The sequence below is a fragment of the Holdemania filiformis genome (assembly GCF_003459085.1).
GTDB lineage: Bacteria > Bacillota_I > Bacilli_A > Erysipelotrichales > Erysipelotrichaceae > Holdemania > Holdemania filiformis.
In genome coordinates this window covers 1-57,671 of sequence record NZ_QRUP01000007.1, presented here as the reverse complement: position 1 = coordinate 57,671, position 57,671 = coordinate 1, and the positions used below count along the sequence as shown (strand labels likewise).

The following is a 57,671-nucleotide window of genomic DNA, read 5'->3' as shown; positions in this document are numbered from 1 at the left end:
CGGCGATCATCCGGATCCGCTGGGGATGCTTCGTCTGCGGTGCGACCTCGACGTTACTGCTGTCATGCACGATTCCGATCCGCCCGTCCTGATGTAACTTCCGGTAAACCGCGACGGCTTTCGCGCTCGCCAGCGCTTCATGATAAAGCGTCTTGAAATAACGGTCAAAATCCAGCTTGTGGTTCGGCGGATAATTGCCTACGATATTGCTGCAATAGGCGTAATATTTCGGTTCGTTGATCGTCACCCACAACTTGACACGGTCGCCGAACGCCTTGAAACACACCTCGGCATATTCGGCAAACGCCTCAACAATCTCCCGGTTCGCCCAGCCGCTCTGCGCGGCCAGCGCCTGCGGCAGATCGTAGTGGAAAAGCGTCACATTGGGAACCACGCCGTTTTCCAGGCAGCAGTCGATCACCCGGTTGTAAAACGCAATTCCTTCTTCATTGACACGGCCCCGGCCTTCCGGCAGAATCCGGCACCACGACAGGGAAAAACGGTAGGAGTTCTGGCCTCCGGCCTTTAACATTTGAATATCTTCCTGATAATGATGATAAAAGTCGCAGGACACATCGCCCGTCGCACCGTTGATGTTGAGTGGGCTTTCATGGGAAAACACATCCCATTCGCCAACGCCCTTGCCGTCGAGGTTCCACGCGCCCTCGCATTGATAAGACGCTGTCGCGCTGCCCCATAAAAATTCAGATTTCTGCATTGCTTCACCTCCTGATTTTTTTCTTTTTCATTCCGCATAAGCAGGATTCAGCTGTCAGGTCATGAATTATTTTTCATGCCCGCCGGCTTCCCGTTGGCTTGTTACAGATCCTGATGCTCCTCGATAAACTGCTTATACCAGTAATAGCTTTTCTTCGGAATCCGCTTCAGCCCCTTTTCATAATCCACGCGCACCAGGCCATAGCGCTTCTTATAGCCATTGATCCAGCTGTAAAGATCCATCGTCGACCAGACATAATAGCCCATGACGTTCACGCCCTCGGCTTTGGCCTTCAGGATCTGTTCCAGGAAATCATGGAGGAACTGGATCCGGTCGTCGTCTTCAACCCAGCCGTTTTCATCCGCAACGTCATAGGCTCCGTGACCGTTTTCCGTAATATAGATAGGAATATCGCCATATTTCTGCTTCCGCTTGATCAAGGTGTTGTAGATGCACTGCGGATAGATTTCCCGTCCCCATGGATTCAGCGGAACCCGCGGATCGGTATCGGACTCGAACCACCCCTTGACGGTCTTGCCTTCCTTCGCCGCTTTGCCGGAACCGTCATTGTTCCCGGCGTTGTTGACGGTCGCACAGGTTTCTCCTGATACATACGGTTTGACCAGCAGCCGGCTGTACGCGTTCTGACCGAGAAAATCAATCGTGTTCTCCCGGATCAGCGTCCGATCTTCCTCCTTCATAAACGACAGATCGATGCCGGAAGCCTTTACCTTGTCGATGAGCTTCTGCGGGATTTCGCCCTTGATCGCCGGATCCAGCACCCAGTCGTTGGTAAACAGATCGCCGTTTTCGACTGCCTCGCGATGGGCCGGCGTATCCAGCACGGATTCAGCGCTGCAGGAAGCGTGCACCAAACCAATTTTGGCGTTCAGCTTCAGCTTGCGGAATTCGCGGATCGCCTTGGCGTTGCACAGAATCATGTTGTAGGCACACTCGCAGAAATGCTGCATATTGACCTGTTCGTTCGGCGGATAATTGCCGACCATGTAACAGCACGAAGCGTTGTGCGTCGGTTCATTAATCGTGACATACAGCGGAATCCGGTCGCCGAAATGACGGAACACCGCCGCTGCGTAATAGGCGAATTCATCGGAAATGTCCGGCCAGCACCAGCCGCCCTGATCGCCGACATAATCCGGCAGGTCATAATGGACTAAGGTCACATTCGGCACAATCCCGTATTTTTCACATTCCGTCAGAACCTTGTCATAGAATTCAAAGCCTTTTTCATTGATAACACGGTCCGCCTTCGGCACGATCCGCGACCAGCTGATGGAAAAACGGTATGTGTTCTGACCGCCTTTAGCCATCATCCGGATATCTTCCTGATAATGATGATAGAAGTCGCAGGATACATCGCCGGTAATCCCGGTCGTGTTCTTCTCACTGTGGCAGAATTGATCCCAGATGCTCGGGCCTTTGCCTTCCGCATCCCAGGCGCCTTCGCATTGATAAGCGGCAGTCGCACTGCCCCATAAAAATTTTTCCTTCATTTCCTATCCTCCGTTCTCTGATTTTTCAATGATTCGGATTCGTTGCTGGACTTTTCCGTCAGTTCCAGATCCTGCCCGCTGCTGGCAATGACCTTTTGAAACCAGGCATAGCTCAGCTTGGGAATCCGCCGGCAGTCTTTAGGATCGTCATCCTCCCGGTCAACGTAGATCAGACCGTATCGTTTCTGATAGCCGTTTTGCGTACTGGCCAGATCAAACGCGCTCCAGGTGCAGTACCCGATCAGCGGTACGCCGTGCGCCAGCGCCAGCCGCGCCTGCTCGATCTGTTTCCGCAGATACGCAATTCGCCGGCCATCCCGGATCTCGCCCCGGGTATCCGGAGTTTCCTTCAATCCCAGCCCGCGTTCGATGATGATACAGCGGAAGCTCTGTGCGCTGAGCCACGTCTTCCAGGATCAGGCGGGTTCCCGCCGGATCAACTTCCCAGTCGAAGCCGCTCGTTCCCAGCTTTGGATTTTTAACAATTTCAAAGATTCCGGGCAGATTGAAGCCATATTTCATCCCGGTTGGATCCGTGAAACTTGCTGCCGCGCCTTTTTTGACAGTCACCGAGGTATAGCTGCTGAATGAAACCATCGTCGCCAACCCGCTTTTTAAAGTTTCCGCATCTTCAGGCTCCAGCTTCGGCATCGCGCCCAGCCGGGTTAACAGCGCCGTGGCCGGGGCGGAATACCGCCCGCTCACGGCCAGATCGAGATCCAGCCAGTTCCGGATCAACTCCATATTCATTGCGGCTTCCACATCCTCGGGATCCGGCGTCAGCGGATATACCTTCACCAGGTTCAGCGCCGGACCGATCCAGCCCGGATATCCACGCTGATGAAACCGCCGGAAGACGCGGACCTGCGCCAGCGTCCGGTGATGATTTTCCTGAAACGCCTGCGCCAGCGAACCGGTGGGCGAAAGCAGCCGGTCGATCGTCAACAGATTTTGTTCGCAAATCGGCTGCCAGTACAGGACTTGCCCGGCGAAGTGATCGAACATCAGTCCGCAATAGTCCTCAAAGGCGTCGATCGTTTCCCGGCATGCCCAGCCGCCCTGCCTGGCCAGCGCCCAGGGCAGATCATCATGATAAAGCGTGACGATTGGTTCTATCTGATTTTCCTTCAACAGGTTGATCAAACGGGCATAAAACGCCAGTCCCTGCACATTGACTGGACCGCGCCCCTGCGGCAGCACGCGGGACCACGAAATCGAAAAGCGATAGGCCTTTAATCCCAGCGCTTTCAACAACGCGACGTCTTCCTCCAGATGATGCAGATGATCGGAGGCGGTCCGCAGGATTTCCCGCTGACCCGGCCGGACATCCTGAACGGACGGGCCTTTGCCCTCGTCCAGCGCACCGCCTTCAAACTGCCAGGCACTGGTGGAGGCGGACCACAGAAAATCTGCGGGAAATTGTCCGTTTGGATTCATGGGCGGCATCTCGTTCTTCCCCCGCACAGACTGACAAGGGCAGTAAAGCTCTGGTATTGCCGGGCAGCGAATCGCTCCTGAACAGCGTTAAATTTCATCGATCGGAAACATCGGGCGCAGGATTTGTTTAAACGGAATAAGCCGGGTATCCTGCGGCGTCGCCCCGCCGGTCAGCGACATGACGCACAGCTTGCCCAAAGCCTTTAGTTCCGGATGGATGTAGCCTTGCTTGACGACGAAAATATCATAGTCTTCCACGTTAATGCCGCAGGCGGTCAGCTGACGGATTTCGACAAATGAATGATTGTTGTCGGTGACCGCGATATCAATCGGTGTCCCCGGCAGTCGCACAGTGACGATCGGACCGTAATCGCCTTCCTCACCATACATCGCGGTTCCCGCCTGGCGGCCATGATGCAGCACGACGACATCGAGATCGACCGGTTCGCTGTATGCATCCAGTCCCATCCCCAAACGCAGGGAAACCTGTTCGTTCTCCGCACAGGCCATCAACTGATGACAAGCGGCCGGATCGTTGATCGCGGCGAACAGAATGCGTTTGGACAACGCCGGCAGAGCCAGCACCTGTCTTAAAATGAACGTATTCGCGCCCATCGCGCCGGAGGTAACGTTATCGCCGGAATCCGTAATGAAGACCGGCTTGCCGTCAAAGGCCAGGGCCATCGCCAACGCTTCGTCCGGGGCCGCGGTCGTGCCGGTGTAGTGGAATTCATGGCGTTTGTTCCAGACGAACTCCGCCAGCTGATCGGCGATCGTTTCGGCATACGCCTGATCGGCTTCCGTCTGCGGAATCACGACGATCCCGCAGCCAGCCTCCGGGCAGTCGTGACGCAGATAACCGACATGCCACGAACAGCTTAAGATCCGCGGATCCTGTTCCAGCTGATCCATAAATTGGTTGATGGTACGCACTGGTTCATCCAGCGAAACGCTTTGTTCCCCGCCCAGAATCAACGGCAGCTTGCGGTACACCGGCCGGGCGTTCTGCGGATGTTCGATCTGCTCGATCAGCGTGCGGGCGGTGCGCTGCACTGTCGCCGCGATATCGGTGTGCGGCGCTTCCCGGTAAGAGCGGATAAACGTCGTGTTTTCCACATAGTCCCGCGTCAGATTGCCATGCGGGTCGCAGGCGATCGCGATCGGCAGATACGGTCCGGTCAGCTTGCGGATTTCCCGCACTAAATGCTGCTCGCCGCTGCCGATTTCCTCCACGAAGCTCGCGCCGTGCAGATGCAGATAGATTCCGTCCAGCTCTGGCAAATGTTCGCGGACGGCGCTCAGGATCCGCTGTTCGAGATAATCGAAACACCCCTTGCGCATCACGCCGCTGCAGCCGGCATCGGCGCAGAGAACCGGGATCAGTTCGATGTCCGGACGGTCAAAGACATCCCCCAGCTGCATGTGTGACAGCGCCTCTTTGCCAAAGCTCAGGGCGGTATTTTCCAGATCGCAGAACATCGGGACGTGTTCGTTAGCTTCCAGGGTAAATTTAGCCGCGATTATTTTCATGATCTTCACCTCACATTTCATCGATCGGAAACATCGGCCGCATAATTCGTTTAAACGGAATCGACGCGGTGTCCTGCGGCGTCGCGCCGCCGGTCAGCGACATCACGCACAGCTTGCCCGCCGCCTTGAGTTCCGGGAAGATATAGCCTTGCTTGACGACGATCACATCGTAGTCGTCCAATTGAATGCCGGCGTCGGTAAACTGGTGAATTTCCACCATCGCCTGACGATTGTTGGCAACCATGATCTCGACAGGCAGTCCCTTCACGCTGACCGTGACGCAATAGCCGTAAGCCCGGTTATGATCGCGGTACATGAAGCCGCGCAGCTCGCCCTTTGACTTCACGACGACTTCCAGGGTCACCGGGGCGGAGTATTCGTCATAACCCACGCCCAGTTTCAAGCTCGTTTCCGCTCCGTCCGGCAGCTTTGCCAACATTTCATAGGCGGCCGGATCGCAGATCGTCGCAAACAGGAAGCGTTTGTTCAGCTCCTTTACCGCTAAAACCTGACGCAGAACGAACGTGTTCCAGCCGGTTGCGCCGGAGGTGACATTGTCGCCGGAATCCGTGATGAACACTGGTTTTTCCGCGCAGTCCAGCGCCATTTTCAACGCTTCGTCCGGATGGGCGGTCAATCCCGTATAATGGAATTCATGGCGCTTGTTCCAGACAGTTTCTGCCAGCTGATCGGCGATGGTTTCCGCATAGGCCTGATCGGCGGTGTTCTGAGGCACGACGACAATCCCGCAGCCGGCCACGTCGCAGTCATGCCGGATGTAGCCGACATGCCAGGACACGCTGCGGATCCGCGGATCGTGTTCCAGCTCGTCCATGTAGCGGTTGATTGAACGCACCGGTTCATCCGCCGATACGCTCTGTTCGCCCCCCAGGATCAGCGGCAGCTTGCGGTATACGGCGTGGATGTGCTGGCGGTCGTGAAGCAGGTCGCACAGCATCTGCGAGACGATGCGTTTGGATGCTTGAGCGTCGGTATGCGGGGATTCGCGGTAGCTGCGCAGAATCGTACAGTTGTCCACATATTCCTGGCACAGATTGCCGTGCGGATCGCAGACTACGGCGATCGGCAGATACGGGCCGGTTATTTCACGGATTGTTTTCAGGATGTGATGATCGCCGGAGCCGATCTCCTCGACTTCGCTGGCGCCGTGCAGAAACAGATAAATTCCGTCGATCTCCTGCAGGTGCGCCCGGACCGCGTCCGCAAAACAGCCTTCGATGTAATCAAACGTGTCTTTTGTGACCACGCCGTTGCCGCCGGCATCGGCATAGATCGCGCCGATCGTTTCAATGCCGGCCGCGGCGTAAATGTCCGCGACGTTCATCTTGCGCAGACAGTCCTCGCCGAAGGCCATGTCGTAATGGTTGATCCGGGTTTTAGCCGGGACGTTGGCGTTGGATTCTGTGACGAAGGTTCCCATCAAAACTTTCATAGTGACTTCTCTCCTTATTTATCATGGGTTAATTGGATTTTTTCAATGACGCTTGTTTCTTTTCCTGCATGGATGATGAGCGGAAACGAACCGGCGCTGATCACCGGGTAATCGTTTCAAAGGATCGTTTGCGGGGATGACGATGCACGATCTTCTTCGTTGGCCAGCTGATAAAGCATGTCCATCAGCACATTCGCGCCCGCCGCGCAGTCTTCGATCGGCGTATATTCTTCCTTGCGGTGTGAATAGCCGTTGACCGAACGGACGAAAATCATCGCGCACGGGCAGACATCCTTGAAATTCTGACTGTCATGACCCGCGCCGCTCATCAGCCGGAAGACCGGCAGATTCCGCTTTTCCACAATCGTTTCCAGCTGGTGCTTCAGCCGTTCATCGCAATCCATGCCATACAGAATATGCCGCAGTTCGCGCCGGACCTGAATGCCCTCGCTTTCCAGGCGGGCTTCCAATATCTCGATTTCCCGCAGGCAGGCTTCAATCTGAGCCACGTCCAGACTGCGGATGTCCAGCGTGAAGGTGACGTGATCGCAGATGACGTTCGTGGAGCCGGGGAAGGTCTGAATGCAGCCGACCGTTGCGACAGTATAGGGCTTCTGACGGGCTGATTCCGTGATCTGACGAATCCATTCGGTCATCGCCAGCACGGGATCCTGCCGGTCGTTCATCGGCGTCGCCCCCGCATGACCGCTGCATCCGCTCAGCGTCACTTCATAGAAGCGCAGATACGGAATGCCTTCGACGATCCCGACCGGACATTGATTCTGTTCCAGAACCTTGCCTTGTTCGATATGCAGCTCCACGCTGGCATAAATCGGATCGATCTGACCCTGACGATACGCTTCCGGATGATATCCGCAGCGTTCCATCGCCTCCTTCAGCGTGATGCCCGCCGCGTCCTGGACCAGGAAATCTTCAGGCAGTGCCTTTCCAGTGACCGTCTTACTTCCGATCATCCCGGAATTGAACCGGTTGCCTTCCTCATCGCGGTAACCGATAATCCACAGCGGCCGTTTCAAGTCTATTTGATTTTCTTTAAACGTCTGCGCCGCTTCCACGCCCGCCAACAGTCCCAGACAGCCGTCGAAAATGCCGGCGTTGCGCACAGTGTCGAAGTGGGAGCCGCACAGCACCGGCGCTAACGGGCTGCCGCCGGGATTGTAAACACCGATGACGTTGCCGACCAGATCCTCATGCACGTCCAGCCCGGCCGCCTTCATTTCGCCGATCAGCCAGTTCTTCGCCTGAGTATCCGCGTCGGTAAAAGTCCAGCGGGTGACGCCGCCCTGCGGATCGACGCCGATCTGGCCTAACTGGTGAAGCCGGTCCCATAACCGTTGGGCATTAATTTTCATCTTCTTGTTCTCCTTATATTTGATCGATCGGGAACATCGGCCGCTGAATCCGCTTGAACGGAATCATCGCGGTGTTCTGCGGCGTCGCTCCCGGAGTCAGCGCCATGACGCACAGCTTGCCCTTCGCCTTGCACTCTGGGAAAATATAGCCCTGCTTCACGACGATCACGTCGTAATCGTCCCAGTTCACGCCGGCGTTTTCAAACTGATGCTGCTCACACAGCACCTGCCGGGTGCTGCTGACAATCACGTCGATGTTCTCATCCTGCAGCGAAACAACGACGCATTCGCCGAACACCGCGTTGACGTCATGCAGAGCGTAGCCCATCAGCTTGCCTTTGGCTTTGATCGTTCCCCGCAGCGCCACGCTTTCCGAGCAGGCATCATGATTGACACCCAGCGTAAACTCCGCGGCGGATCCCACCGCCAGGGCGTTAAGCTTCCCAAATGCTCCGGGATCGCAGATTGCCGCAAATAGGAATGATTTTGTCCGCGTCTTCCGCGCCAATACACGGCGTAATACCAATGTGTTCCAGCCGGTCGCCCCGGAGGTGACATTATCCCCGGAATCGCTGATAAACACCGGTTTGCCTTCAAAATTGACAGCCATGTCCAGCGCTTCCTCCAAACCGGCAGTCAGGCCGGTGTAGTGGAATTCATGGCGTTTTTGCCAGACGTATTCCGCCAGCTGATCCGCAATCGTTTCCGCATAAGCGCTGTCGCTTTCCGTGGCCGGCACCACGACGATGCCGCAGCCGGCGACGTCGGTATCGTGACGGATATAACCGACATGCCAGGAACAGCTTAAAATCCGCGGATCCTGTTCCAGCTCATCCATATACTGATTGATTGAGCGCACCGGTTCATCCGTCGACACGCTCTGTTCCCCGCCTAAGATCAACGGCAGCTTGCGGTAAAGGGCATGGATATTCTGCCGTTTTTTTAACAGATCGCACAACATCTGCGCGACTCGGCGTTTCGTCGCGTCGGCGTCGGTGTGCGGTGATTCGCGGTAGCTGCGCAGGATCGTGCATTGTTCCACATAGTCCCGGCACAGGTTGCCGTGCGGATCGGCGGTGACAGCTATCGGCAAATACGGCCCGGTCAGCTCCCGGATTTTTTTCAGCAGCCGATGTTCTCCGGACCCCATTCCTTCCACCTCACTGGCACCGTGCAGAAACAAATAGATTCCATCCAGTTCGTGAAGATGCGTTTTTAACGTCTGAAGCATCTGGGATTCAATATAATCGTAAGCCGGCCGCTCGATCACGCCGGTTGATCCGCCGTCGGCATACAGTGCCGGAATGAGCGTGATCTGCGCCTGTTCAAAGACAGACCGGATCTTCATTTTATCGATGCAGGCTTCACCCCGGGCCAGATCGAAATTTCCCAGCCGGGCCCGCGTTGGAATCTGATCGTTGCATTCGGCATACAACGTGCCGATCATAACTTTCATCGTATTTCCCTCCTTAAATCTTATCGATTGGGAACATCGGCCGCTGAATCCGCTTGAACGGAATTGAGGCGGTATCCTGCGGCGTCGCGCCGCCGGTCAGCGACATGATGCACAGCTGGCCCTTCGCTTTGAGATCCGGGAAGATATAGCCCTGTTTGACGACGATCACATCGTAATCATCCCAATCAATCCCCAGTGCGTCGAACTGATGTTTCTCGCACATTGTCTGGCGCGTGGACGCCACGCTGATCTCGATCGGCAGACCCTTGACGGACACGACGACGGCGTCCCCGTAATGCGCATCGTGATCATGCATCAGATATCCGCGCAGGCTGCCCTTGCTTCGCACGATCACATCGAGCGTAACCGGCGCGGAGTTCGCGTCGGCGCCAACGCCCAGCGTAATCTGAGTTTCTGTCCCGGACGGCAGCGAATCGAGAAGCTGCCAGGTATCCGGATCACAGATATTGGAAAACAGGAAACGCTTGGTCAGCTGCGGAACAGCCAGCACCTGACGTAAAATAAACGTATTCCAGCCGGTCGCGCCGGAGGTGACGTTATCCCCGGAATCGGTGATAAATACCGGTTTGCCTTCAAAGGCCAGCGCCATTTCCAGCGCTTTTTCCGGTTTCGCGGTCAGGCCGGTATAGTGAAATTCATGCCGGCGGTCCCAGACATAGGCGGCCAGCTGATCCGCAACCGTTTCCGCATAAGCGCTGTCTTTTTCCGTAGCCGGCACCACGACGATGCCGCAGCCGGCGACGTCGCTGTCGTGACGGATGTAGCCGACATGCCAGGAACAGCTCAAGATCCGCGGATCCTGTTCCAGCTCATTCATAAACTGATTGATTGAACGTACCGGCTCATCCGTCGACACGCTCTGTTCCCCGCCGAGGATTAACGGCAGCTTGCGGTAAATCGCATGGATGTTCTGACGGTGCTTCAACAGATCGCATAACATCTGCGCGACCTGGCGTTTGGTTTCATCCGCGTCGGTGTGCGGGGATTCGCGGTAGCTGCGCAGAATCGTGCAGTTGTCCACATATTCCTGGCACAGGTTGCCATGCGGATCACAGGCTACGGCGATCGGCAGATACGGGCCGGTCAGCCTGCGGATCGCGGCCAGGATGTGATGATCCCCGGAACCCAGACCCTCCACCTCGCTGGCACCGTGCAGATGCAGATAAATGCCGTCGATCTCATGGAGATGTTCCTTCACCGTGCGGACAAACAGCGATTCGATGTAATCGAAGGTTTCGCGCGTGATCACGCCGGAGGCCCCGGCGCTGGCATACACGGACGGAATCACGTCGATCCCGGCGGCCTGGAATACCTCACCGACCCGCAGCTTGCGGACACAGTCGTCGCCGAAGCCGAGATCGTAGCTGCCGATCTCGTTTTTCCCCGGCACGTTGGCGTTGGATTCAGTTGTAAATAAGCCTACCATAACTTTCATCTTGATTTCCTCCTTGGAACACATTGATTTGAACTTACTGGCTTTAAATCTGATCGATCGGGAACATCGGCCGCATGATCCGCTTAAACGGAATCGAAGCGGTGTCCTGCGGGGTCGCGCCGTCGGTCAGCGACATGACGTAGAATTGAGCCTGCGCTTTGAAATCCGGGAAGATATAGCCTTGTTTCACGACCGTAACGTCGTAATCCGTCCATTCGATGCCGAGGTGGCGCAGCTGCGGATTGACGATGATCGGCTGGCTGGTGTTTGAAATGATAATATCAATCGGCCGGTCTTTGACGCTTACCAGCGTACAGCTGCCGAAAACTTTGATCAGTTCCTCGCCGACAAAGCGCGCGATTTCACCATGACTTTTCACGACGATGTCCAGCGGGACGCTTTCTGAAAGCGCGTCGTAGCCCACGCCCAGATCAATCCGGACTGTTTCGCCCGGCTGACAGGATTTCAGCTGGTCCGCGGTCTTCGGATCGCAGATCGGCGCGAACAGGAAACTTTTTTTCAGTGCTTCCACCGCTAACACCTGACGCAGCACAAACGTGTTCCAGCCGGTTGCGCCGGAGGTCGTATTATCTCCGGAATCGGTGATCACCGCCGGGCTGCCCTCAAACTCCAGCGTCATCGCCAGCGCTTCCTCGGGCTTTGCGGTCAGACCAGTGTAATGGAATTCATGGCGGCGGTCCCAGACATACGCCGCCAACTGATCGGCGATCGTTTCCGCATAAGCCTGATCCTCGGTCCGGGCCGGCACCACGACGATGCCGCAGCCGGCGACATCGCAGTCATGGCGGATATAGCCGACATGCCAGGAACAGCTCTGAATCCGCGGATCCTGTTCCAGTTCATCCATATACCGGTTGATTGAGCGCACCGGTTCGTCTGCGGAAACGCTCTGTTCCCCGCCCAGAATTAACGGCAGCTTACGGTACACGGCGTGAATTGCCTGGCGGTGCTTCAGCAGCTCGCATAACAAGCTCGTCACCTTTTCATAGGTTTCTTCCTTATCCGTATGCGGCGACTGCCGATAGCTGCGCAGAATCTGAATCGATTCGACATAGTCCTGTTTCAGATTGCCATGCGGATCACAGGCCACCGCGATCGGAACATAAGGGCCGACCAGCTTGCGGACTTCCTGAAGAATGTGATGATCACCGGATCCGCCTTCCAGCTCCGCGACCTCGCTCGCGCCATGAAGCATGAAATAAATTCCGTCGATCTCATGGAGATGTTCCCGCACTGCCTTCAGAAAGCAGCTTTCAATATAAGCGAACGCGCGTTGACTGACGACACCCGCCGCTCCGGCATTGGCGTAAATCGAAGGAATCAGCTCGATCCCGTGCTTCTCAAAAACCGGACGGATCTGCATCTTCTGGATACATTCCTCGCCGAAGGCGATGTCATAATCCGTGATTTCACACTGATGGGGAATGTTGGCGTTGGATTCCGTAACAAACTGGCCGATCAAGACTTTCATAAGGAATTCCTCTCTTTCCGTACCTGCAAGCTGAACTGTAATTTTGTGGACAACCACCCTGAAAAACAAAAAAACCAATCTGCAGAACAAAAGCCCTGCAAATTGGTTTTGCTTGTTTTGTAAAACAATAACAATCCAACTTCGTTTTTATTGTAAGCGATTTCGCCAGACGTGTCAATCTTATTTCGGACGGGATTCGACGGGATTTTCCTTTCTTTTCAGCAAGGAAAAAAGGAAGGGGGTTAACATCCTTCTTCCCCTGGAAATACCGATTCCGATACCGCGTTGACTGGACAATAGCGGTCAAGCCAGCGCTGGATTTCCGCGAACCGGCGCAGACGGTGCAGCGGCTTGCCGCTGCGGCTCAGCTCATGATGTTCGCCCTTGAAGCACACCATCCGGGTCGGTACGCCGCGATCGCTCAAAGCGGTAAACATCTGCAAGCCCTCGCTGATCGAACAGCGATGATCGTCTTCCGAATGCAGAAACAGCGTCGGCGTTTTGACCTGTCCGGCATAGCGCAGCGGCGAATGGCGCCACAGCCTGGCCTGATCCTGTTCATTCAGCGGATCCGCGCTCAGCTGATCGCGCACGAAATAATAGCCGAAGTCGCTGAGACCATAGATGGTCATAAAATTGGCGATGGAGCGCTGACTGATGGCGCAGGCAAAGCGATGTGTATGGCCGATCATCCAGTTGACCATAAACCCGCCGTAGCTGCCCCCGCTCACCGCGATTCGTTTTGGATCGATCGCCGGATAGGCCTGAATGGCTTCGTCGAGAAAATCAGTCAAATTTTGATAATCCTCGCAGCCATACCGCCCGCGGATATCCGCAAACGCGTCCCCGCGGCCGACGGAGCCGACCGGATTGCAGAAAAGAACGAAATATCCCTTGCCCGCCAGCATCTGCATTTCATGGTGGAAAACTTCGCCATAAGTGGTATTCGGTCCGCCGTGGATTTCCAATACCGCCGGATATCGTTGGCTTGGATCATAATGCCATGGCGTCAGAACCCAGCCGTCGATCTGCCTTCCGCCAGAATGAAATGACAGATACCGCGGCTGGATGACATCGCGATCGGCCAGCGCGTCCGCGTTCCAGTCCGTCAGCGAAGTCAGCTTGCCTTGCGGCAGTTGTGCCTGTTCGATTTCCTGAAGCCGATGGGCCCGCTGACCGATAAAGCGCACGGTTTGTCCTGTCACGTCAAAATCGTCAATAGAACCGTTGAAATCCAGTACTCGTCTGAGATTTCCTTTCAGATCAAGCTGGAATAAAGGCGTCGTCCAGCCTTGAGTCATCGTAAAGTATAGCGAAGTCCCGTCCGTTTTTACCGCGCTGCCACTGCTTAACCGGCAGTCGGTAACGATCGAGCTGCCCAGCGGATCATCCAGCTTTGCCAACAGCGTCACAGCGCCAGTATCCGGATTCAGTGTGTAGAAGTTCAGCGATTCATTCTTGCCATACCGCAGTCCGTCGGTCGCGGAGAACACGATCGTCCCGCTGACAAAACGCGGCTCTTTGATCCGCCGGTAAACCCCTTCTTCAATCAAGGTCGTCACACTTCCCGTTTGGGCGTCGAAGCAATACAAGCCTTCGCGTTGGGATGCCTTCCGCCCGTAGGTCATCCCGGTAAACAAAGCTTTCCCCAACTCAGGGCAAGCGGAAACGCTGCCGCAGTTCATCCGCGGATCGGTCAGCGGGAATAATTCTGTGGTTAATGTGTCGTAAACAAACAACCGCATCCGTTTTCCCTGAATAACGCCGCGGCCATCCGCGCACCACGGCAATTCTTCCAGCACGGTATAATCGGCGTTTTCGTGCTGTGTTTTTTGCCAGGCCTCAGCCTGTTCTGGATCCAAGGCATAAGCATCGGCGGCTTCCAGCTGGATTTCCGCTTTGATCAGCAGCTGAGTTTTCGTTAATCGCTGAACATCCGTCGTCTTCAGCGACAGCGTGAACGTTTCTTTCCATTCCTCCGTCGAACACAAGAATGTGGAAAACCGGGTTTGGGCAGAATTCGGCTGAGCTGGGGCATCCGTGGATTTCACCCCGCTTAACAACAGTGTATCCGCGTCGAGAAACAACAGGACGCCTGGTTTTTCCAACTCGCAGACAGTCCGCCATTCTTCGTTTTTCTGCATTTTCAATGTATAGCGATAGCGATTTGCTTCCTTATCCATCCGTCCGACAACACAGACATATACCGGATAATCCGCATTGTGATTTCCGGTCAGTTTTGATAAAAAGCAGTAACGTTCAAGATCTTCCATTAAAACAGGTTCCATTCCGATCACGTTCCCTTCCTGCTTTTACTTTAACGTCTCTCAATATTGAAGAAAAGCCCCTGCGGTCAGATCGGATGAAATTCTCACCCTCATTCCCCTTCACTCTCTCAATTTGATTCAATTTTCTATGATGCTCAAGAAATAATAAAAAAAGACTGTTTCCAGTCTTCAGCGTTTATGATCCGGGTATTGATACCTCAGGCGCTCTCTTTTCAGCGTTTTTTTCATGTTTTGATCAACGAAAATTCAATAAACGTCCGCATGGCTTCCACATCTTCCTGTTCGTCATATACCCGCAGCGCTTCATAAAAATATTCCGATCTTCATCATAAATGATCAGCGGAGGCATATCCTTAATTATGAAATCATAATTTAAAAGCGTTCTTCCGTTGCTATCACAGGACGATGGACATAATCTAAAAACTCAAAATCATTACCAAATTATGCTTACTTGAGCATGTTGATTTCTTTTTCCAATTCCCGGACTCCAGCGATTACTGTCTCAAACTCAGGAACATCTCCGAAAAGCATATCTTTCATAGCCTCGTAGTCTGCCTTCAAAGCTGCAAAACGATACTCTGCTGGTATAAGCTTTAACGTCCCTGGCACAGCTTCCGGATACTTTGCCCAAGCCCGTGGATAAAACTTCATTTTGAAGTTCACAACCTTCTTCAAAAGATCAAGCTGCGAAAAGGCAGATTCCTTTACTGGGGAATCAGCCATTCGGTATAGATCATAATAATGTCGGGAATAGCGCTGGGGCATTTCAGAATGTTCCGGCCTGTTCGCCTCATGATGTAAAATTGTAGCCTTTTCCCAAAATGTCCGTTCAGGAGCCACAGTCAAAATGCCAGTGCTTTTCTGGCGAAAAATATCCGGATAATACTTCGCGGCATAGGGTGTTATCTCGGCTGTCATCGCTGGCGTCCATGCCGCCAAGGCTCCAATTTCCAAACGAATCACCTGCAGGATTCCGGTATTGGTAAACAGTTTCGGATAAGAAAAAATGACTGTCTGCTTTTCTTTTTCATCCATTTCAATGTTTACTTCACAGCCAAGCTCTTGTGACAAATCCTTCCTGATTGCCGGGCAGAAAATTTCAGTCAAAAAAATTTCTGCCCTGACGTTAGCCTCTTTGTTAAATGCATCCTGCTTTGTGTTTGAACGCTGTTCCCAAGGCTCGTCTTTACCATACCCTAATAACCGCCAGTCCAGGATCAGATCAATATCTTCCGAAAACCGGTTGATCAGATTGAAGGCTTTTGAAAGGCTGGTCCCCCCCTTAAACGTTATGAAATCCATCCAAGGAGACCGATGAAATAAATAATCGAGTGTAAAGCAAACCCAGAAGTCCTTTTCCACAACGGTATCATTCAACCCCATTTTATCAGCTGTGTTTCTGAACAGTATCCGTTTATCATTGTCCGAAAATTTAGCAACATTTATCACTTTTTCAGTCCCTCTCCGCAATCTTCCGAATTGTATTATAAACCCAATCCGTGGACTCTGCCGCCTCTGTTAACATAATCGCTTTGTCCTCTTTACTCAACCGAAAACGAAGTATCTGGATCGTTTTCTCTGTAACGTTTGCTTTCCCCAATGTTTTCAATGCCTGAATTACAAGAATCGTCATATAGGAAAGTCCCGTAATCTCTTTGTTTGTTCGATGCTTAAATTCCAGCTTTGTGGAATCCCATTCATAGGTCTTATAAGGACCATCGCTGATATAGGACCAAACCGCTGTTACCTGTGTAGAAAGTCCCAACAAATTCAGAGCTGTATTCCCGCACGGGGCAATGCTCCAGTGATAATTCCGAGCCAGCGCTTTGGCTACGACTTCCGGATCTGCCGCTACATATTCCTTCAGCATTTCGCTGTATTCCGGCTTTTCATAAACTCCCTTTAGAATCCGCCGGATTAAGCCTGCCTGTGTCAAACGATTTAAATTTCGTCTTACCGTTTCTGTATCTGCAATATCGGCAAAATCTGCGCCGATGAAAACAGTTCCTTCTGCAGCATCCCGAATCCTTTCTTGAATCTTTCTGGAATAACTATTTGCCAAGTTAATTCCTCCTTTTGTCCCGAATATTATACAATATTCAGGACATTATTCCAATAGTATCTTTAAGTTATATTCATAGTATTAACTTGGAATAATCTATTCATGAAATAAGACATCACCTGACAAAAAGGTAAAATATCTACGCTATTTATTATTTGATTTTATAATCAACGCAGCTTGCTGCTCTTATCTTGCTTTCTGCTCAGGGTTCTTTGTTCCCTATCCTTAAATAATGCACTTTCCTAATAGAAAGAAAAGCAGAACACTTTTCGTGATTCCGCCTCTTTTTAAAGTCTTCATAATCTGCTGAGCGATTTTTAAGCAGGAAAGATAGATTCCTAACCCCTGCCGCTCTCGCGCGTCAGCGCTTCCGCCACCGACGTCACGACCCACCGCGCTTTTTGTCTGACCTCCGGCTCCGCCTGCGTCATGCAGTAACTCGTGTCCACAACGTCAAACATCCCGACGTCATTTTCCGAATCGCCGATCACAATCACCTCGCGCAGCGGTACGCCGATCCGCTCCGCAAGAATGCCCAGCGCGGCGGCTTTGGAACAATCCGGCCGGACCAGATCCAGATTATCAAAATCCGAGCTGACGATCTCCACGGTTCCCGCCAGCTTTTCCCGTAAGGCCCGTTTGACGCCGTCACGCTGATCCGGACGGATAATGATCCCCAGATTCAGGATTTCCGCATCCGGATCGACCGTCGTTTCTGCCAACGTCACCGAATCCAGCAGGGAACGGCGCAGCCGGTGCGGATGTCCGTACGGATAATGCCGGCAGTCGCTGCTGATCCATTGCCCCTGACAATTCATTTTCACCGTGGCGTCAACATGATGCCGCGCCAGCCAGCCGGCTACGTCCAGAAAAACCGCGGCCTTCAGGGTGCGCGTCATCCGTGTTCCATCACTGAAGATCAACTCAGCGCCGTTGCCGCCCAGATAATCAACCGCAAAGCCCAGATCCGCCGACACTTTCGGATAGGCCTGATGAATCCGTGCAGTCGCTACCGCGAACACGTTGCCTGCCGCCCGCCAACGCTGGATCGCCGCCCGGTTTTCCGCGCCGCTGTCGGTGACGTTGGGCGGATACAATGTCCCATCCAGATCCGATACAAACAGTTTCATGGTTTTTCCCTTTTCCTCCCTTGAACAGCCATTCCTTCTCTTGCCTCAACGATGAGCGTTGATCCGGATTAAACCGATAATTCCGCTTTTCCTTTTTTCCCTCGGATGTAAGGATGAGTAGCATAAGCGTAAATCAGCTGCGCCGTCATCAGACACCAGATCACCGGCTCGCAGAAAATCACCGCGAGATACTGAAACCTTGGAATGAACACGAATGCGAAGACGATCTTTCCCAACAGCTCGATCACACTCGACACCAGCGGAATCATTTTGGCGCCTAATCCCTGCAGCGCGTACCGGGTTTCCAACAAGACGCCCAAAACGGCATAGAACGGTCCGACTACCCGCAGATACAAGGCCCCGTTGTTCAGCACGACCGCCTCCTGCGAGCCGGAAATCAGCTGAACCAGAGCCGGCGCGAACAACAACAGAATCACGGTTACCCCTGCGGCCATCGCGATATCATACAGCACAGCGCACCGCATCGCCTTGAGAATCCGCGTCCGCTGATCCGCGCCCCGGTTCTGCGAAACAAACGTCGAAATCGCCATCGCCATTGCGGAGAACGGCATATTGAAGAACATGAACAGCTTGCGCGCCGCGGTATGCCCCGCGATCACCAGCGTTCCCAGATTGTTGATGCCATACTGCAGCACGACGGAACCTGCCGCAACGATGCTGCCCATAAAGCCCATCGACAAGCCCTGACCTAACATCTCCGCGTAAATCCCCCGCTCGATTTTAAAGTGCCGGCGCTGCGGAATTAACACCGGCGCTTTCTTTAAAATATAAATCAGGCACAAGACGACGGAAATCCCCTGCGCGATGACGGTCGCGACCGCCGCCCCGCCGACGCCCATGTGCAGCTGCGTGATGAAAAACAGATCCAGCCCGATATTCAGGCATGATGACAAAACTAAGAAGACCAGCGGCATGAAGCTGTTGCCGATTGCCCGAAGCAGACCCGCGCACAAATTATACGCGAACATGACCAGCGTGAACCGCGTGATCACCGAAATGTAGCTAAACGCCTCGGCGATGATCTCCGGCGGCGTATCCAGCATTTTCAACAATGGCATTAAAATCACTTCCGCGCCTACTGTCAGCACCAGCGAAGTCAAAAGGCCGATCACGATCGAAGCCGCCACCGATTTTTTAAGCAGCTCCGTATCGTCGGCGCCGTAGCTGCGCGCCGTCACGATCGCTAGACCGTTGCCGATGCCTAACGCGAAACCGATCAACAAATCATAAATCGCAGCGCAGGAACCGATTGCCGCCAGTGACAAATCACCCAGCGCATGGCCGACGATCATCGTATCGACGGTGTTGTATAACTGCTGAAACACATTGGAGAAAAACAGCGGAATCGCAAAGAAAAGCAAGCTTTGAAAGATCGGTCCGTGAATCAGATCGACCTTGAATTGAAGACGTCGCGTCATGGAAAATTCCCCCTTATCCCATCGACATTGTAGCGGAAACCAACACTAACGTAAACAGGGAAAAGACCGTGGAAAAGAAAACGCAGCGGCTGGTGTAGCTGGTGTTGCCGTTATACTTGCGGCAGAAGATCGTGGCCGTGGAAGCGACCGGCGTCGCGTTGACCAGCACGGCGGCAATCAGCTGCGGCGTGCTTAAATGCAGCGCCACACCGACGATCCAGGTCAAAAACGGCGCGATGATCAGCCGGAACAGACTGATCTGCACGATATCCTTCGATAATCCCATACTTGTCGATTCCCTGTCCAGCAGCGTCGATCCGACTAACAACAATGCCAGCGGACTCATGCATCCGGACAAGGAACTGAACACCGCGTCCAGCCCGCCCGGCAGCGGAATTCGCGCCAGGTTGAACAGAAATCCCAGGATCATCGCGATCGTGATCGGATTGAAAAAGAATTTCTTCATCACGGACAGCGCCCCTGCCGGCTTCCACTCCGTATTGAAATATTTCTCTCCGGAGGAAAACGACAGAATCCGCGTCGGAATCATAAAGATGTTCGCATACACGACCCCCATGCTTCCGCACAGCCCTTCGATCAAAGGCAGACCGATCAGCGAACCGTTGGATATCAACATCGAATACTGTGCGATGCGCTTCTTTTCTAACGGCATCGACTTGGGCAAAAGCCGCGACATCCCCAACACGAGCACGACCACGATCACGCCCGCCAACACCAACAGGAGACTTTCTTTTAACACCGCAACGGAAACGCTGCGGTAAAAGGACAGGAAGATATTGACCGGCATGATCAGATTCAGAATCAACGTCGACAGAAAAGCATCGATCGGACCGTCGGTGACTCCTCTTTTCTTCAAATGCAGACCAAGCCCGAAAAAGATCAGAATCTGCATTTCCACATTCAACAGAACAGACAAATCAAACATCGGTTTTCCCCCTTGCTTCTATTTAGAAAAGGCATCCGGATCGGACAGCCGCGGCGCAGGCCGGCGGTTGCCGCGAAGGATGCCTTAAAATTAAGCCTAAAGATCCTGATGCTCAGCGATAAACTGCTTGTACCAGAAATAACTTTTCTTCGGCGTGCGCTTGCGCTGCGGATCGTCATAGTCCACGCGCACCAGACCATAGCGCTTCTTGTAGCCGTTGATCCAGCTGTAAAGATCCATCGTCGACCAGACGTAATAGCCCTTCAGATTCACGCCGTCCTGCTTCGCCTTCAGAATATAATGAAGATAATTGCGGAGGAACTCAATCCGCTCGTCATCTTCAACATAGCCGTTTTCATCCGCGACGTCGTAACAGCCGTGGCCGTTTTCCGTAACGTAGATCGGGATATCGCCATAGCGGCGCTTGCGCTCCATCAGCGTGTTGTAGGCGCACTGCGGGAAGATCTCACGGCCCCAGTGATTCAGCTTGGTGTTGGGATCGCGGTCACTTTCAAACCAGCCGGCAATCGCCCGGGTTTCCCGCGCGGCGCTCGCTGAGCCGTCGTTGTTTCCGGCGTTGTTGACGGTAAAGGCAGTGATGCCGGAGGTGTTCGGTTTTACCAGCATCCGGCTGTAAATGTTCTGGCCTAAGAAATCAATCGTGTTGTGCTTCATGATTTCCAGATCCTCTTCCTTCACAAACGACAGGTCGATGCCCTTCGCTTTGACGGCGGCGATTAACTCCGGATCGTAAGCGCCCTTGATCGCCGGATCGAGAATCCAGTCGTTGCAGAAATAGTTGCAATATTTGACAGCGTCGCGGTACTCCGGCGTATCCTGAAGCGCCGTCGCCGGGCCGCAGCCCTGCACCACGCCGATCTGTGCTTTCAGATTCAGCTTGCGGAACTCGCGGATCGCCTTGGCCGTGCAGACCGCCATGTTGTAAGCACACTGGCAATAGTGCTGCAGGTTGGTTTCATTCGGCGGATAGTTGCCGACGCAGTAATCACAGTAAGCGTTATGGTTCGGTTCGTTGATCGTCACATACAGCGGAATCCGGTCGCCGAAGTGCTTGAATACCACAGAACAGTAATAAGCGAATTCATCGGCCACGCCGGGATAACACCAGCCGCCCTGATCGCCGATATAGTCCGGCAGATCATAATGGATCAGCGTGACGTTGGGCACGATGCCGTATTTTTCACACGCGTCCAGCACGCGGTCATAGAAGGCCAGACCGGCCGGATTGACGACATGATCGTTTTTCGGCAGAATGCGTGACCAGCTGATCGAAAAACGGAAGGTGTTCTGACCGCCCTCGGCCATCATCCGGAGATCTTCCTCGACATGATGATAGAAATCACAGGACACGTTGCCGGTGATTCCGGTCGTGTTCTTTTCGCTGTGACAGAACTGATCCCAGATGCTCGGCCCCTTGCCGTCCGCATCCCAGGCGCCTTCGCATTGATAGGCTGCCGTCGCGGAGCCCCAAAGAAATTTTTCAGCCATTGATCAGTCCTCAGTATGCTCGCGGATGAACTCGCGGTACCAGTGATAGCTCTTCTTCGGAATCCGCTTCAAACCGTTGGCGTAATCGACATAAATCAAGCCGTAGCGCTTTTCATAGCCGTTGATCCAGGAGTAGCAGTCAGTCGTCGACCAGGCATAGTAGCCCTTGACGTTGCAGCCTTCATTTTCTGCCTTGATCAGCCATTCAAGATACGACTTCAGAAATTCGATCCGTTCGTCGTCGTTGACCTCGCCGTTGGCATCCGGCTGTTCATACAGGGCATGGCCGTTTTCCGTGATGTAAACCGGAATATCGCCGTAGTCCTTTTTAATTCCCATCAGCATATCGTACACCGTCTTGGGATAAATCTCGCGGCTCCAGGCGTTTTTCGGTGTGTTCGGATCGACGTCGGTCTGGAACCAGCCCTTGACGGTATAGCCCTCGATCGTCTTGACCCCGGCTCCGACATTGTTCGGATAATAGTTGGTTTCCCCGGATTCGTACGGTTTGACCAATGCGCGGGTGTAGCAGTTCTGACCGAGGAAATCGATCGTGTTGTGCTTAATGATTTCCAGATCTTCTTCCTTGACAAACGACAGGTCGATGCCGCTTTCCTCTAACAGCGGGAACAGATCGTCCGGGAATTTTCCCAGGATCGCCGGATCGGTAACCCACTTGTTTTTAAACAGATCTCCGCGCCGCTGCGCCACGCGGTATTCCGGCGTGTCCTTGAGGATCTGAACGGTGTTGGTCGTATGCACGATGCCGACCTGCGACGTCAGATTCAGCTTGCGGAACTCGCGGATTGCCTTGGCGTTGGCAACGACCAGATTGTAACAAACCTGCACCAGCGTCTGCACGTTGTGGATATTCGGCGGATAGTTGCCGGTCAGATAGGAACAGTACGCATTGTGCGTCGATTCGTTGATCGTCACATACAACGGGATTTCATTGCCGAACTGCTCAAAGACGACCTTGCAGTATTTCGCGAATTCATCCGGGAAAATCGGATTGGCATACCCGCCCAGATCTTCCAGCCAGGCCGGGATGTCGTAGTGCAGCAGCGTGACGTTCGGCGTGATGCCGTTTTCCCGGCATTCCTTTAAAACGTCCTTGTAGAAGGCAACGCCTTCCGGATTGACCTGACCGCTTTGATCCGGCAGAATCCGCGTCCAGGCGATCGAGAAGCGCAGTGTGTTGTGACCGCCTTCCTTCAACAGCCGGATGTCCTCTTTGTAGCGATGGTAAAAGTCCGCCGCGACGTCGCCGGTGAAGCCTTTGACGTTCTTCGGTCCATGGCAGAACTGATCCCAGTTGCTTTCGCCTTTGCCGCCTTCGTTCCAGCCGCCTTCACATTGATAAGCCGCGCTGGCTGTGCCCCATAAAAAATCCTTTTTGACTTTACCGTTCATCGGTACCTCCTTCCAGTCCTTGCCGACTGATTTCTTTCTGATCTCCATTATAGAGATTTCTTATCGTTTTTTAAGCGTCTGAGCGACGCTTGGATAAAATTCTCAAAACTTCGTTTTATTCGCTTTGCGGCTTTGATAAATTGTTTTCACGCCCGGGCTTCAGCAGCCGGTTAAGCGCCGTCAAAAGCACCGCCGCCAGCAGCGCGTAGACGATCAGATAGCTGTAGGACGCCGGATAGCTTTGGGTGGCGGTAAACAGCGCGCTGAACAACATCGTGCCTAAAAACGGGCTGAACAGGGTATAGGTTCCCTGGACGCTGAAATTGCTCGGGTAGTATTTCTTACCGAAGGTTGTCAGAATATAGGCCGAGGAGATCGTCGGCACCGCGCCGAAGCTGAGTCCGACGAAAATAAAGCTTACCGCCAGCAGCGTTGTGCTGCCCAGCGTAAAGGCGCAGTACAGGATCGCGACGGCGGTTAAAAACAGCGTCGTGGCGATACCCATGGCCGTCCTGCGGCCGATTTTATCATAGATAATCCCGTAGAACACACGCGAGAGCGAATTGAACAACGAGATGATCATTGACAGCGTCGCCGCCATCGTCGCGCTGATCCCAAACGACACCCCGCAGCTGACCGCGGTTCCGGTCAGTGAGCTGCAGCCGGCCAGCACCAGCACGCTCCAGAGGAAGTAAACGTAAAAGCGCGCGCTTTTCATCATCTGACCGGTGGACACCTGGCCTTCTTCCTCGATTTCCAGCGTCCCGGCCTGCTTCACGACCCCACGCGGCTGAACGATAATCGCCGTCAGCAGCGACAGTCCGAACGCAATCCCCGCCAATAAGGTCATCGCCGTGCGCCAGCCTGTGCTTTCAATGATCAGCGAGGTCGGCACATTGAACACAAATGCCGTCAGACCCGCGCCCATCACCAGAATCCCGCTGGCCAGGCCCGGCTTGTCGTTAAACCACGTCATGACGCTCGTCAATAACGCCTTGTAGGCAAACCCCGCGCCCAGGCTAAACATCACGCTGTAACAAACATAAATCATCATCACGTTCTCTGCCCGGCTGGTCAGAAACAAGCCGGCCAGAATCATCAGGCTGGCCGCGATCATGCTTGCCCGGAAGCGGACGCGGTAATAGATAAAACCGCTCAGCACGCCGCCGGCGCAGAAACAGATCTGGCAGACTGAGAACACGTTGGCAACGCTGGCCGCCCCGGCAAAGACCGTCCAGTTATACATCAAGCCGAACACGCACATCGCCAGCGAGCCCAGACCCAAATAGAAATATCGCTTCATCGTTTTCCCTTTCTTTCCGCTATCCGATCCACTGGATAAAACCGAGGATCAGCGGCGGCATCACCGCGACGACATACGCCGCACGCAGCACCTGAATCAGCGCGATCTGCGAGAGATCCGCGCCCAGATCGGCGGCGATCAGCGACATGTCCGTCGCACCGCCGGGAGCGGAAGCGAACATCGCCGATTTCAGATCCAGCAGCTTTGTCCGCCTGCATATTCCGCTGTAAAGACCGTTGACCGTCCAGTAGCTGAGCAAAAGCAGGCCGACCGGCACCAGCGTTGACGACAGGCTGCTAAAGGTCGCAGCCGTGATGCTGACGCCGACTAACGACCCGGCCAGAAGCTGCGCGATATTTTTGATCGCCAGCGGTACGGCGCAGACCGAAGTCGTGCAGTTGAGCGCCGCGACAGCGATCATCGGAAACACCATCGACGCCGCCGGCAGACCGCTCGCATTGCCCAGATAGCCTAACCCGATGCTGAGCAGCAGCGTGAAGACAATCCGCGAGGACCGTGTTGAAATCAGCCGGTCCAGCGGCGTGTGCACCGCATCCAGCGGTTTTTCTTCCATCGCCGGTGCGGTCTTCGGTTCATGCCGGGTCACGAATTGAATCCAGTACGGGAAAAACAACAACACGCCGACTAGCCGGGCTGTCTGCATCATCGCGACGGTTCCGACATCCGCATCCATCTCCATGGCGATTAACGAGATATCCGTTACCCCGCCGGCCACGCAGGAAAGCAAAGCCGTAATCCAATCCCAGCCGCACAGTTTCTGGATCGCGATCCCGACGATAAACGTATTCACCGTCAGCATGACTGCCAATAACAGAAACGGGACGATCAGCCCGCGCATCCGCGCCACATCTTTACGCCCGATCTGCATGCCGATAAAGGCCCCGGAAATCGCCTGGGCGAAGACCTTCACCGCCATCGGCAAGGCGGCGTAATCGAATAAAATATTCGTCAGGCCCACGGCGAGCATACTGCCCAACATCGCGGGCGCCGGCAGTTTCCACCGCGCTGCCAGCTGCCAGCCGGCGACGCCTGCCAACAGCGTTAAAACCCAATTCAAACACTCGTCCCCCTTTGTCTTCTCTCCCGTTTTATTCCATCAGTTAAATCTCGTCGAGCGGATAGATCGGACGGATGACCTTCTTGTATGTCAGCCGCTCCGTGCGCTGCATGCACGCCCCGTCGGTCAAGGACATGACGTAATGCGACGCCATCGCTTTCAGTTCCGGATAGAGATAGCCCTGCTTGACGATGATCAGATCATAGGCATCCAGATCGACGTTCGCCTGTTCATACTGGGCCCGCTCCGCAAATGAAACGGAATAGCTCTGGATCACAACCGTGACCGGTTTGTCATCCAGTTTGATCGTCCAGCAGACGCCGACCACCTTCGGATCATGATAATGATTGTGCAAGTCGCCGGTGGAAATCACCGTGCCGCTTAAATGAACCTTGGCTGACAGTGCGTCGATTTCCGGACCGACGTCAAATTCCACATGATCGCCGGCCTGCTTGCCGGCCAGCGTGCTTTCGCACAGCTTCTTGTCGGTAATCCCGGCGATCAGAATCTGCTTGCCGTGATAGTTGGTTTCCGCCAGCACCTGACGCAGCACAACGGTGTTGCCGCCCGGCGCCCCAGCCGTGACATTATCGCCGGAATCCGTTAAGAAGCAAGGCTTTCCCGGATGCTTGAGCATCGCTTCCCACGCTGCCTCCGGCTCGTCCGCGTACCCGGTAAAATGGAATTCCTTGTGCCGCGCCCAGACGAAATCATAAATCTCATTCGCTTTCTGCCGGGCATACGCTTCATCCTCCGGCTGGTTCGGCACGACCACGACGGACGCACCGCACTTGGCGCTGTCATGACGCAGATAGCCGATGTGATAGGAACAGCACAGAATCCGCGGATCAGCTTCGATTTCATCGAGCAGGCGGTTGATCGACACCAGCGGTTCATCGGTGGAAACACAGCGCTCCCCGCCTAAGAGAATCGGCACCTTGCGGTACACCGGATGAATTTCCCGGCGGTTCTGGATCAAGTTGACCAGGCAGCGGAAAACGATCTGATGCGCTTCCTTGCGGTCGGTATGCGGACTGTGGCGGAAGGTGCGCAGGATGTTCAATCGGTTTGCGTACTCCTGATCGACGTTGCCATGCGGATCACAGACGACCGCGATCGGCATGTACGGCCCGACGATCCTGCGGATTTCCTCGATGATCTTGTGGTCGCCGGAACCGCCTTCCAGACCGATTACATTGCTTGCGCCATGCAGAAAGAAAAACATGCCGTCCAGCTCGCCCTGGTATTTTTCCACAGCGTGCTTAAATTGTTTCAGGATATAATCGAACGTATCGTAAGCGACCCGTCCCGCGCCCGCCCCGTAGGCGAAGATCGCCGGGATCAGCTCAATATCGTTGGCTTGAAGCTCAGGCTGCAGTTCGTCCAGATACATCCGGTGGGCAATGTCCTCGCCGGTCTGGATGACGAAGTCCTGGATTTCGCAGGGTTTGGCCACGTAGGCGTTGGATTCAGCGACGAGACCGCCGATTAAGATTTTCATGAGATTTCCTCCTTCCGCGTTTTTGCCGCGGTCTTTAAAATGATGGTGTTACGTTTAAATTTCATCGAGCGGGTAGATCGGCCGGCTGACTTTCTTATAGATCAGCTTTTCCGTCCGCTGCTGACATGCGCCGTCGGTCAACGCCATGACGTAATGCTTGGCCATCGCTTTCAGCTCCGGATACAAATAACCCTGCTTGACGATGATCAAATCATAGCCGTCCAGATCGACGTTGGCCTTTTCATATTGTTCACGCTCGGAAAACGACACCGCCGCGCTGGCGATCACGACGGTCACCGGCACATTGTCCAGCTTCACGGTCCAGCACTGTCCGGCCACCGCTTCATCGCCATATCGGCGATGAAGATTGCCAGTCGATATCACTGTTCCGAAAATCGAAACCGGCGCAGAATGAGCATCCAGATTCGCACCCAGCGTTAACGCCACCGGCTCACCCGCTTTTTTATGGGCCAGCACTGTCGCGCACAGCTGCGGATCGCAGATCGCCGCGAACAGGATCGACTTGTTATGAAAATCGTTCAGCGCCAGCACCTGCTTCAGCATCGTCGTATTCACGCCCGGCGCTCCGGCCGTGACATTGTCGCCGGAATCGGATAAGAAGCATGGACTGCCGTCAAACTCAAGCATGACCCGCAGCGCTTCTTCCGGTTCTGAAGCGTTGCCCGTAAAATGGAATTGTTGATGCCGCGCCCAGACAAAATCATAGATCTCATCCGCTTTCTGCTTCGCGTACTCCGTGTCTTCGGGACGATCCGGCACCACGACGATGCCTGCCCCGCAATGTTCGCTGTCATGCCGCAGGTAGCCGATATGATAGGAACAGCACAGGATCCGCGGATCCGCCTCGATTTCATCAAGGAGCTTGTTGATGGAACAAAGCGGTTCATCCGCTGAAACACAACGCTCCCCGCCCAACAGAATCGGTACTTTCCGATACACCGGATGAATCGGCCGGCGGTCTTTGAGCACATCGAGAAGGCAGCGGAAAACGGTCTGACTGGCCACATCCCGGTCAGAATGCGGGGAATGGCGGAAGGTCCGCAGGATCGTGCATTGATCAACATAGGCCTGGGCCAGATTGCCATGCGGATCGCACAGCACCGCGATCGGCATGTACGGTCCGACCACCTTGCGGATTTCATTTAAAAGATAATGATCGCCGGAACCGCCGGGTAAGCCGCGCACATGGCTGGCGCCGTGCAGAAACAGATAGATGCCGTCCAATTCATGTTCGTGTTCCTTGACGGCCTGGATGAATTTCTTCCGCAGATAATCGAACGTATCGAAATCAACAACCCCGGCCGCCATGCAGCTGGCATGCAGGGAAGGAATCAGTTCAACATCGTTTTCCCGGGCCAGTTCGCTGATGTACAGCTTATCCGCCATTCCCGGTCCTTTCAGAATCGTAAAATCCTGAATTTCACAATCCTGCTTCACATAGGCGTTGGACTCCGCCAATAAGGCCCCGATTAAAATTTTCATGATCTTACTCCTTAAATTTCATCAATCGGATACATCGGCCGCTGAATCCGTTTAAAGGTCAGCCGGCGCGTATCCTGCAGCGTTGCGCCTTCGGTCAGCGACATAACGCTGAACGCTGCTTTCGCTTTCAGCTCAGGGAAAATATAGCCCTGCTTGACGATAATCACGTCATAGTCATCCCAATCCACGCCGGCCGCAATAAACTGGTCGTGCAGCGCGTAGGTCTGACGCACATCGGCGATGACGATCGTTACCAAACGGTCCTTCACCGCCACGCTGACGCAGCGGCCAAACTTCGTATACTGACCGGCGTTGTAGCCGACCGGCATCAGCACGTCGCCATGATGCAGCACGGTCACATCCAGCTCCACGGCTTTCGACAGCTCGTCATAGTCCATTCCCAACCGGATCGTACAGGCCGACCCCACCGGCTTGTCCGCCAGCTCACGGCACGTCCGGGGATCGCAGATCGAAGCGAACAGCACGCGTTTTTCCAGCTTTTCCTGAGCCAGAACCTGACGCAGAATCAATGTGTTCCAGCCGGTCGCTCCGGAGGTCACATTATCCCCGGAATCGGTGATGAACGCCGGTTTTCCCTTGCATTCCAGTGCCATCCGCAGCGCTTCATCAGGCTGGGCAGTCAAACCGGTATAATGAAATTCATGCCGCCGCTGCCAGATGAACTCCGCCAGCTGATCCGCGATCTTTTCGGCATAATCCCGGTATTGGTTATCGGCAGGAACGACCACAACGCCGCAGCCCGCAACGTCTGTATCGTGACGGATATAGCCGACATGCCAGGACACGCTGAGCAGCCGCGGATCCTGTTCCAGCTCATCCATATACCGGTTGATCGAACGCACCGGTTCATCCGCCGACACACTCTGTTCCCCGCCTAAAATCAAAGGCAGCTTGCGGTAGACGGGAACGATCGACTTCGGCTGCTTCAACAGATCGCAAAGCATCCGGGCAACAAGCCGGTAGGTTGCTTCCATGTCGGTATGCGGAGATTCGCGGTAGGAGCGCAGAATCGTCGCCCCCTCCACATACTCCCGGCACAGATTGCCATGCGGATCACAGGCAATCGCAACCGGCAAATACGGCCCGGTCAGCTCGCGGATTTTCTGAAGCAGATGATGCTCGCCGGAACCCAAACCGTCAACCTCGCTGGCGCCATGCAGAAACAACAGCACGCCGTCCAGCTCATGAATATGCTTTTTAACGGTGTTGAGCACGCACGATTCGATATAATCAAACGCATTGCGCTCGATCACCCCGGACGGTCCGCTGGCCGCGAACACCGCCGGAATCAACTCAATCTTTTCCTTTTCAAAGATGTCGCCGATCAACATCTTGTCGATCACCTTTTGAGCCTGGACCGCCAGATCATAATCCGCAAGCGTATTCTTCATCGGGATATGAGCATTGGATTCGGTCCGCATGCATGCCGCTAATACTTTCATCCTGCTTTCCGCCTATTCCGCGACCAACGCGCTATCCTTATTTAATAGGAATGGCCGCAGATAGGCGACGGTCGAGCACATCGGCAGCACGTCTTCGGAAAGTTGGATATTCAGCGTTTCTTTCAGGTAAGTCCGCCGCGCCTGCATCCGCTGCCACATCTGCGGATATTCCTGTTGAATCTGGCGCTGCAGTTCCGCATCCGCCAAAACGACGGTGCTTTCGGCGCTGGTTCCCGGATAGCCGGAAACGGACGGAATGATATCGATCTGGAAAAGCATGCCGCTTTTCAGAATTTCCGTACTGCCTTCATAAACCGGAGAAGCCATCCATTCTTCCTCCGCGCTCAGATGCCCCGGGCACAGCGACCAGCCGTACTGCGCGCGCGGCAGCACCGTTTCTACGGTATTGAACAAATCGCCGCCGGTCTGACCGATGTGGATCGTTTCCAGCCATGCCGCATAGGCGCTGAAATACGGTCCGGCCACCCGCTCGAGATAATCACGTTGGGCTTCCGGCAGTTCGTCCGCGTTATGCACGGCGACGCCGGCCCGGCTGCTGGAACCGCCGCGGTAGCCGACAGTTAAGGAAATCGGATCACCCAGCTTGACGGTGTTGGCCGTCGGGAACATGTTCGCTTTGACAAAGCGCGGACCGCTCGAGGCAATCGTAACAATGCTCGTATGCTGCCCTTTGCGCACTAACGCGTCGCCCAGCTCCAGCTCGCTGACGCCCGGTTCCAGCTTGTCCATCGCATCCAGCACGCAATCGGAAGCCAGCGCCGCCGCATATTCGTAATGCGCGATTTCATTCGCGTTGTTGGTGGTGCGCACGCCGTTTTCCCCGATGAACAGACCGGTTTCATTGCTTAACTGCGCTTCGCCGACGATCGCCTTGACCGCCTCGACGACATAAGAAGGGATATCGTAGCTCTGCCGGTTGTCCTCCAGCGGACTGGTAAACAGTTTCCATCCAACTAAGCCGGTGCGCTGTCCTTCGGCGATTCCCGCTTCCTGAAGCAGCGTTTTCAGCGATTTGTCGTGACGATGCGGCTGATTCGGCAGCGAGAACAGCGAGACATGCACAGCCGCGGCTTCGATCCGGGCCTTAGCGGCTTTGTTCAGGTTTTCGTTGCCCAAGACCAGTGTCGCCTTGCCGTTGGCGTTCAGCACGAGCAGCGCTTCCTCAAAGCGGGTGAAATACCCGACTAAATACTCGAAATTTCCGCCGTGCTCGACATCGCCGTACACGATCAGCTGATCCAGTCCGCGCGCTTTCATCGCGGCCAGCACTTTTTGTTTGCGCTCGGCGATCGTTTCGTCGCTCAATCCGACCGGCGTGCCCGCGCAGTCCTTTTGCGGCGCGCTGACTTGTTTTAAAACGGCTTTGATTTGTTTCATCGTTTCATTCTCCTTTATTCTGACGGTTCGCTTCTCTTTCGGCTTTGCCTGCAATCGTGGTATAGTTAAAGCAGGAAAAGGAAGATGCGTTGTGAATCTGTTAAAAAAACTTGAAAATCTTGAAAATGTCACGCCCAACGAGCGAATTCTGATCGACGCGATTCTGAAGGACCCGGAAAGCTTTATCGCGGCCAAGCCGAAGGAAATCGCTTCGCTGACCTATGTCTCCGTGCCGACGATCTACCGGCTGATCAACAAGCTGGGCTTAAGCGGCGTCAACGACCTGAAGCTGCAGCTGCAGGACGCGCTGCGTTCGGAAACCGAAGTCCCGGTGGAAAGCATTGACTTTCCGATTTCCCCGACCGATACGGTCAACGAGATCCTGCTTCATTTAAAGGACGTTTACACCCAGACGATTGAGGACACGCTGAATCTGTCCGATCAGCAGGTGCTGGTGGACGTGTCGGCACTGATGAAACAAGCGGCGTTCATCGACGTGTACGCCTCCGCCGGCAATCTCTTTTTCGCCCGGAACTTCCAGTTCCAGATGCAGGAGATCAATGTGAACGTGAACGTTCCCGAAGCGGAATACATGCAGAAACTGTCGGCCGGCAACGCCGACGCCCGCCATCTGTCGATCGTCATTTCGTTCGGCGGCCGGGGCGGCTCGATGAACACCGTCTGTCAGATCTTAAGCGACAACCATTCGCCGATCGTGCTGATCACCTCGACCCAGAAAAATCCGCTGACGCGCTTTGCGCAGTATAAGATTTACATGTCGTCGTATGAAAATCACTATCAGAAGATCTCGTCGTTTTCGACGCGGATGACGCTGCTTTATATTCTGGACACGTTGTATTCGATTTACTTCCGGCTCCAATATGACGAGCTGTTAAATCGGAAGCTGACAACGTATGAGAAGATTCACCGGCGGTTAACCCGCCGGGAACCTGAAGATTAGCGAGAACCGGCGCTCCGCTTGCGCCGGTTTTCTTATGGAAGCTGGGATCTGGTTTGATCGTCAGTTCAGGATTAAATCTGATCAACCGGGAACATCGGGCGCATGATCCGCTTGAATGGAATTGAAGCGGTATCCTGCGGCGTCGCCCCGTCGGTCAGCGACATCACATAACCGGCGGCGTTTTCTTTCAGATACGGGAAGATATAGCCCTGTTTGACGACTGTCACATCGTAATCCATCCAGTTCACGCCGGCGCTTTCAAACTGAATCGCATGCGCGTAGGACTGGCGGTGATTAGCGACAATGATATCGATCGCCGTGCCTTCCACGTGAACGACGACACACTTGCCAAACGTCTTGGCAATGCCTTCAGTTCCGATGCCGATCGGCCGGACGACCTCACCCTTGGACAAGACGGTGACTTCCAGCTTGACCTTCTCTGACATCGCATCGTGCCCCACGCCCAGCTCGATCTCCGTTTTCGTGCCGAGATCCAGACCGTCGAGCAGATCGCATGTCTTCGGATCGCAGATCGAAGCGAACAGAATCCGCTTATCGGATTTGGCCGCCAGCGCCTGCCGCAGGATGAACGTATTCCAGCCGGTCGCGCCGGAGGTTGTGTTATCGCCCGAATCGGTGATGACAAACGGTTTGCCTTCAAAGCTGAGCGCCATCGCCAGCGCGTCTTCTGGTTTCGCGGTCGTGCCGGTGTAATGGAACTCATGCCGCTTGTTCCAGACATAGTCCGCCAGCTTGTCGGCAACCTCTTCGGCATACGCCTGATCCGCTTCCGTAGCCGGCACCACGACGATGCCGCAGCCGGCGACGTCGGTGTCGTGACGGATGTAGCCGACATGCCAGGAACAGCTCAAAATCCGCGGATCCTGTTCCAGTTCGTCAAGATACTGATTGATCGAACGCACCGGCTCGTCCGCCGATACGCTCTGTTCCCCGCCCAGAATCATCGGCAGCTTGCGGTACACAGAATGAATGTTCCGGCGGTCCTTGACCAGATCGCAGACCATCTGCGCCATCTTCCGCCATGTATCGCGGGAATCGGTGTGCGGGGACTGGCGGTAGCTGCGGATCGCGGTCGTCGCTTCGACATAGTCCTGACACAGATTGCCGTGCGGGTCGCAGGCCACCGTGATCGGAATGTACGGTCCGACGAGTTCACGGATCGCCTTGAGGATGTGATGATCGCCCGAGCCCAAGCCGTCGACCTCGCTCGCACCGTGAAGCATCAGATAAATCCCGTCAATTTCATGCAGATGCTCGCGCACCGCATTGAGGAAGCACGCTTCGATATAATCAAACGTGTGGCGCTTGATCACGCCTGAAGCGCCCGATACCGCGTACACCGATGGAATGATTTCAATCCCGGCCTGCTCAAAAATATCGCCGACCTGCATTTTTTCGATCAGCTCGTCGCCGAATGCGATGTCAAAGGTCGTGATCTCGTCCTTGACGGGAATGTTGGCGTTGGCCTCATTGATAAACTGTCCGATTAAAACTTTCATAGCATCACCCTGCGAAGCCTGCCGCTTCGCCCTTTCTCATTGACTCTGACAAATAAAGGTCCGTTTAAACAAGCGCTGCCGGAATGAAGCATCCCGGCAGCGTGAAGTGAAACCTGATTTTTATTTCGCTGTCTTTTTCATATCCCGGCTGAGAATGACTTTCGTCGCCAGGAAGGAAACGATCGTCGCGATCGCCGCGACCAGGATCGCGATCCAGACATAATGCAGACCACCGTTCTGATCAACGAAGAACAACAGTGTCAGATAGCCTGGGCAGCCGCCCTGAACGAACGTTCTCAATCCGAATAGACCTGCGACTAAGCCCGCGGAAACCGCGCCGATGGCTGTGCCGATCAACGCTTTCGGCCGCGACAGCAGCGCGCCGTAGAAAGCCGGCTCCGTAACACCGCACAGCGCCGTGACGCCGAACGAAGCGATCATGCCCTTCTGCGCCTTGTTGTCTTTGATCGTCGTCGCAACCGCTAAGGCCGTGCCGCCGATGCAGATGTTGGAAACGAAGCCCATGATGCCGGTGACGGAGTTGTAACCGAGGTTGGCAATCAGTTCGATGCCGATCGGAGACAGACCTTTATCCAAACCGAACATAACCATGTACGGATAGATCGCCGACAGAATCGGCTGGGCGATAAAGCCGAGCGTATTGGTCAGCCAGATGCAGAAGGCCGCAATGTAGCCGGACAGCTGGTTGCCGATCGGGCCTAAAACGATTAACGTAACCGGAACGACGAGAATCATCGTGATCAGCGGCGTCAAGAAGAACGTCAGTGCTTCCGGAATGATCTTCTTCAGAACCTTCTGGACATAGTACATAAAGAAGACGCCCAGCACGATCGGAATGACGGTCGAGCTGTAGGAAACCTGCGGAATGCCGATGCCGAAGAAGTCGGTGACCGTTCCGGTCGCAAAGCGCGGAGCGATCAGCGTCGCACCCAGGAAGGCGCCCATGATCGGCTGCATCTTTAACTGGGAAGCTAACGTATAGCCGACGTACACCGGCAGGAAGGCAAAGCCGGCGTCAAAGATCATCAGCATCAGCTGTGCCGTGCCGCTGTCGACGCCCATGCCGAAGTAGTTGACCAACAGGTTCTTGATCGCCAGGATCATACCGCCGGTGATCATCGCCGGAACGACCGGCATGAAGATCGGAGCGACGAAGTTGCCGAACTTGTTCAGGTAGTACATCGCGTTCTTCGGTCCGGATTCTTCCTCTTCCTCTGCGGCGACGGCGCCGCCTTCTCTCCATCCGGAGATTTCCAGGAATTCTTCGTAAGCGTCATGAACGCCCGGGCCGATGATGATCTGGATCTGCTTGTCTTTGTTGACGATGCCGGCGGATCCCGGAAGATCTTTTAAGCCTTCCTCATTGACGACGCTCTTGCGGGCGTAGCTGATCCGCAGACGTGTTGCGCAGTGCGTGACGTGCGTGATGTTCTCCACGCCGCCTAAAGCTTCCAGTGCTTTTCTGGATAACTCTTCATATTTCCCCATACTTGGTGATTTCTCCTTTCAAATCTTTTTTGGATTTGCAGCTTGAAACGGAGCTTGGAAGTTCTGGCGTTCAGCCTGCCTCGCCTTCGCGAAAGGCGGACGGCAGCGAAACGTTATAGGGACGATCGGTTCCAGGGTGCGGCTTCCGTGCCGCGCTGAAGCTTTTCAGCCTTTTCCCTTACGTTTCTTTCTGAACATCCCCTGTCCTCCTTGCGGGAAGCCCCGTCTTAAGCCGGTTGTCTTCCCAGGCCAGCTAAGCCTGTTTGAGAGGAATGGGTGCCGGTGATCCTTCCGGTCCTTTTTCAAAACCCTTTATCACACAGTCCGCTCTGAAGGGACTGGCAATAACTCTGTTACTCGGTCAGACGGATCAGGTGGATCATAATGTACAGCTTTTCATCGGTGCTGACGGTATAACCGTACCGGTCCTTGATCCGCTGCGCGATCCGCTCGATACACGCGGTTTCCCGCGGATGCGTCTGCTCGAACACCCGGTAGGTGCTGAGGTTGTAGTCGGATTTGGTGCTGAGATATTCGTTGTTGACAACACGCTGGGCAAAGAAGCGGCAATGCGTGATGAAGCGGTCGCACTGACCGTTTTCCGTATCAATTTGGAAGTCCTCACGCACGATGTTGAGGATCTCCTCGATCACGGCGGTGATTTCATACATCTGCTGCATATTGGAATCCAGCTCGGCGTTGATGATGTGCAGGGCGATAAAGCTTGCTTCGCCATCGTCAATGTCGATTTTCAATTTCTGCCGCAGCAGCTCCGTAACTTTTAAGCCCAGCCGGTATTCTTCTTTATACAGCGACTTGACGTTGAGCAGCAGTGTCGGGTCGAAGACGATCCCCATTTTGATCCGTTCGATCATATTGGCAATGTGATCGGTGAGCGTGACATAAATGGAATCGTTGATCCGTTTGGTGGACTGGGTCTTGATATAATCGATGATTTCTTCCGAAACCAGAATTGTTTTGTAGGGAACGTCCTGAACGAGCGTTTTGAATTTCTGACCGACGTCGTCCTGAAGTTCAAATTTCTTTTCAATCCGCCCTTCGACGACCTTGCTTCCGCGGGTCATGCCGAAGGCAATTCCCCGGCCGACCAGGATGATCTCGTCACCCGCCTCGTTCTCTGAGAGGATGACGTTGTTATTGTAAATCTGTTTGATGATCACGGAGCCACCTCGCTTTCAGCGCCTGCCTTACGCTTCGATTTCAAATAAAGCTTCACCGGGTTTCACGTTTTCCTCGCTTTTCAGCAGCTTTACTTTGCGGTTAATTGCCAGAACCGGTACGATTGTGTCGCAGCCCTTTTTTCGGATATAATTCCAGTCCACGATCGTTAACAGATCGCCGGGCTGAACGTGATCGCCGACCTGCACCTTGGTGTCGAACGGCGTTCCCCCCAGCATGACGGTGTCAATGCCGATATGCAGCAGGATTTCGATGCCGGTCTCCGTTTTGATGCCGATCGCGTGCTGTGTTTCATAGACCATCGTGATTTCGCCGGCTACCGGGCTGTAAACTTCACGAGCTTCCGGCGCAATCGCCATGCCGTCCCCCAGCATCCGCTGCGAGAACATTTCATCCGCAACATGGTCCAGATTGACCGCTTTTCCGACTAACGGGCTATAACAGATTTCCATCGCTTAACCTCCTTGGAAAAAAGAAAAAACCAATTTGCAGAGAAGACATAAAAGTCCTCTTGCAAATTGGTTTTGCTTGTTTTATTGAACAATAACAATCCAATTACACCGTCATTGTAAGCGATACCATCAGAAATTGTCAACAGAAAATTTCCAAATTTTTCTAAAAAAAATCACCTCTCAATTACGCCCGTCATCGCCAGTAGTAAGCTTAAACCGATTGTAATTACACCTGATAAATATTTCAATTGAGAATAAATTAAAGGGGGAAATTCAGAGCCAATCACCTTGCGTTCTGAAGTTTTCCGGTGCTTTTATAAATTAAGGGTGACGATCACAATTCCATTGTGAAATTGATTTCTCAGATTTTCAAAGCGGGAAAATCAGATAAAAATCATATCTTAATAACGATCTTTTTTTCATCATAATCAGACACGCCGCTCGCTTTGAGCTTAAAATTTTATCTTCAATGAAACGGCACAAAATGCTGAGATGTCCACCCTCATTTCTTTACGGCTGAATCCGGGCATTGAGAAAATCGGAAATCCCCTGACGGTAAAACGGTCTTCCCTATTTCTGAACCTTGACTGAGAAAAGTACCTGAACACTTTACCTGATAAAAATAACAGTGTTTTACCGGATATGCTATAATAAAGAAGCAGGTTAATTCCTGATGATGATCTTCAATTTATTGATTATAACTTAGGAATTACCATTATTTTAACAATTTATAATAGGATTTATTTATAAAACAAATTTTGTTACAAAAAATCTGTTATAATAAAGAAAACAAAGGAAATCGAACAATCTATTCCCTTATCCCGATCATGCATCGGCTTGCATGCGGATCGAAAGGAGCAATCGTTATGAAAATTGCGGTCATCGACGACTCAGCAGAGGATCGAAAGCTGCTGGCTGAAAAAATTCAAAATTTCTGCCTGCGCGAATCGCTGATCTATGAAATCCGTTCATTTTCCTCGGGAAATGAATTTCTGCAAGCTTCACGCGCGGACTGGGATATCATCTTCCTGGATATTTTCATGAACGAAATCGACGGTATGACCCTGGCCCGGACCTTGCGGGGAAACAACGTCCATTCTTTAATTGTGTTCACCACTTCCAGCCGTGATTATGCGATTGAGAGCTATGACGTCCGGGCTTTTCACTATCTCGTTAAACCGATTCCGCAGGATAAGCTCGACGAGGTTTTGCGGTTAAGTGAAAAATCAATACGCTCGCGTAATCATTACATCGAAGTCAAGGAAGGCCGGATCATGGCCCGTGTTTTAATCCGGGACATCATGTATACCGATTATTACAATCATTACATTCAAATTCATACGCCCAACCGGATGATCAAGACTTATATGTCCTTTGCGGAATTTTCACCGCTGCTTTTAAAATACAAACAGTTCATCAGTCCCTACCGCAACTGTATGATCAATATGGACTATGTCCAGCAGATGGATGATCATGATTTTCTGATGAAGGATCAGGTTCAGATTCCCATCAACCGCGCGCGCAAAGGTGAAATTCGTCAGGCCTACGCTGATTATTCGTTTAAGCGCCTGAACGAGGGGTAAGCATCATGACGCTCCTGGATTATTTTTTAAGCTTGGGCACCCGCTTGGCGCCCTATTTGTTTTTGATTTTAATTCCCTTTCGCAATCATCTGCGCTGTTCCTTCCACCGGGGCGTACTGTATGCCGTTTTGTTTTATCTCGGCACGACGCTGAGTGTTTATCTCTTTGGTGAAACGTATGGAATCAATTCAATCTGGATGCTTCCGTTTACCTGTTTCTTCCTGGTCTTCTGCCTCTTTCTGGCTTATCATGTCCTGCGCACTTCATTACGCAAGCTCTTGTTTCTGATTCTGTTGATCGAGAACTATTCGGATATTGTCTTGATGTTCTCGGAAATTCTGGAAGCGCACCTCGCCGGGCTGCTTCCGGGGTTCTCCGCGGTCGGGTTGGTATCGCTTTGCCGGATGCTCGTCTTTGTCCTCAGCGCTCCTTTAATCCATTATTTTCTGACACGTCAGGTTCTGCCGGTGTGGGAGCATGAGGACACGCCGGAAATATGGAGTATGTTATGGCTGATTCCCGCTTCGTTCTATCTCATCTACCGCTTAGGCTTTACCTCGTCGATCGCTGCGCTGCACAGCGAAATTACGTCGCCGTTGTTGCTGGCGATCGTCTGGACCGCAGGTACATTTCTTTCTTACTACGCGACGCTCAGCATGATCAATTTCAACGAGGAAAAGCAGCAGCTTCAGCAGCAACTGCAGGTGCAGGAATATCAGGCGCTGATCCGCGACAAGCAAGCTGAACGGCTAGCCGCAAGTATCGCCAGCACACGTCAGACCCGGCATGATCTGCATCATTATCTGCTGACGTTAAAGACGTACATGAATCACGGAGAAACGGAAAAGCTGCGGGATTCTCTGAATCAGTTCATCAGTAATTTCGAATCTTCAATCAAAACGCCGGTCTGCGAGAATTTGTTGTTCAGCGCGATCGTGCGGTATTACATGGATATGGCGGAGGAAAGCGGGATTGAATTTACAACGTCGATTGTTCTGCCGCCGTCATTGGCGATCAAGGATACCGATTTAACTGTCATTCTGGGCAACATGCTGGAAAATGCAATGGAAGCTTGTCTGCGTCAAACGGCGGGAGAAGCTCAGTTTATCGAGGTCAAAAGCCGAATGCAGGGAAATAACGGTCTTGTTCTGCAATGCCGCAACAGCTATAACGGTCAGGTGAAGAAGCAGAATGAAACATTCCTGTCATCAAAACGGGAGGGGGAAGGGATCGGTCTTTCCTCGATCCGGACGTTGTGTGCTAAATATCACGGCGTTCTGAAAATTACGCCGAAAGATAATACGTTTACAGTCAACCTTTTGTTAAACCTGCCGGCCGCCGCCTGAGATTGGCGATCCGTGGGAAAGGGTATCCAACCCTTTTTGATTTTTCATGTAAAAACCCTGAGCCGGTTGAAGTCGTTCGATCCTATCAACAGCCCAGGGTTTTTATCTGGATTTTATCTTATTAATTTCCAATCTAGGATTCCCGGATCAGCGGGTAGCGCGCTGTCATTTCCATGACTTCCTGCCGCAGCTTCGCTTTCAGCGCTTCGTCTTCCGGATTTTTGAGCACAGTCGTGATCCAGCGGGCGACCTGACGGAATTCCTCTTCCTGAAAGCCGCGCGTGGTCATCGCCGCCGTTCCCAACCGGATACCGCTGGTCACAAACGGTTTTTCCTGATCGAATGGAATCGTATTTTTATTGCAGGTGATGTTGATTTCATCCAGCAGCGCTTCCGCTTTCTTCCCTGTAATCCCATAGGAAGATTTCACATCGGCCAGGATGAGATGATTATCCGTGCCGCCGGTTACGATCCGCAGTCCTTCCTGTTGGAGCGCTTCGCAGAGAGCCTGGCAATTTGCGATAATCTGGCGCGCATAGTCGGTAAATTCCGGTTTCAGCGCTTCGCCGAAGCACACGGCTTTTCCAGCGATCACATGCATCAGCGGACCGCCCTGGATTCCCGGGAAGACGTTGCGGTCGAGATCCTTGGCAAATTCCTGCTTGCAAAGAATAATGCCGCCGCGCGGGCCGCGCAGGGTTTTATGTGTTGTGGACGTGACGAAATGGGCATAAGGCACCGGGCTCATGTGGAGTCCTGCCGCGACTAAACCGGCGATATGCGCCATATCAACCATCAGGTACGCGCCAGCTTCGTCGGCAATTTCCCGGAATTTCTTAAAGTCGATCTCCCGCGGATAGGCACTGGCACCGGCCACAATCAGCTTCGGCTTTACTTCCAGAGCGATCCGGCGCAGTTCCTCGTAATTAATTTGTTCGGTTTCTTTATCCACGCCGTAGCTGTGGAACTCGTACAGCCGCCCGGAGAAATTCAGCTGATGGCCGTGCGTCAGATGGCCGCCGGAGCTTAAATCCATCCCCAGGACTTTATCGCCCGGCTGTAAGATAGTCATATACACCGCCATATTCGCCTGGGAGCCGGAATGCGGCTGGACGTTGGCATGTTCGGCATGGAATAATTCACACAGCCGGTCGCGGGCCAGGTTCTCGATGATATCGACGTCCACGCAGCCGCCGTAATAGCGCCGTCCCGGGTACCCCTCGGCGTATTTGTTGGTCAGGATGGAGCCGACGGCTTCCAAGACATCCTGGGAGACATAGTTTTCAGAAGCGATTAATTCAATGTTATGGGTCTGGCGCTGAGTTTCCAGTTCAATCGCCTTGCGGACTGCGGCATCATGCATATCAAGATCCTCTCTTTCTCGTTCTCATCAGCTTGATTATATCACGCTTTGCGTCTTCGCGAAGCAAAACGCTTCGACAATGTATTTCAGTTACAGCGTGCTAACTGTGGATAACGGATCGCCTGTCAGCGATTCATCCTTCTTTGCGGCTTCCATGAATGACTTGTATATAACAATGATCTTTACCGTATGTCTTAAAAGCTAATTTTGCTTCGGATCTGATGTCGTCCTCTCCTTTGAACCGTTTGTTTTCTGCATTGGATACAACGTATTCTCAATATAGTCTTCAATGAAAGTCACGGCATCCATTTTTTCCAAATCTGAACTCGTTAAATTCAAAATTTTGATCCGGTTATTATTTTGATCCAGGATGACGCAATGTCCGCCTTGCATCCGATCTCCTGTAAACTGATAACGGAAGCCCAGGAATTCCTGATTCACTTCAATGCGCTCAACGTTTTCTTTTTTCGGTTTAATTCCTTTCTGAATCACCTCGATCAGTTCCAGGGCTCTGTTTCTGATAAACGTATTTAAAAATTTCAGACGTTCCTCGCTGACGTTATAGCGTTCATGCTTTTTAAACTCGAAATGAGAGAGTCTGGATAATTTCCTGGCGTCTGTCTGATCGCAAAACCAGCTGACGAGTTCATCATGCGTCGCCCCCAACGCCGAATAACGATGTTCATATTGATAGGTTTTCCATTGCCCATTGGCAATATATCTCTCCGGCATCGTTGAAAACAAAGAAATTCCATGATCAAACAACGGCGCCAAACCAAGATATTGATTCGTAGAATTATCCTTTAAAAATCCAAAATTTCCATAATGCCGGTCTTCGTTGTTGATCAGCGCATCCAATAAAATCATATTTTTGAAATCAGGGAAACAACCAATTTCTTTCACTTTTTCAACAAGCTCTTTGATGGATCGCTTCTTTAACACAGTACCGACCGGCACATAGGATCGTTTCTTGTTTGTAAAATTTTCACAGACACTCGCCAGAATTCCTTTCCATTTCTGCAAGTCGTAACTTACATGAGAAATCTCTAGTTCTGCCGCAATCTGCGCCGCATAAAATTCAGAATACGGCTCTAAGCCGGCATTCGAAAACAATTCGGCATTGGTTCCACCTTTGTATAAATAAAGCTTATCGTTCAATCTCCGCCAGGCTTTGGGAAGCATGCCGTTCGTGGTCATTTCCGGACTCGGCGATAATTCCTTCAGTGTCGTCGAATGGCCTGTGAACGCTACCAGGCTCAATGCTTCCGAAAAACTGTTGTCATACAAATTGTAGTCATCAAAGCGGCCCTGGAAATCCTCAGGCACAATCCAATAAACATCATTCACAGAAAGCCCTTTGCAGATAGTAATCAAACCTTCCATATCTTTGTATTTCAGTCCCTGACTTGCCAGAATTTCTTCAACGAAGGCCCGGTTCCGGGGAATCATCCGGTGTTGGATCCAAGCTTCAAGCGAGCTTTCATCGCTTATCCTTTCAGGCAAGTCTTCTGTCTTTTCACTCATCCATCGAATGTGAATGCTCTGATCTCCATAGCTCCCTTTTTCGATATCAAATAAAATAAGCGGCAGATCTTCTTTTTTCAGCCAGTACATCCGGATCTCCCCCTTTCTTATGACTTCATTATACCTTAAAAAGGCCAGTGAATTCATTTTAACCGTATCTCATTAAAATAACAATCTGAAGTATTCTACCTATAAGTTCTTCTTAAATCAATGAAATGAAATTATAAAAGTAACAATCGAACCCTTCGGATCGCACCTGTATACTTCGCTTTATCTATCGCCTTGGAAATAATGAATCACATTTTGTTCAAGAAGCTCCAGCTTTTCGCTGTAATCAGAGGGCAGATTAGAAATAACGCTCAGATCCTGAGGATCAAAATGATAGAGAAGATGTTTTAACACTTGCCCATAAACAAAGACGATTTTCAAAGAAGCCGTCTGATCTTGCGGATGACACCGGGACAAAGAGGAAATACAGCTGCATAGTTCCAGAAATGCTGCTTCATGAAAATTATTTTCTTCATGTAAATAATAGAGAAAGCTTCCATCTTCGGCTTTCCAATTCGCATTCAAAATCTCCATTGCCTTCATGATTTTCTCTTCTTTCATAAGTTTTATTCATCTTATCACATGAAACGACAGTGAACAATGATCTCTTTTCTCTGTCAAAATCATAAGTTTGAATTCTTGTATCCAAAAAGAAGCATCAGGATTGTTAAAGCCTGTCGTTCATTCCGTCAGGTTGACAAGCCACTTCTCCTTCCGGACTAAATGATAAGCCAGCGTCAGCTTCGCTAACTCGGTCATTTGTCCGATCAGGTACATCTGCATGATATTCAGTCCGGTAAAATACGTCAGCATCCCGATCAAGGGAAGATTAATCAGCCACATAAACCCAGAATCCACAAACAAAGTCGAACGCGTATCCCCGCCGGCCCGCAGGATAAAATAACATTGCGTATTCGCGGTATACGTCCAGAACATCACGGCCATGACCCGCAGCATTTGAGCCGCAATCTGTTTGGCCTGGGTACTGACCTGATACCAGGACGGTACAACAAACGAAGAACCAAACATAAGAAAAGAGAATAAAACCGCAAGAAAAACCGCAAAGGCTAACAGCTGATACGCCCGGTCCCGTGCTTCTTCCATCCGATCAGCGCCCAGCGGCTTGGAAACCAGAATCGTGGTTGCCGTAGCCAATCCGCCAAACAAGACGAAGAACAGGTCGCTGATCGTGTTCGCAATCGAATATCCCGCCATGACCTCAGGTCCGCGTTGGGAATAGAATTTAAACAACGTTGCCATGCCTAATGACCACATCAGTTCATTCAAGGCCAGCGGCAGCGCTTTTTTAAAGATCGTCCACGCTAAAGACCGCGGAATCGAAAGCAAGTCGCCCAATCTGGTTTTAAACGCAAACGGCCTGCGTTTCAGAAAATAAAGATAAAGTGCGGCTTCCATCAGCCGGGCAATCACCGTTGCCAGCGCCGCTCCCTGCACGCCCAGAGCAGGAAATCCAAATTGTCCAAAAATCAGCACATAGTTCAGCAGCGTGTTGATTAAAACCGCACTGGCGCTGATCACTAACGGCAGGCGCGGTTCTCCGGCAGCCCGCATCGCGCTCGCTGCGGTTAACGAAAGCGCCGTCGGGGGCAAGGTCCATGCCGCCATCACCATATACCGGCTTCCAGCCGCAACGACCTCCGGGACGTTCGTAAAGAATCCCAGGATCAGCGCAGGTGCCAGGGCTTCCGCCAACCAGAACGGAATCAGGATCAAACCAGCCGCAAGCAATGAAAACCGGAAGGTCTGCTTCATCCGTTCAGAGTCCTCCGCACCCCAGAACTGCGCGATAAAAATTGCCGCGGCGGCTAATAATCCATTCACCGCAAAAATCGCGATCATCGTAAATCGGTTCACGGCCGCGACACCGCTGAGCGCCTCGTTGCCTAGCTGCCCCACCATCAGATTATCCACCAGATTGACCGAGCTGGTGATCAGCTGCTGAAACATCAGCGGAATTCCCACCGCCAGCGCTGTCCTGTAAAACTGCCGGTCCCCGATCCACCGGCTCTTGCTTCTCTGCATTGACTTTTCCTCCTATCCTACGCCGTTTCGCTGTCAAAACAAAGACAGCCAGGACGCGACGCCCCGGCTGCCAATATCTTCAACCTAGCAAGAAAGCCTTACGCTTCGTTATGCGTGTTGAAATATTTTGTTTCTGAATGATATGACATATCCGTCAGATCGATGCCGTAATCCACTGCCAGCCGGTAAGCCAGAATCTGAACGACCGGGGAAAGCTCCAGGAAGATAAATTCCCCACCCGTCAGCGAAATCGGCAGATCACTGGCATCGATTGGATTTTCACCGATCAGATAACCATAACCCAGCTCATTCTTCGCAAATGTCGTCAGCTGATGCGCGCGCACGTCTTCCCGGCCGCCGTCATGCAGAACGATAACACAGTTAGATGGTGTATACCCCATCGTCGGACCATGCATGCCGTCGTCAAATTCATAGCCGACGCCAATCCGGCGCTTCGAGATTTCCAGAATCTTTAACGCCCCTTCCAGCGCGACGCCCCACAGCGAATCCATGCCGTAAATAGTGAAGGTTTCGGCCGCCATCAGCTTTTCCTGATTCCGGTCAAACCAGGCCATGGCTTCCTTGACAATCGCCGGATGGTGTTCGATGCCAGCCTTTGCCTGATCAAGATAAACTGTTTCCTGATCTTCAGTGAACACACCGCGAGCCTTCCCGATGGCCATCCCCATCAACATCTGGGTTAACACGCTGGAACAGTAACCGATCGTGCGCATCAGATATTCCTCAACCCCGTTGCGCTGATTGATAAAGACGTCAACCATCTTGGCGATCGGGCTATCCTCGCCATCGGTCACCGCTGCTGTCAAATAGCCCAGCTTTGTGATCTTCTCCGCCGCCATGCAGGTCAGCGTCGAAGTACCAGAATGGGAAGTAAAGACATACAATGCGTTCGGATTATAAGCAAAGCAGTTGTAAAGCAGCTCATTCGGCAGCACGCAGATTGTCTGCAGGCCCGAAGTTTTCTCGATAAATCCACGGGCTGTGACAGCACTGGTGTTGGACGTACCGGAGCCAATCAGTAAGATCTGATTGATTTCCGGATGTGCTTTGACGGTTTGCGTCAGCACTGCGAATGTTTCCTCACGATGGTTTAAAATATCGGTGCAGACCGCCGGGATCCGATTGATGACTTCAAGCATGGTAACCATAGAATAATTCCTCCTTGTTTATTTGTATTTTCGTACTTTCTTTACTTAGACCAGTCCGATAAACCGTCCCAGAATACTGAACGCGATGATACCGAGAATGATCGTAATCGGCTTGACGTCTTTCTTGAGGAAATAGAAGCAGACGAAGACCAATGCCAATGGCAGAGCCGATGGCATGATCGAATCGATCAGCGACTGAACGGACATTTCCACCTCATTCATCGTAAAGACATACGCGATGTTCAGACTAACCATCGAGCTGGTCATCGCTCCGACGGTCATCAGGCCGACAATCGTCGCACACTTCGTCAAAAACTGCATTAAACCAGATTCTGAAACCTGACTTAAGAATTTGGAGCCCAGGCCGAAGCCGAGGAACGGGCCATAATAACGGCAGATATGTGCCGGAATATTGAAGATCACCAACATCAGAATTGGGCCGAGAACGTTGCCCTGCAGGGCCAGCGATAATCCGATGCCGGTGGCGACAATCCGCCAGGATCCCCAGAAAATGGAATCACCGATACCGGCGAACGGTCCCATTAACGAAGCCTTAACCGCGTTGATCGATTTCTTGTCCATCGTCGAATCTTCCGACGCCTGCTTTTCCATCGCCGCGGATAACCCGGTGATAAAGCCCGCGACCGTCGGCGTTGTATTGAACAGTTCCCAATGCCGCCGCTTATACCCTTCGATCCGTTCTTCCTGTGTATGATAGTAACGATTGATGACCGGAATCATGACGCGGACATACGCTAACGCCTGCATTTTTTCCATTTCCATAATGGAGCACAGCGACAACGTCCGGAATCCGATCTGTTTGCACATCTTGACGTCTTCGTCCGATAAGTTCAGTCTTTCTTTAATCATTGAATAATTCCTCCTCCTCTGAAGCTTCCGGGGCTGCTTTATTCATTTTAAAATTGCCCTCAAAGTACAGAATAACGCACAGGATGACGCCGAAGAAGGCGACGGCCAGAATCGGCAGGTTGAGATAAGCGACCAATAAGAAGCCCAGGAAATAATAAACGCACATTTTCTTGGACCACATCATCTTTAACAACATCGCGAAGCCGACCGCAACCATCATACCTGCTGCAACGCCCAGACCGCCGGTGACGAATTCCGGAATGATCGAAATCATTTTCTCAACAACCGTGGAACCCGCCATAATCGCGAATGTGACCAGAAGCGCTTTCGGAATATACAACGTCAAGGCAACAACGTAGAACATCCGTTCCAAACCTTTGTAATCCCCTTTGTCCATCATTTTTTCAATTGTCGGATGCCAGAATGTACGCAATGTCAGCCAAATCGAGCTGGTCATTGAAACTAACAGAGCGACAGGAACCGCCAGCGCCAGCGCGACTTCGACGTCGGCGTGCATAATAATTGCGAACGCCGTACCGACAGCGGTGCCGACTAATGAATCCGGCGGCGTGGACGCACCGATTTGAACAGCGCCCATGAAAACCAGTTCCAGGGAAGCACCGATCATGACGCCGGTCTTCAGATCCCCCAGAAAGAAGCCAATGACCGAACCGACAACCATCGGCCGGGAGCACATCGGAAATGACAGGTATTCCTCTAGGAAACCTAAAACCAGGTAGATCACCCCGACGATGACGCTTTGAACAATCAACATAAGTTTTCCCTCCTCTTATTTCAGTAACTTCTCATAATCGACTTTAGGCTCGTTGGGAATCATCCGGAATTCCAGATAATCCACTTTTTCATGCAGTTCCTTGAGATTCACCAGATCCTCTTCCGTTAAGAAGATGCCGGAGCTGAATGAACGGCTGTTTTCACGCTTGCGGATTCCGCCGATATTCACACGGTGGATTTCCTCTGTCTGCCGGACTAACCGCACGGCGTCGGCCAGTGTCCTGACGATGACGAAGATCCGGATTTTCTGAGCGTGCGGATGATTCAGCAGCTTCGCTCCGTCGTCAATTGATTTGATCGCCAGCTTCACCCCGTCAGGCTTCGCCATTTTGAAGGCCAGTTTGGCCATGTCGTTTTCCGCCGCTTCGTCATTGGCGATCAGAATGGCTTCCGGATGGACCTCGTTGACCCAGGTCAGCGCCACCTGTCCATGAAGCATTCGTTCGTCGATCCGCATCAGAATTACCATAATTCATCCTCCTTCATCTCTCTGATGGATCTGAAATTGAATCCGAGCATGTTTTCCTTCGTCGATTCCACGGCGTGCTTTACCGTTTCCTCGATCCCCGCCTGCGGACTGGCCAGTAAAATTTCCAGGACCATCGACAGGCACATGCCCGTTTGGACGTACACATTGGGGCAGAGGCAGAGCTGCATCATCTGATGATGAACGCTGCCGTTGTTGATATCGGTCAGAATGATAAATTCATCGTTAGGCTGTTCTTCCACCCTTTTCCGCACCCGTTCCAGAATCATATCCGGTTCGTCATAATGATCCAGGTCATACACTTCAAGATCAGCCTGACACCCCAGAATCATATTGACCGCGCTTTGCATGCCTTCCGCCAAATGACCATGGGAAGTCAGTATCACCTTCCGCATCCGCTTCACCTCGTTTCTTCACCCTCTTATCAGCAAAAAACGCGCCAAGCTCTGCTTTTGCGCGTTTTTTTATGCAACTTTCTTAAAATTCATTATTTTTTCTTTATTTTTCCATCATTTTCTCCGGTTATTCAGTAAATCCGACACTTTCCATCAGTTCCGATTTGGATTCTTCGACACATTCAACCTGTTTTTCGACAGATTTCCCCTGCACGATATAATTGTAAAGATAACCGATCTCCGCCGTGGGGATGACGACATTGTAGGCCCGGCACACGCGGCCGAACACCTCCCGGATCATCGCGATGAAATCGGCGTGCTCAGCTTCAAATTTCTCCAGGTTGAGATAGTAGACGAAGCGCTTGTCAATAATTAGCCGCTCGATCAAACAGCTGATATGCAGATAAAGTCCGATCAGGATGTTGTTGGACAACGTAAATTCCAGCCGTTTCTGTATCTGTTCGAGGATTTCCTCGACGTACACGATAATTTTCTCCGGATTGAGAATCGTCAGATAATCGATCAGATTATCCAGGGAGAAGTTGCGCACCATGTTCTGCGTAAATACCGTCAGCTCCTCATCGTTCATCAACATTCCCAGCTTTTCTTTGAGCGCCCAGCTGTCGCTTTGATTGATGATATCTTCGATTGAGATAAACGGAATACCCTGCGGTTTCAGATTCAGCGTGCCAAGAATCAGAATAACATTGTATTTATCAAAAATCCCTGAGGCCTGACGGTGCTGAAGCGTATCGGCAGCGATCGGAATGACCGTCAGATCCATTTTTTTCGGGAAGCTGTTTTCCACCAGTGCGGCAATCTTGCCCGCAATCCCAATGCCGGAGGAACAAACTGTCAGAATCGCTTTGGGACGGACGCGGTTCTTAATGATCACATAATTCGGCAGCGAGCGCTGCTTGGCCTGTTCAAGAATCGTCTCCAGCGAATCCCCTTCCATGATCATCGCGCCGACGTCCAGGGCCAGCTTGGTCGTGACATTGTTGATGATGCCGATATCCAGATCGGCAGTCTGATCGATATATTTCTGAATGCCTTCCAGCGAGCCCATATCAACCATGACGATGATCTCGTGACAATTCCGGATTTCGCTCAAATACTGTTTAAGCTTGTTGGTGATCGTTTCAAAATGACTTTCGACCGGCATGTCGATCGCCGTGAAGATATTCTGGTGCAGCAGCTGATTCGCCAGCTCCGCGATTCCGCTGGCAATGGAATAACCATGCGCCATGATGACGACCGGAATCGGCGCCGGCTGGTAGCCCCGGTTAAAGTAAAGAAAAAACAACGTCGTCGTAATTTCCTCAAATGCGCCCAACGGCAGATTCAGGCCGGTTTGCAGCAACGGCAGGATTTCGTTGGCAATCGAAACCAGCTTGGGGTTGACCGTTTTTAACGTTTCCTGGAAATCGCTGATGCTGCGGCCGCGGCGGCGCAGCTCCACGGCACTGATCGGCTCATTCTGAAGCAGATCGGTGAAGTAGCGGGCCAGGATCTTAATTTCGTTGTTGGACAGCTCGGGCATTCCGTATTTCTTATTCAGAGGCCGGTTGATGTTCGCCAACAGGCTCTGGACGATCTCCTCCTGCGGCGAGCTGAAATTCTCATTGTTGAAAAACAGGAAATCAACGTATTGTTCCAGCTGCAGCGTCGTCGTGGCCAGAAACGTGTCAAGCGACAGCTCATGCTTCTGGAAGCGTTCGTAATTCTGCATCGCGGCCTGATAAAACAACAGATACCGGCTTTCTCCGCCGCCCCGCGGCAGCAGCTCGCCCAGCGGCAGCAGCCGGCTCACGCTGCCTTGATCCATTAACGGATTCCGCAACGGATTGCGAACCAGTCCGGAAGGCAGATCGCTGATATGCAGGTCGAGCGTCGGACTGGCGTTTTTAATCGCCTTCATGTACGCACCGGCCATACCGACCTGGATATCGTTTTTCAGCTCGCCGATGTTGTGGCGGAATTCATGCTGCTCCAACAGGCGGTAGGCAGATTCACTGATCCGCACCGACATTTTGAACTTGGTCTGTTCGGTTTCAAGAATATACCGGATCAATTCGCGCTTCTCCGTCAACGGCCGTTCTTTCAGCGCCGGAATCTGAATCACGATCGGAATTCTGCGGAACAGCGTTTTCAACAACGCCTGATCCGGGTTTTCCGTCGTTGCGAACACAAAGCGCACCGTGCTGGCAAGCCATTTTTGGTTATCGCCGACCCGGTGATAGACGCCCTTATCCATAAACAAAAACAACTTTTCCTGGCATTCCGGCGTCAGACTGTGAATTTCATCCAGGAATAACATCCCTTTGTCCGCCAACGCCAGAAGTCCCTCGCTGTCCTTCTCGGCTCCGGTGTACGCGCCTTTGGTATAGCCGAACAAACTGGTCAGAAAGAAATCCGGATTGTCCGAATATTCCGCGCAGTTGACCGTGATCAGCCGGCCCTCACTGCCGATCAGCCCACGCTGTACGCAATAATCGTACAGCTTCGCGGCCAGTAAGCTCTTACCGCTGCCGGTCGGCCCATGAAGCAAAACTGCCAGTCCGCTGCCGGGATAATTCATTGCCGCCTTGCATTGCTCGATTGCGTAGTGCAGGCTGCCGTTGCCGCCGATCAGATCGGAGAACACCGAGCGTTTCTCCTGCAGCTGATCCGCTTGATTCCATAAGTCCTCGGCGTTGTCATAGACGCTGGCAAAGCCGTCGTTCTCCAGCGCGCTGCGCGCTAAAAAACAGGTGGGATGCGCTCCGATTTTAATCAGCTTTCCTTCATAAAACAATTCGTTAAGGTATTGGGACGCAAGATTGCGGGAGATGTCTAGCTTCTCCGCTAAGCTCCGGGCACAGAACAGTTCGAGATCGAGTTCGCGGACCGACCGGCCCGTCATCTGCGTTTCGATCCTCTCATAGAGCTGACGCTTCGTTTTATTTTCCATGACTCTGCTCCTCTTCCAGTCCATTGTAAATTCAATCAATAATTTTTACAATTCCTTTATTATCAAGGATTTCCCAATTTTTAACATTCTACATGAAAGCGCTTGCCAGAACTGCGGGATTGGACTACACTAAAAATCAGGAGAGTCCGAAGATGAAGAACAAACAAAGTCTGCGCTTACATCAAGCCCAGCGGCAGCAGGCCTTCTCGCCTGCACGCAGCCGTTTTGTCGAAACCCTAACAAAAAACCGACAGGAACTGGCCGTCGAGCTGCGCTCGCTGATCGCCGCTAATCCGTTTCTGCATACCGTTTCCGACGAAGTGCTGTTCGCTCAAGCCCAGTCGGAGTTCGATCTTCGTGCCGACTTACTGAACCAGCTGCACACCGGCCGTTGGCGCTTCCGCCTTGACGTGGCGGAGTATATCATCGAGGCGCTGGACGATCATGGCTTCTACGATCCGGCCCAGCCGGCGCCTGGTTTTCAGCCGGAGGAAATCGCGGCTGCGCTGAGGGGGGTTCAACAGCTGGAGCCGTTCGGTATCGGCTGCCGCGATAGTCTGGATTACATCCGCCGGCAGCTCGGATTGAGGAATGAAAGAATGGCGCTGCGGATCTTGGACGAAGGCGCGGAGGAATTAAGCCGTGGTCAAATTTCAACGCTGTGCCGGAAACTCAGGTTGACGGAAACCGAACTGCAGGATCAGCTGACCGTGATCCGTTCCTGCCAGCTTTTTCCCTGCCAGCTTGGCCCCGTGGAAAACGCCTATGTGCAGGCTGACGTCCGTTTGACGCTGGAAGACGGGGAGTTCTCAATCACCCCGCTTTCCCCGCAGGTTCTGCTCGACATCCCGGCCGGGCCGCTCAGCCCTCAGCTGAAGCAATACTTAAAAGAAGCCCAGCTGACATTGGATCTGATCGACCAGCGCAATCTCACGATGCAGCTGGTCTTCCAGTGCCTTGTCCGGCGCCAGCGGGATTATTTGCTTCAAGACGCGCCGCTAGCGGTTTGCCGCTTAAAGGAAGTGGCAGAGGAAACCGGACTGCATCTGTCCACAGTGTCCCGCGCCTGTGCGCACAAATATTATGAATTCAACGGCCGGATCCGGCCCTTTTCTGATCTGTTATGCAAAGCGCTGCATCAGATCAGCCGCGACAGGATCGAAGCGCAGCTCAAGCGTTGGATCGCTGAGGAAGATCCGGCTGTCCCGCTGGATGATGAACAGCTGGCGCTGCGCTTTCAAAATGAGGGTGTGGTCCTCTCCCGCAGGCGGATCGCCGATGTCCGTAAACGGCTTAACATTTCCAATTCCTATCAACGCAAAAATATGAAAAAGGAACTCTGAATTTCAGAATCCCTTTTTTCTTATTTCGCTTAATGCTTAAATCCGGTACAGCCGTTCGATGTACTGCGCTTCCAGTGATTCGTTGAATTCGCGGCCGCCGTCGATATTCTGTGATTTATAAATCGGCGGAGTGATGCCTTTTTCGATTAAGATTTCCGCAGCCCGGTACGTTACGGCCTGCACCAGAACCGACGTGGTAATCATCGACATGCCGCAGATCTTGCCGTCAAAACCTTCCAGATCGATGCAGCAGTCGCCTTCCGGCGTGCAGTTATCCAGCACGATATCCGAAATTTCATACAAATTCTTACCGCAGGAATGCTTCGGCTTCAGATTAGACGACGCTTCCAGCGCAGTGATCGCGATCAGTTTTGCGCCTTTTTTCTTGCAGCCCAGCGCGATATCCATGCACAGCGGATTGCGGCCGGAATTGGAGATGATGAACACAACATCCCCCGGACGCACGTCGACCTTTTTCATGAAGACTTCGCCGGCTCTTTCCACCGTTTCATAAGCGTTGTTGGATGGTTCTACGATTTTCTTCGTTGGGATGAATCCGCCTGCGCGATGCGCGACTTCCATAGCGCCCGCCATCGAATGGCCGCCGCCCCAAGCCTGGATAATGCCGCCGTCGATGATGCACTGAGCAACCGCCTGCGCCGCGGCTTCAATATTTTCCTGTTGTGTCTGTTCGACTTGGTCAACCAGCTGATGAACCGTTGGGAATACTTTATTGGTCATTTTCAATTCCTCCACTTTCTGCACCTATTGTAAACTTTTTATTCATATTTTACAACATATTATGAATAATTTATTCCATTTTTACTTTCCAGTCTTTTCCTGATTCTTGAATTGGTGGATGGCCCGGATAAATTCCTGCGTAATGCAATGCGGCCGGGTGATCGCGCTGCCGACGGTGACAGTCCAGGCCCCGGTTTTGAAAGCTTGGACAACCTGTTCCGGCCGATGAAATCGGCCTTCAGCATTGATGGGCAGCGTTGTTGTTTCAGCCAGCTCCTCGATCAGCCGGTAATCCGGCTCGTCCAGCTGACGGGAATACGGGGTATAACCGGCGATGGTCGTCGATAAAATGTCCGCGCCGCCCGCCGCCGCGATCCGGCCTTCTTCCGCGGTACTGATTTCCGCCATGATCAGCACGTCCAGCTCGGCTTTATATTCCTGCAGCAGCGCCTGGATCATTTCCGGTGTGCGCCCCTGGCGCAGTGTGCAGTCGACAGCCACGATATCCGCGCCGGCCTCCGCGACAGCCCGGGCTGAAGTTAAGGTCGGTGTGATGATCACGTCGCGAAATTTGTCATAGACCTCAGGCATGATTTTATTAATCCCGAAGATAGGCAGATCCACTTCCTTTTTGATCGCCCGGATGTTCTCCGGCCAGCTTGCCCGGATGGCGGCCGCGCCGCCCAGCTTGGCGGAAACCGCCATCTTCGCCATCATTTCTGCGCCGTAAAAGGGTTCGTAATCAAACGCCTGGCAGGAAACAACCAGTCCGCCGCGCAGTTGTTCAAGAAGTTCCTTTCGCATAATCATTCACGCCAGAATACCGAAGAACCGGCCAAGCAGGGCAATCGCAAAGATCAGAACGAAAACCTGTCCCATTTTCCAATGCTTCTTCTCCATCAAAGCCCAAGCCCCTAATGTCAGCAATAGCGGAAGCAGCCCTGGAAGAATTCCATCCAGCACGCTCTGAATACTCATCGTCATCTCGCCGGACACATACGCCCAGCCGATCTTCACGCTGACATATTGCGCGCTGATGCAGCCGACGATGATCAGGCCGACGATGTTGGCAAAACGAACCGCGACGTCCTTCATCCCGCTTTCGAACAACGTATGGATCGCAGTGATGCCCGACCGGTAGCCGAAGCGGAAGGTCAGCCAGGTAAATGGAAGCATGATCCCCAGCCAGGCGATGATATAAAACAACGGTCCCGCCAGACTTCCCTGTTCCCCAACCAGACCCAAGCCGATACTCAGCAAGATCGGAATCAAAGTTCCGATAAATAAGGAATCGCCCACGCCCGCGAAAGGCCCCATCAAGGCTGTTTTCGTGGATGAAATCAGTTCGTCAGGTACATTTTCCCCGCATGCCCGTTGTTCCTCCATGCCCAGCGCGATACCGTTGATCATCACGCCGACCATCGGCTGACTGTTGTAGAACTGCGTATGCCGCAGCATCAGGGCCTTTTGTTCTTCCGGATCGTCGTACAGCTTGTCCGCAACCTTGCCCATCATCCCGGCAAACGCCGGAGCTTCCATTCGTTCCATATTCTGCGCTGCCAGCGCGAACATCATCCAGTAAGCATAGGCATGAAATAAATCTGACCTTGATAATTTTTTCATGGTGTTACTCATCGACTTCAACCTCCACTTCATTCGTTTTTTTCGCCGTGTACCGGATATCCAGATAAGCCAGGAAACAAGCGATCAGCGTCGCGGCCACGATCGGCATTTTCAAGACAGCGATCATGATAAACCCGACGAAGAAGTACACCAGCTCCGCATTTTTATCCAGCACAAACCGCAGCAGCATCGCAAAACCAACCGCCGGCAGCATCTTGCCGAAAATCACAAACGTATCACCCAGCCAGGCCGGGATCGCCTGAACCACGGAGATAATGAAGTCCTGACCGAAATAACAAGCCAGAAAAATCGGTACAAAACGAGCCACAAACTGGGATATCGAGGCATATACCGGGGCATTGGCCGCTTTTTTTATCTTCCCCTGTTCAATCCATTGTTCCTGTTTGCGCACCCAGTAGACGTTGACTGAAGCCACGACATAGACTAACGAAACGCCCAGAAAGCTTAGCGGAACCGACAGGCTCAACGCATATTCCGTCGATGCACCGGCCACCATGGCTAATGGAATTCCCATATAAGCCGCGAAATTCAAATCCGCCGGCATCGACAGTCCCGGTGTAACCAGGCCGATATACAAAGTCTGGACGGCAGCGCCCATCAGGATTCCAGTCCGCACGTCCCCTAGAATAACACCGATGATCAAACCGGAAACCAGCGGACGCCCCATTGTATACCAACCGCCCAGCTGGCCGAAACACCACGGTGAATAATTGGAAGAAAGATAGCCGAATAAGGCGATCAGCAGAGCTTGCAACAATGTCATAAAACGCTCCTCCTTGCGATCTTTCGCAACACTTCTTAATTCATCACCTTGCGCAAGAAATATGAATTAATCTATCCAGATCATAGAAGAAAACGTTGTTTATTGTCAACAAAATTAAGTCATTAATTTAAAAATAAATTATTTTGTGATGACTTTCCGAGTCATTTGTGAATTTTGAAATTGTTATTTCTTTCCAGGTTATGTATAATAGTTTTATACAACCGAGGTGATTTCATGTACCAGGAAAAATTGAAACAAGTTCAAAATGAATTAACCCAGACAGAGAAAATCATTGCGGATTTTTTCCAGAATCATTCGCTCGAAGCCCGCAGTTTTACATCCTATCAGCTTGCGGACAGGCTGAATATCGGGCAATCCACAATCATCCGGTTTTCTAAAAAATTAGGATACCGCAGTTTTCGGGAATTGTTGGAAGATTTGTCTACCTCGCTGACTGAAGAAAAAGTCAAAGAGGAGATTGTTCTCAACGAGGGTACCTCGTCAACTAATCAGAAGATCATCCAGCAGTATCAGAAAATGGCGCAGCTGACTCTTGAATTCAACCCGCCTCAAGTCATAGATCAGACCGTTTCCGCCCTCAAAAAAGCACGGAAAATCATCGTCTTTGGATTTGGCAACTCGAATTTATTCGCTGAATACATTTCCAATCAGTGGCTGAAGATGGGCCTGGATTCATTTTGCAGCGCGAATTCACATATCATTTTTTCGATGCTGAGTCAGTTCGGCCCGCAGGACGTTTTGTTTTTAATCTCCGAATCGGGAGAAACGCCGGAGATTCTAAAAGCCGCGCGGATTGCCGGCCATCAGAATGTGACGGTCATCGCGATGACGCGAATTCAAAAAAACCGGCTGCATGGTTACTCGGATATCGTATTAAAAACCGTCAATTATGAAACGAATACCCGCCTCAACGCAATGACGCTGCGATGCTCCCAGCTTTGTCTTTTAGATATGATTTACTTAAATTTATATAAGACGGATTTCGAGCATTACGAAAAGATCATCGCTGAGTCTGAGAAACTATTGGATTATAAATATAACGGTTAATTGCCTTTTTTGGTTCCCCTCGATAATAGATAAAGCCCTGGAATACCAGGAGACGTCTCAGGAATTGCCTGGAAAATTCGGAAATCGCCTAGATACCGCCGGCTGAGTGTCAAGGTTTCTAACGGTCCGCTCAGCTTGAATTCCTTGGCATCCACTGCCAGCCGAGCCGTCCCTGAATCTGGTTCATCCACTTTTTTCAGACCGTTTTCTATCTGAATCAGCTGTGTTTTTAACCGGCCGTGGATTTCCGTCAGTAATCCTTCTTTCTTATACACACTAGTTTGGTCCTGCGCTGTCCCTGCTTTTCTTTACTATAATGCTGAAACAACCTGGGACGTAAGAAACAATCTTCCTGGACTTTTGCACACTGTTTTCTAAGGAGGCTGTGACAGATAAGGGATAGGAAAAAATAAAAAAATGCGTAACTTCGAG

At 52.4% G+C, this 57,671-nt stretch carries 47 protein-coding genes and 1 pseudogene (1 of these 48 running past the window's edge); 5 read left to right on the top strand and 43 right to left on the bottom strand.

Going from position 1 to position 57,671, the window contains the following annotated elements; genetic code table 11:
- The 24 genes and pseudogenes from DWY25_RS07135 to DWY25_RS07025 all read right to left on the bottom strand — a co-directional run.
- Positions 1-718: the 5' portion of a glycoside hydrolase family 1 protein gene (locus tag DWY25_RS07135; RefSeq protein WP_117894661.1), read on the bottom strand. The gene continues 686 nt to the left of window position 1, outside the view; 718 of the gene's 1,404 nt are visible here — the first part of the coding sequence; it begins with the start codon at positions 716-718; its stop codon lies off the left edge, out of view.
- 101 nt (positions 719-819) lie between these two features.
- On the bottom strand, positions 820-2,232 hold the full coding sequence (locus DWY25_RS07130; RefSeq protein WP_117894660.1) for a glycoside hydrolase family 1 protein: 1,413 nt from the start codon (positions 2,230-2,232) through the stop codon (positions 820-822).
- Positions 2,229-2,585: a family 1 glycosylhydrolase gene (locus DWY25_RS17940; protein WP_244925946.1), complete on the bottom strand. Its 357-nt coding sequence runs from the start codon at positions 2,583-2,585 to the stop codon at positions 2,229-2,231. Before DWY25_RS17940 ends, DWY25_RS07130 begins: the two co-directional genes overlap by 4 nt.
- Before the next feature lie 34 nt (positions 2,586-2,619).
- Positions 2,620-3,669: pseudogene (locus DWY25_RS07125) on the bottom strand (glycoside hydrolase family 1 protein); the annotation flags it as partial.
- Between the two features lie 87 nt (positions 3,670-3,756).
- Complete coding sequence (locus DWY25_RS07120) at positions 3,757-5,199, bottom strand: M81 family metallopeptidase (RefSeq protein WP_117894659.1); 1,443 nt, start codon at positions 5,197-5,199, stop codon at positions 3,757-3,759.
- A 10-nt stretch (positions 5,200-5,209) separates the two neighbouring features.
- Positions 5,210-6,652, bottom strand: coding sequence for a M81 family metallopeptidase (locus DWY25_RS07115; protein WP_117894658.1), 1,443 nt, complete (start codon positions 6,650-6,652; stop codon positions 5,210-5,212).
- A 116-nt stretch (positions 6,653-6,768) separates the two neighbouring features.
- Positions 6,769-8,025, bottom strand: a complete 1,257-nt coding sequence (locus tag DWY25_RS07110; protein ID WP_117894657.1) for a Zn-dependent hydrolase — start codon at positions 8,023-8,025, stop codon at positions 6,769-6,771.
- 13 nt (positions 8,026-8,038) lie between these two features.
- A complete protein-coding gene (locus DWY25_RS07105; RefSeq protein ID WP_244925945.1) occupies positions 8,039-9,481 on the bottom strand; it encodes a M81 family metallopeptidase in 1,443 nt (480 codons plus the stop codon).
- Between the two features lie 13 nt (positions 9,482-9,494).
- On the bottom strand, positions 9,495-10,937 hold the full coding sequence (locus DWY25_RS07100) for a M81 family metallopeptidase (protein WP_117894655.1): 1,443 nt from the start codon (positions 10,935-10,937) through the stop codon (positions 9,495-9,497).
- Between the two features lie 43 nt (positions 10,938-10,980).
- The gene (locus tag DWY25_RS07095) at positions 10,981-12,429 is read right to left on the bottom strand and encodes a M81 family metallopeptidase (RefSeq protein WP_117894654.1); all 1,449 of its coding nucleotides are present in this window, start codon (positions 12,427-12,429) and stop codon (positions 10,981-10,983) included.
- A 242-nt stretch (positions 12,430-12,671) separates the two neighbouring features.
- Complete coding sequence (locus tag DWY25_RS07090; protein WP_244925948.1) at positions 12,672-14,717, bottom strand: S9 family peptidase; 2,046 nt, start codon at positions 14,715-14,717, stop codon at positions 12,672-12,674.
- A gap of 447 nt (positions 14,718-15,164) precedes the next feature.
- Positions 15,165-16,166: a nucleotidyl transferase AbiEii/AbiGii toxin family protein gene (locus DWY25_RS07085; RefSeq protein ID WP_117894652.1), complete on the bottom strand. Its 1,002-nt coding sequence runs from the start codon at positions 16,164-16,166 to the stop codon at positions 15,165-15,167.
- Between the two features lie 4 nt (positions 16,167-16,170).
- Complete coding sequence (locus tag DWY25_RS07080; RefSeq protein WP_117894651.1) at positions 16,171-16,779, bottom strand: DUF6088 family protein; 609 nt, start codon at positions 16,777-16,779, stop codon at positions 16,171-16,173.
- A 338-nt stretch (positions 16,780-17,117) separates the two neighbouring features.
- The gene (locus DWY25_RS07075; RefSeq protein WP_117894650.1) at positions 17,118-17,909 is read right to left on the bottom strand and encodes an HAD hydrolase family protein; all 792 of its coding nucleotides are present in this window, start codon (positions 17,907-17,909) and stop codon (positions 17,118-17,120) included.
- Between the two features lie 68 nt (positions 17,910-17,977).
- Positions 17,978-19,348 (bottom strand): MATE family efflux transporter, encoded by a 1,371-nt coding sequence (locus tag DWY25_RS07070; RefSeq protein WP_117894649.1) that lies wholly within the window; start codon positions 19,346-19,348, stop codon positions 17,978-17,980.
- Between the two features lie 13 nt (positions 19,349-19,361).
- A complete protein-coding gene (locus DWY25_RS07065; protein WP_117894648.1) occupies positions 19,362-20,294 on the bottom strand; it encodes an AEC family transporter in 933 nt (310 codons plus the stop codon).
- A gap of 96 nt (positions 20,295-20,390) precedes the next feature.
- Positions 20,391-21,803: a glycoside hydrolase family 1 protein gene (locus DWY25_RS07060; protein WP_117894647.1), complete on the bottom strand. Its 1,413-nt coding sequence runs from the start codon at positions 21,801-21,803 to the stop codon at positions 20,391-20,393.
- Between the two features lie 3 nt (positions 21,804-21,806).
- Positions 21,807-23,216 carry a glycoside hydrolase family 1 protein gene (locus DWY25_RS07055; RefSeq protein WP_039863809.1) on the bottom strand — a complete coding sequence of 470 codons (1,410 nt, stop codon included), beginning with the start codon at positions 23,214-23,216 and terminating at the stop codon, positions 21,807-21,809.
- A 115-nt stretch (positions 23,217-23,331) separates the two neighbouring features.
- Complete coding sequence (locus tag DWY25_RS07050; protein WP_117894646.1) at positions 23,332-24,519, bottom strand: MFS transporter; 1,188 nt, start codon at positions 24,517-24,519, stop codon at positions 23,332-23,334.
- A gap of 19 nt (positions 24,520-24,538) precedes the next feature.
- Positions 24,539-25,597: an AbrB family transcriptional regulator gene (locus DWY25_RS07045; RefSeq protein ID WP_117894645.1), complete on the bottom strand. Its 1,059-nt coding sequence runs from the start codon at positions 25,595-25,597 to the stop codon at positions 24,539-24,541.
- A 43-nt stretch (positions 25,598-25,640) separates the two neighbouring features.
- Complete coding sequence (locus tag DWY25_RS07040) at positions 25,641-27,098, bottom strand: M81 family metallopeptidase (RefSeq protein WP_117894644.1); 1,458 nt, start codon at positions 27,096-27,098, stop codon at positions 25,641-25,643.
- A gap of 54 nt (positions 27,099-27,152) precedes the next feature.
- On the bottom strand, positions 27,153-28,601 hold the full coding sequence (locus DWY25_RS07035) for a M81 family metallopeptidase (protein ID WP_117894643.1): 1,449 nt from the start codon (positions 28,599-28,601) through the stop codon (positions 27,153-27,155).
- Between the two features lie 11 nt (positions 28,602-28,612).
- The gene (locus DWY25_RS07030; RefSeq protein ID WP_117894642.1) at positions 28,613-30,064 is read right to left on the bottom strand and encodes a M81 family metallopeptidase; all 1,452 of its coding nucleotides are present in this window, start codon (positions 30,062-30,064) and stop codon (positions 28,613-28,615) included.
- A gap of 12 nt (positions 30,065-30,076) precedes the next feature.
- A complete protein-coding gene (locus DWY25_RS07025; protein ID WP_117894641.1) occupies positions 30,077-31,462 on the bottom strand; it encodes a M24 family metallopeptidase in 1,386 nt (461 codons plus the stop codon).
- Positions 31,463-31,553: 91 nt separating this feature from the next.
- On the opposite strand from DWY25_RS07025, the gene DWY25_RS07020 reads away from it, so the two are divergent.
- A complete protein-coding gene (locus DWY25_RS07020; RefSeq protein ID WP_117894640.1) occupies positions 31,554-32,423 on the top strand; it encodes a MurR/RpiR family transcriptional regulator in 870 nt (289 codons plus the stop codon).
- 71 nt (positions 32,424-32,494) lie between these two features.
- Here the strand turns inward: DWY25_RS07020 and DWY25_RS07015 are convergent, their stop codons facing one another.
- The 4 genes from DWY25_RS07015 to DWY25_RS07000 all read right to left on the bottom strand — a co-directional run bounded on the left by DWY25_RS07015 (position 32,495) and on the right by DWY25_RS07000 (position 37,104).
- Positions 32,495-33,943 (bottom strand): M81 family metallopeptidase, encoded by a 1,449-nt coding sequence (locus tag DWY25_RS07015; protein ID WP_117894639.1) that lies wholly within the window; start codon positions 33,941-33,943, stop codon positions 32,495-32,497.
- Positions 33,944-34,063: 120 nt separating this feature from the next.
- Entirely contained in the window at positions 34,064-35,452 is a 1,389-nt protein-coding gene (locus tag DWY25_RS07010; protein ID WP_117894638.1) for a PTS transporter subunit EIIC, read from the bottom strand.
- A gap of 353 nt (positions 35,453-35,805) precedes the next feature.
- Complete coding sequence (locus DWY25_RS07005) at positions 35,806-36,633, bottom strand: PRD domain-containing protein (protein WP_117894637.1); 828 nt, start codon at positions 36,631-36,633, stop codon at positions 35,806-35,808.
- A 27-nt stretch (positions 36,634-36,660) separates the two neighbouring features.
- The gene (locus DWY25_RS07000) at positions 36,661-37,104 is read right to left on the bottom strand and encodes a PTS sugar transporter subunit IIA (RefSeq protein WP_006058002.1); all 444 of its coding nucleotides are present in this window, start codon (positions 37,102-37,104) and stop codon (positions 36,661-36,663) included.
- Between the two features lie 866 nt (positions 37,105-37,970).
- Here DWY25_RS07000 and DWY25_RS06995 point away from each other — a divergent pair.
- Positions 37,971-38,687, top strand: coding sequence for a LytR/AlgR family response regulator transcription factor (locus tag DWY25_RS06995; protein ID WP_181981735.1), 717 nt, complete (start codon positions 37,971-37,973; stop codon positions 38,685-38,687).
- A 5-nt stretch (positions 38,688-38,692) separates the two neighbouring features.
- The gene (locus tag DWY25_RS06990) at positions 38,693-40,033 is read left to right on the top strand and encodes an ATP-binding protein (protein WP_117894635.1); all 1,341 of its coding nucleotides are present in this window, start codon (positions 38,693-38,695) and stop codon (positions 40,031-40,033) included.
- 133 nt (positions 40,034-40,166) lie between these two features.
- Here the strand turns inward: DWY25_RS06990 and glyA are convergent, their stop codons facing one another.
- From glyA to DWY25_RS06940, 10 genes are all read right to left on the bottom strand, one after another.
- A complete protein-coding gene (gene glyA / locus DWY25_RS06985; protein WP_117894634.1) occupies positions 40,167-41,396 on the bottom strand; it encodes a serine hydroxymethyltransferase in 1,230 nt (409 codons plus the stop codon).
- Between the two features lie 201 nt (positions 41,397-41,597).
- Positions 41,598-43,010 (bottom strand): HipA domain-containing protein, encoded by a 1,413-nt coding sequence (locus DWY25_RS06980; RefSeq protein WP_117894633.1) that lies wholly within the window; start codon positions 43,008-43,010, stop codon positions 41,598-41,600.
- Positions 43,011-43,190: 180 nt separating this feature from the next.
- Positions 43,191-43,529 (bottom strand): Imm41 family immunity protein, encoded by a 339-nt coding sequence (locus DWY25_RS06975; RefSeq protein WP_117894632.1) that lies wholly within the window; start codon positions 43,527-43,529, stop codon positions 43,191-43,193.
- 120 nt (positions 43,530-43,649) lie between these two features.
- Entirely contained in the window at positions 43,650-45,011 is a 1,362-nt protein-coding gene (locus DWY25_RS06970; RefSeq protein WP_117894631.1) for an MATE family efflux transporter, read from the bottom strand.
- A 98-nt stretch (positions 45,012-45,109) separates the two neighbouring features.
- On the bottom strand, positions 45,110-46,180 hold the full coding sequence (locus tag DWY25_RS06965) for an SIS domain-containing protein (protein ID WP_117894630.1): 1,071 nt from the start codon (positions 46,178-46,180) through the stop codon (positions 45,110-45,112).
- 45 nt (positions 46,181-46,225) lie between these two features.
- On the bottom strand, positions 46,226-47,050 hold the full coding sequence (locus DWY25_RS06960) for a PTS system mannose/fructose/sorbose family transporter subunit IID (protein WP_117894629.1): 825 nt from the start codon (positions 47,048-47,050) through the stop codon (positions 46,226-46,228).
- Positions 47,043-47,825 (bottom strand): PTS mannose/fructose/sorbose/N-acetylgalactosamine transporter subunit IIC, encoded by a 783-nt coding sequence (locus tag DWY25_RS06955; RefSeq protein WP_006058015.1) that lies wholly within the window; start codon positions 47,823-47,825, stop codon positions 47,043-47,045. Before DWY25_RS06955 ends, DWY25_RS06960 begins: the two co-directional genes overlap by 8 nt.
- A gap of 15 nt (positions 47,826-47,840) precedes the next feature.
- Entirely contained in the window at positions 47,841-48,314 is a 474-nt protein-coding gene (locus tag DWY25_RS06950; RefSeq protein ID WP_117894628.1) for a PTS sugar transporter subunit IIB, read from the bottom strand.
- Positions 48,308-48,727, bottom strand: a complete 420-nt coding sequence (locus DWY25_RS06945) for a PTS sugar transporter subunit IIA (protein WP_006058017.1) — start codon at positions 48,725-48,727, stop codon at positions 48,308-48,310. The genes DWY25_RS06950 and DWY25_RS06945 overlap by 7 nt, the downstream gene beginning before the upstream one ends.
- 127 nt (positions 48,728-48,854) lie before the next feature.
- A complete protein-coding gene (locus DWY25_RS06940) occupies positions 48,855-51,680 on the bottom strand; it encodes a sigma 54-interacting transcriptional regulator (RefSeq protein ID WP_181981734.1) in 2,826 nt (941 codons plus the stop codon).
- A 152-nt stretch (positions 51,681-51,832) separates the two neighbouring features.
- Between DWY25_RS06940 and DWY25_RS06935 the strand changes: the two genes are divergently transcribed.
- Positions 51,833-53,023, top strand: a complete 1,191-nt coding sequence (locus DWY25_RS06935) for an RNA polymerase factor sigma-54 (RefSeq protein ID WP_181981733.1) — start codon at positions 51,833-51,835, stop codon at positions 53,021-53,023.
- Between the two features lie 36 nt (positions 53,024-53,059).
- On the opposite strand, the gene DWY25_RS06930 is transcribed toward DWY25_RS06935, so the two are convergent.
- The 4 genes from DWY25_RS06930 to DWY25_RS06915 all read right to left on the bottom strand — a co-directional run bounded on the left by DWY25_RS06930 (position 53,060) and on the right by DWY25_RS06915 (position 56,171).
- Positions 53,060-53,764, bottom strand: coding sequence for a sugar isomerase domain-containing protein (locus DWY25_RS06930; protein ID WP_244925944.1), 705 nt, complete (start codon positions 53,762-53,764; stop codon positions 53,060-53,062).
- 81 nt (positions 53,765-53,845) lie between these two features.
- The gene (locus DWY25_RS06925; protein ID WP_117894746.1) at positions 53,846-54,568 is read right to left on the bottom strand and encodes an N-acetylmannosamine-6-phosphate 2-epimerase; all 723 of its coding nucleotides are present in this window, start codon (positions 54,566-54,568) and stop codon (positions 53,846-53,848) included.
- A 6-nt stretch (positions 54,569-54,574) separates the two neighbouring features.
- Positions 54,575-55,399, bottom strand: a complete 825-nt coding sequence (locus tag DWY25_RS06920; protein WP_220412920.1) for a PTS system mannose/fructose/sorbose family transporter subunit IID — start codon at positions 55,397-55,399, stop codon at positions 54,575-54,577.
- Positions 55,392-56,171 (bottom strand): PTS mannose/fructose/sorbose/N-acetylgalactosamine transporter subunit IIC, encoded by a 780-nt coding sequence (locus DWY25_RS06915; RefSeq protein WP_117894624.1) that lies wholly within the window; start codon positions 56,169-56,171, stop codon positions 55,392-55,394. Before DWY25_RS06915 ends, DWY25_RS06920 begins: the two co-directional genes overlap by 8 nt.
- 234 nt (positions 56,172-56,405) lie before the next feature.
- Between DWY25_RS06915 and DWY25_RS06910 the strand changes: the two genes are divergently transcribed.
- On the top strand, positions 56,406-57,239 hold the full coding sequence (locus tag DWY25_RS06910; RefSeq protein ID WP_117894623.1) for a MurR/RpiR family transcriptional regulator: 834 nt from the start codon (positions 56,406-56,408) through the stop codon (positions 57,237-57,239).
- On the opposite strand, the gene DWY25_RS06905 is transcribed toward DWY25_RS06910, so the two are convergent.
- Positions 57,236-57,514 carry a hypothetical protein gene (locus tag DWY25_RS06905; RefSeq protein ID WP_117894622.1) on the bottom strand — a complete coding sequence of 93 codons (279 nt, stop codon included), beginning with the start codon at positions 57,512-57,514 and terminating at the stop codon, positions 57,236-57,238. The two genes, DWY25_RS06910 and DWY25_RS06905, sit on opposite strands and share 4 nt — an antisense overlap.
- Positions 57,515-57,671 lie beyond the last annotated feature (157 nt).

Bases quoted from the DNA above. Each gene is read 5' to 3' on its own strand.
- DWY25_RS07050 (WP_117894646.1), bottom strand. From the start codon at position 24,519: ATGAAGCGATATTTCTATTTGGGTCTGGGCTCGCTGGCGATGTGCGTG.
- DWY25_RS07040 (WP_117894644.1), bottom strand. From the start codon at position 27,098: ATGAAAATCTTAATCGGCGGTCTCGTCGCTGAATCCAACGCCTACGTG.
- DWY25_RS07000 (WP_006058002.1), bottom strand. From the start codon at position 37,104: ATGGAAATCTGTTATAGCCCGTTAGTCGGAAAAGCGGTCAATCTGGAC.
- DWY25_RS07025 (WP_117894641.1), bottom strand. From the start codon at position 31,462: ATGAAACAAATCAAAGCCGTTTTAAAACAAGTCAGCGCGCCGCAAAAG.
- DWY25_RS06915 (WP_117894624.1), bottom strand. From the start codon at position 56,171: ATGACATTGTTGCAAGCTCTGCTGATCGCCTTATTCGGCTATCTTTCT.
- DWY25_RS06945 (WP_006058017.1), bottom strand. From the start codon at position 48,727: ATGCGGAAGGTGATACTGACTTCCCATGGTCATTTGGCGGAAGGCATG.
- DWY25_RS07100 (WP_117894655.1), bottom strand. From the start codon at position 10,937: ATGAAAGTTATGGTAGGCTTATTTACAACTGAATCCAACGCCAACGTG.
- DWY25_RS06920 (WP_220412920.1), bottom strand. From the start codon at position 55,399: ATGAGTAACACCATGAAAAAATTATCAAGGTCAGATTTATTTCATGCC.
- DWY25_RS06940 (WP_181981734.1), bottom strand. From the start codon at position 51,680: ATGGAAAATAAAACGAAGCGTCAGCTCTATGAGAGGATCGAAACGCAG.
- DWY25_RS07070 (WP_117894649.1), bottom strand. From the start codon at position 19,348: ATGACGCGACGTCTTCAATTCAAGGTCGATCTGATTCACGGACCGATC.
- DWY25_RS07065 (WP_117894648.1), bottom strand. From the start codon at position 20,294: ATGTTTGATTTGTCTGTTCTGTTGAATGTGGAAATGCAGATTCTGATC.
- DWY25_RS06980 (WP_117894633.1), bottom strand. From the start codon at position 43,010: ATGTACTGGCTGAAAAAAGAAGATCTGCCGCTTATTTTATTTGATATC.
- DWY25_RS07110 (WP_117894657.1), bottom strand. From the start codon at position 8,025: ATGAAAATTAATGCCCAACGGTTATGGGACCGGCTTCACCAGTTAGGC.
- DWY25_RS07075 (WP_117894650.1), bottom strand. From the start codon at position 17,909: ATGAAACTGTTTGTATCGGATCTGGATGGGACATTGTATCCGCCCAAC.
- DWY25_RS07060 (WP_117894647.1), bottom strand. From the start codon at position 21,803: ATGGCTGAAAAATTTCTTTGGGGCTCCGCGACGGCAGCCTATCAATGC.
- DWY25_RS06970 (WP_117894631.1), bottom strand. From the start codon at position 45,011: ATGCAGAGAAGCAAGAGCCGGTGGATCGGGGACCGGCAGTTTTACAGG.
- DWY25_RS06935 (WP_181981733.1), top strand. From the start codon at position 51,833: ATGAAGAACAAACAAAGTCTGCGCTTACATCAAGCCCAGCGGCAGCAG.
- DWY25_RS06960 (WP_117894629.1), bottom strand. From the start codon at position 47,050: ATGATTAAAGAAAGACTGAACTTATCGGACGAAGACGTCAAGATGTGC.
- DWY25_RS07015 (WP_117894639.1), bottom strand. From the start codon at position 33,943: ATGAAAGTTTTAATCGGACAGTTTATCAATGAGGCCAACGCCAACATT.
- DWY25_RS06910 (WP_117894623.1), top strand. From the start codon at position 56,406: ATGTACCAGGAAAAATTGAAACAAGTTCAAAATGAATTAACCCAGACA.
- DWY25_RS06950 (WP_117894628.1), bottom strand. From the start codon at position 48,314: ATGGTAATTCTGATGCGGATCGACGAACGAATGCTTCATGGACAGGTG.
- DWY25_RS06990 (WP_117894635.1), top strand. From the start codon at position 38,693: ATGACGCTCCTGGATTATTTTTTAAGCTTGGGCACCCGCTTGGCGCCC.
- DWY25_RS06955 (WP_006058015.1), bottom strand. From the start codon at position 47,825: ATGTTGATTGTTCAAAGCGTCATCGTCGGGGTGATCTACCTGGTTTTA.
- DWY25_RS07120 (WP_117894659.1), bottom strand. From the start codon at position 5,199: ATGAAAATAATCGCGGCTAAATTTACCCTGGAAGCTAACGAACACGTC.
- DWY25_RS07055 (WP_039863809.1), bottom strand. From the start codon at position 23,216: ATGAACGGTAAAGTCAAAAAGGATTTTTTATGGGGCACAGCCAGCGCG.
- DWY25_RS06925 (WP_117894746.1), bottom strand. From the start codon at position 54,568: ATGCGAAAGGAACTTCTTGAACAACTGCGCGGCGGACTGGTTGTTTCC.
- DWY25_RS06965 (WP_117894630.1), bottom strand. From the start codon at position 46,180: ATGGTTACCATGCTTGAAGTCATCAATCGGATCCCGGCGGTCTGCACC.
- DWY25_RS06975 (WP_117894632.1), bottom strand. From the start codon at position 43,529: ATGAAAGAAGAGAAAATCATGAAGGCAATGGAGATTTTGAATGCGAAT.
- DWY25_RS07090 (WP_244925948.1), bottom strand. From the start codon at position 14,717: ATGGAACCTGTTTTAATGGAAGATCTTGAACGTTACTGCTTTTTATCA.
- DWY25_RS06995 (WP_181981735.1), top strand. From the start codon at position 37,971: ATGAAAATTGCGGTCATCGACGACTCAGCAGAGGATCGAAAGCTGCTG.
- DWY25_RS07105 (WP_244925945.1), bottom strand. From the start codon at position 9,481: ATGAAAGTTATGATCGGCACGTTGTATGCCGAATGCAACGATCAGATT.
- glyA (WP_117894634.1), bottom strand. From the start codon at position 41,396: ATGCATGATGCCGCAGTCCGCAAGGCGATTGAACTGGAAACTCAGCGC.
- DWY25_RS07095 (WP_117894654.1), bottom strand. From the start codon at position 12,429: ATGAAAGTCTTGATCGGCCAGTTTGTTACGGAATCCAACGCCAACATT.
- DWY25_RS07010 (WP_117894638.1), bottom strand. From the start codon at position 35,452: ATGGGGAAATATGAAGAGTTATCCAGAAAAGCACTGGAAGCTTTAGGC.
- DWY25_RS06930 (WP_244925944.1), bottom strand. From the start codon at position 53,764: ATGACCAATAAAGTATTCCCAACGGTTCATCAGCTGGTTGACCAAGTC.
- DWY25_RS07035 (WP_117894643.1), bottom strand. From the start codon at position 28,601: ATGAAAATTTTAATCGGGGCCTTATTGGCGGAGTCCAACGCCTATGTG.
- DWY25_RS07130 (WP_117894660.1), bottom strand. From the start codon at position 2,232: ATGAAGGAAAAATTTTTATGGGGCAGTGCGACTGCCGCTTATCAATGC.
- DWY25_RS07030 (WP_117894642.1), bottom strand. From the start codon at position 30,064: ATGAAAGTATTAGCGGCATGCATGCGGACCGAATCCAATGCTCATATC.
- DWY25_RS07115 (WP_117894658.1), bottom strand. From the start codon at position 6,652: ATGAAAGTTTTGATGGGAACCTTCGTCACAGAATCCAACGCCAACGTC.